At 68.3% G+C, this 57,671-nt stretch carries 50 protein-coding genes (1 of these 50 running past the window's edge); 25 read left to right on the top strand and 25 right to left on the bottom strand.

Annotation, left to right across the window (positions count from 1 at the left end; all coding sequences use genetic code 11):
- Nucleotides 1-989: the 5' portion of a 5-methyltetrahydropteroyltriglutamate--homocysteine S-methyltransferase gene (gene metE / locus N5K27_RS22905; RefSeq protein WP_279819200.1), read on the bottom strand. The gene continues 1,306 nt to the left of window position 1, outside the view; the window shows 989 of its 2,295 coding nt (coding positions 1-989); its start codon is at nt 987-989; its stop codon lies off the left edge, out of view.
- A 134-nt stretch (nt 990-1,123) separates the two neighbouring features.
- On the opposite strand from metE, the gene N5K27_RS22900 reads away from it, so the two are divergent.
- Both N5K27_RS22900 and N5K27_RS22895 read left to right on the top strand, forming a co-directional pair.
- The gene (locus tag N5K27_RS22900; protein WP_279819197.1) at nt 1,124-2,032 is read left to right on the top strand and encodes a LysR family transcriptional regulator; all 909 of its coding nucleotides are present in this window, start codon (nt 1,124-1,126) and stop codon (nt 2,030-2,032) included.
- Between the two features lie 82 nt (nt 2,033-2,114).
- A complete protein-coding gene (locus N5K27_RS22895; protein WP_279819195.1) occupies nt 2,115-4,049 on the top strand; it encodes a clostripain-related cysteine peptidase in 1,935 nt (644 codons plus the stop codon).
- A gap of 108 nt (nt 4,050-4,157) precedes the next feature.
- Here the strand turns inward: N5K27_RS22895 and pstB are convergent, their stop codons facing one another.
- The 4 genes from pstB to pstS all read right to left on the bottom strand — a co-directional run bounded on the left by pstB (nt 4,158) and on the right by pstS (nt 8,002).
- Entirely contained in the window at nt 4,158-4,934 is a 777-nt protein-coding gene (gene pstB / locus N5K27_RS22890) for a phosphate ABC transporter ATP-binding protein PstB (RefSeq protein ID WP_087839698.1), read from the bottom strand.
- A 24-nt stretch (nt 4,935-4,958) separates the two neighbouring features.
- Nucleotides 4,959-5,816: a phosphate ABC transporter permease PstA gene (gene pstA / locus N5K27_RS22885; protein ID WP_243724434.1), complete on the bottom strand. Its 858-nt coding sequence runs from the start codon at nt 5,814-5,816 to the stop codon at nt 4,959-4,961.
- 9 nt (nt 5,817-5,825) lie between these two features.
- Complete coding sequence (gene pstC / locus N5K27_RS22880; protein WP_279819190.1) at nt 5,826-6,851, bottom strand: phosphate ABC transporter permease subunit PstC; 1,026 nt, start codon at nt 6,849-6,851, stop codon at nt 5,826-5,828.
- A 110-nt stretch (nt 6,852-6,961) separates the two neighbouring features.
- The gene (pstS, locus tag N5K27_RS22875; RefSeq protein WP_087839700.1) at nt 6,962-8,002 is read right to left on the bottom strand and encodes a phosphate ABC transporter substrate-binding protein PstS; all 1,041 of its coding nucleotides are present in this window, start codon (nt 8,000-8,002) and stop codon (nt 6,962-6,964) included.
- Nucleotides 8,003-8,142: 140 nt separating this feature from the next.
- On the opposite strand from pstS, the gene N5K27_RS22870 reads away from it, so the two are divergent.
- The 5 genes from N5K27_RS22870 to N5K27_RS22850 all read left to right on the top strand — a co-directional run bounded on the left by N5K27_RS22870 (nt 8,143) and on the right by N5K27_RS22850 (nt 14,628).
- Nucleotides 8,143-9,018 (top strand): AraC family transcriptional regulator, encoded by an 876-nt coding sequence (locus tag N5K27_RS22870; RefSeq protein ID WP_132979347.1) that lies wholly within the window; start codon nt 8,143-8,145, stop codon nt 9,016-9,018.
- Nucleotides 9,019-9,131: 113 nt separating this feature from the next.
- Nucleotides 9,132-11,267 carry a TonB-dependent siderophore receptor gene (locus N5K27_RS22865; protein WP_347945403.1) on the top strand — a complete coding sequence of 712 codons (2,136 nt, stop codon included), beginning with the start codon at nt 9,132-9,134 and terminating at the stop codon, nt 11,265-11,267.
- A gap of 1 nt (nt 11,268) precedes the next feature.
- Nucleotides 11,269-12,948, top strand: a complete 1,680-nt coding sequence (locus N5K27_RS22860) for a PepSY-associated TM helix domain-containing protein (RefSeq protein WP_279819185.1) — start codon at nt 11,269-11,271, stop codon at nt 12,946-12,948.
- Nucleotides 12,945-13,385: a cupin domain-containing protein gene (locus N5K27_RS22855; RefSeq protein ID WP_279819182.1), complete on the top strand. Its 441-nt coding sequence runs from the start codon at nt 12,945-12,947 to the stop codon at nt 13,383-13,385. The genes N5K27_RS22860 and N5K27_RS22855 overlap by 4 nt, the downstream gene beginning before the upstream one ends.
- 1 nt (nt 13,386) lies before the next feature.
- Nucleotides 13,387-14,628 (top strand): RhtX/FptX family siderophore transporter, encoded by a 1,242-nt coding sequence (locus N5K27_RS22850; protein WP_132979350.1) that lies wholly within the window; start codon nt 13,387-13,389, stop codon nt 14,626-14,628.
- On the opposite strand, the gene ppk1 is transcribed toward N5K27_RS22850, so the two are convergent.
- Nucleotides 14,625-16,718: a polyphosphate kinase 1 gene (gene ppk1, locus N5K27_RS22845; RefSeq protein ID WP_132979351.1), complete on the bottom strand. Its 2,094-nt coding sequence runs from the start codon at nt 16,716-16,718 to the stop codon at nt 14,625-14,627. The genes N5K27_RS22850 and ppk1 overlap by 4 nt on opposite strands.
- Before the next feature lie 135 nt (nt 16,719-16,853).
- On the opposite strand from ppk1, the gene ppx reads away from it, so the two are divergent.
- The gene (gene ppx, locus N5K27_RS22840) at nt 16,854-18,344 is read left to right on the top strand and encodes an exopolyphosphatase (RefSeq protein WP_087839706.1); all 1,491 of its coding nucleotides are present in this window, start codon (nt 16,854-16,856) and stop codon (nt 18,342-18,344) included.
- 140 nt (nt 18,345-18,484) lie between these two features.
- Here ppx and N5K27_RS22835 read toward each other — a convergent pair whose 3' ends face one another.
- The 6 genes from N5K27_RS22835 to N5K27_RS22810 form a co-directional block, all read right to left on the bottom strand.
- A complete protein-coding gene (locus N5K27_RS22835; RefSeq protein WP_087839707.1) occupies nt 18,485-19,288 on the bottom strand; it encodes a GNAT family N-acyltransferase in 804 nt (267 codons plus the stop codon).
- A gap of 387 nt (nt 19,289-19,675) precedes the next feature.
- Nucleotides 19,676-20,128, bottom strand: a complete 453-nt coding sequence (locus N5K27_RS22830) for a histidine phosphatase family protein (RefSeq protein ID WP_087839708.1) — start codon at nt 20,126-20,128, stop codon at nt 19,676-19,678.
- Nucleotides 20,129-20,200: 72 nt separating this feature from the next.
- Complete coding sequence (glmM, locus tag N5K27_RS22825) at nt 20,201-21,541, bottom strand: phosphoglucosamine mutase (RefSeq protein ID WP_087839709.1); 1,341 nt, start codon at nt 21,539-21,541, stop codon at nt 20,201-20,203.
- A 51-nt stretch (nt 21,542-21,592) separates the two neighbouring features.
- On the bottom strand, nt 21,593-22,459 hold the full coding sequence (gene folP, locus N5K27_RS22820; protein ID WP_132979352.1) for a dihydropteroate synthase: 867 nt from the start codon (nt 22,457-22,459) through the stop codon (nt 21,593-21,595).
- A gap of 143 nt (nt 22,460-22,602) precedes the next feature.
- Nucleotides 22,603-24,489 (bottom strand): ATP-dependent zinc metalloprotease FtsH, encoded by a 1,887-nt coding sequence (ftsH, locus tag N5K27_RS22815; RefSeq protein ID WP_087839711.1) that lies wholly within the window; start codon nt 24,487-24,489, stop codon nt 22,603-22,605.
- A 79-nt stretch (nt 24,490-24,568) separates the two neighbouring features.
- Nucleotides 24,569-25,219 (bottom strand): RlmE family RNA methyltransferase, encoded by a 651-nt coding sequence (locus tag N5K27_RS22810; RefSeq protein WP_087839712.1) that lies wholly within the window; start codon nt 25,217-25,219, stop codon nt 24,569-24,571.
- A 117-nt stretch (nt 25,220-25,336) separates the two neighbouring features.
- Between N5K27_RS22810 and N5K27_RS22805 the strand changes: the two genes are divergently transcribed.
- Nucleotides 25,337-26,086, top strand: coding sequence for a YhbY family RNA-binding protein (locus N5K27_RS22805; protein WP_087839713.1), 750 nt, complete (start codon nt 25,337-25,339; stop codon nt 26,084-26,086).
- On the opposite strand, the gene N5K27_RS22800 is transcribed toward N5K27_RS22805, so the two are convergent.
- The 3 genes from N5K27_RS22800 to N5K27_RS22790 all read right to left on the bottom strand — a co-directional run bounded on the left by N5K27_RS22800 (nt 26,035) and on the right by N5K27_RS22790 (nt 27,789).
- On the bottom strand, nt 26,035-26,460 hold the full coding sequence (locus tag N5K27_RS22800; protein ID WP_087839714.1) for a DUF4149 domain-containing protein: 426 nt from the start codon (nt 26,458-26,460) through the stop codon (nt 26,035-26,037). The genes N5K27_RS22805 and N5K27_RS22800 overlap by 52 nt on opposite strands.
- Nucleotides 26,461-26,712: 252 nt before the next feature.
- Nucleotides 26,713-27,189 (bottom strand): transcription elongation factor GreA, encoded by a 477-nt coding sequence (gene greA / locus N5K27_RS22795; RefSeq protein WP_087839715.1) that lies wholly within the window; start codon nt 27,187-27,189, stop codon nt 26,713-26,715.
- A gap of 207 nt (nt 27,190-27,396) precedes the next feature.
- The gene (locus N5K27_RS22790) at nt 27,397-27,789 is read right to left on the bottom strand and encodes a hypothetical protein (RefSeq protein WP_279819169.1); all 393 of its coding nucleotides are present in this window, start codon (nt 27,787-27,789) and stop codon (nt 27,397-27,399) included.
- Between N5K27_RS22790 and N5K27_RS22785 the strand changes: the two genes are divergently transcribed.
- Complete coding sequence (locus tag N5K27_RS22785) at nt 27,788-28,201, top strand: MarR family transcriptional regulator (protein WP_279819167.1); 414 nt, start codon at nt 27,788-27,790, stop codon at nt 28,199-28,201. The genes N5K27_RS22790 and N5K27_RS22785 overlap by 2 nt on opposite strands.
- Nucleotides 28,202-28,303: 102 nt before the next feature.
- Here the strand turns inward: N5K27_RS22785 and carB are convergent, their stop codons facing one another.
- Nucleotides 28,304-31,540 (bottom strand): carbamoyl-phosphate synthase large subunit, encoded by a 3,237-nt coding sequence (carB, locus tag N5K27_RS22780; RefSeq protein WP_087839718.1) that lies wholly within the window; start codon nt 31,538-31,540, stop codon nt 28,304-28,306.
- An 8-nt stretch (nt 31,541-31,548) separates the two neighbouring features.
- Complete coding sequence (carA, locus tag N5K27_RS22775; protein ID WP_087839719.1) at nt 31,549-32,700, bottom strand: glutamine-hydrolyzing carbamoyl-phosphate synthase small subunit; 1,152 nt, start codon at nt 32,698-32,700, stop codon at nt 31,549-31,551.
- A gap of 346 nt (nt 32,701-33,046) precedes the next feature.
- Here carA and tal point away from each other — a divergent pair, with 346 nt between their 5' ends.
- The 12 genes from tal (at nt 33,047) to N5K27_RS22715 (ending at nt 47,356) form a co-directional block, all read left to right on the top strand.
- A complete protein-coding gene (tal, locus tag N5K27_RS22770; protein WP_279819163.1) occupies nt 33,047-33,991 on the top strand; it encodes a transaldolase in 945 nt (314 codons plus the stop codon).
- A 128-nt stretch (nt 33,992-34,119) separates the two neighbouring features.
- Complete coding sequence (locus N5K27_RS22765) at nt 34,120-35,517, top strand: GumC family protein (RefSeq protein ID WP_165963082.1); 1,398 nt, start codon at nt 34,120-34,122, stop codon at nt 35,515-35,517.
- The gene (locus N5K27_RS22760) at nt 35,514-36,416 is read left to right on the top strand and encodes a polysaccharide biosynthesis tyrosine autokinase (protein WP_087839722.1); all 903 of its coding nucleotides are present in this window, start codon (nt 35,514-35,516) and stop codon (nt 36,414-36,416) included. The genes N5K27_RS22765 and N5K27_RS22760 overlap by 4 nt, the downstream gene beginning before the upstream one ends.
- 1 nt (nt 36,417) lies before the next feature.
- Entirely contained in the window at nt 36,418-37,716 is a 1,299-nt protein-coding gene (locus tag N5K27_RS22755) for an O-antigen ligase family protein (protein ID WP_087839723.1), read from the top strand.
- Nucleotides 37,710-40,052, top strand: a complete 2,343-nt coding sequence (locus N5K27_RS22750) for a beta-galactosidase (protein ID WP_279819156.1) — start codon at nt 37,710-37,712, stop codon at nt 40,050-40,052. Before N5K27_RS22755 ends, N5K27_RS22750 begins: the two co-directional genes overlap by 7 nt.
- Nucleotides 40,049-41,092, top strand: coding sequence for an acyltransferase (locus tag N5K27_RS22745; protein WP_279819154.1), 1,044 nt, complete (start codon nt 40,049-40,051; stop codon nt 41,090-41,092). Before N5K27_RS22750 ends, N5K27_RS22745 begins: the two co-directional genes overlap by 4 nt.
- Nucleotides 41,085-42,008 (top strand): glycosyltransferase family 2 protein, encoded by a 924-nt coding sequence (locus N5K27_RS22740; RefSeq protein ID WP_279819151.1) that lies wholly within the window; start codon nt 41,085-41,087, stop codon nt 42,006-42,008. The genes N5K27_RS22745 and N5K27_RS22740 overlap by 8 nt, the downstream gene beginning before the upstream one ends.
- A 10-nt stretch (nt 42,009-42,018) precedes the next feature.
- Nucleotides 42,019-43,200, top strand: a complete 1,182-nt coding sequence (locus N5K27_RS22735; RefSeq protein ID WP_279819148.1) for a glycosyltransferase — start codon at nt 42,019-42,021, stop codon at nt 43,198-43,200.
- Nucleotides 43,197-44,483, top strand: a complete 1,287-nt coding sequence (locus tag N5K27_RS22730; RefSeq protein WP_176400774.1) for a capsular biosynthesis protein — start codon at nt 43,197-43,199, stop codon at nt 44,481-44,483. Before N5K27_RS22735 ends, N5K27_RS22730 begins: the two co-directional genes overlap by 4 nt.
- On the top strand, nt 44,480-45,247 hold the full coding sequence (locus tag N5K27_RS22725) for a polysaccharide deacetylase family protein (protein WP_243724437.1): 768 nt from the start codon (nt 44,480-44,482) through the stop codon (nt 45,245-45,247). The genes N5K27_RS22730 and N5K27_RS22725 overlap by 4 nt, the downstream gene beginning before the upstream one ends.
- Nucleotides 45,240-46,313 (top strand): acyltransferase family protein, encoded by a 1,074-nt coding sequence (locus N5K27_RS22720; protein ID WP_279819140.1) that lies wholly within the window; start codon nt 45,240-45,242, stop codon nt 46,311-46,313. Before N5K27_RS22725 ends, N5K27_RS22720 begins: the two co-directional genes overlap by 8 nt.
- Nucleotides 46,314-46,315: 2 nt before the next feature.
- Nucleotides 46,316-47,356, top strand: coding sequence for an acyltransferase (locus tag N5K27_RS22715; protein ID WP_279819138.1), 1,041 nt, complete (start codon nt 46,316-46,318; stop codon nt 47,354-47,356).
- Here the strand turns inward: N5K27_RS22715 and N5K27_RS22710 are convergent.
- From N5K27_RS22710 to N5K27_RS22690, 5 genes are read right to left on the bottom strand one after another with little or no spacing between them, the layout of a single operon-like run.
- On the bottom strand, nt 47,343-48,356 hold the full coding sequence (locus tag N5K27_RS22710) for a capsular biosynthesis protein (protein WP_087839729.1): 1,014 nt from the start codon (nt 48,354-48,356) through the stop codon (nt 47,343-47,345). The two genes, N5K27_RS22715 and N5K27_RS22710, sit on opposite strands and share 14 nt — an antisense overlap.
- Before the next feature lies 1 nt (nt 48,357).
- Nucleotides 48,358-49,326, bottom strand: coding sequence for an NAD-dependent epimerase/dehydratase family protein (locus N5K27_RS22705; RefSeq protein WP_279819135.1), 969 nt, complete (start codon nt 49,324-49,326; stop codon nt 48,358-48,360).
- Nucleotides 49,323-51,008: a GMC family oxidoreductase gene (locus tag N5K27_RS22700; protein WP_132979356.1), complete on the bottom strand. Its 1,686-nt coding sequence runs from the start codon at nt 51,006-51,008 to the stop codon at nt 49,323-49,325. The genes N5K27_RS22705 and N5K27_RS22700 overlap by 4 nt, the downstream gene beginning before the upstream one ends.
- 25 nt (nt 51,009-51,033) lie before the next feature.
- Nucleotides 51,034-52,512 carry a hypothetical protein gene (locus N5K27_RS22695; protein ID WP_087839732.1) on the bottom strand — a complete coding sequence of 493 codons (1,479 nt, stop codon included), beginning with the start codon at nt 52,510-52,512 and terminating at the stop codon, nt 51,034-51,036.
- Nucleotides 52,513-52,523: 11 nt separating this feature from the next.
- Nucleotides 52,524-53,405 (bottom strand): SLBB domain-containing protein, encoded by an 882-nt coding sequence (locus tag N5K27_RS22690; RefSeq protein WP_132979357.1) that lies wholly within the window; start codon nt 53,403-53,405, stop codon nt 52,524-52,526.
- Between the two features lie 214 nt (nt 53,406-53,619).
- Here N5K27_RS22690 and N5K27_RS22685 point away from each other — a divergent pair, with 214 nt between their 5' ends.
- Genes N5K27_RS22685 through N5K27_RS22675 form a run of 3 tightly spaced genes read left to right on the top strand, consistent with a single transcriptional unit; the run spans nt 53,620 to nt 56,036 of the window.
- Nucleotides 53,620-54,408, top strand: a complete 789-nt coding sequence (locus tag N5K27_RS22685) for a WecB/TagA/CpsF family glycosyltransferase (RefSeq protein ID WP_087839734.1) — start codon at nt 53,620-53,622, stop codon at nt 54,406-54,408.
- 12 nt (nt 54,409-54,420) lie between these two features.
- Nucleotides 54,421-55,812 (top strand): undecaprenyl-phosphate glucose phosphotransferase, encoded by a 1,392-nt coding sequence (locus tag N5K27_RS22680; protein WP_279819130.1) that lies wholly within the window; start codon nt 54,421-54,423, stop codon nt 55,810-55,812.
- An 11-nt stretch (nt 55,813-55,823) separates the two neighbouring features.
- A complete protein-coding gene (locus tag N5K27_RS22675; protein WP_087839735.1) occupies nt 55,824-56,036 on the top strand; it encodes a SlyX family protein in 213 nt (70 codons plus the stop codon).
- A gap of 19 nt (nt 56,037-56,055) precedes the next feature.
- Here N5K27_RS22675 and recR read toward each other — a convergent pair whose 3' ends face one another.
- The 3 genes from recR to N5K27_RS22660 all read right to left on the bottom strand — a co-directional run.
- A complete protein-coding gene (gene recR, locus N5K27_RS22670; protein WP_087839736.1) occupies nt 56,056-56,667 on the bottom strand; it encodes a recombination mediator RecR in 612 nt (203 codons plus the stop codon).
- 11 nt (nt 56,668-56,678) lie between these two features.
- Entirely contained in the window at nt 56,679-57,005 is a 327-nt protein-coding gene (locus N5K27_RS22665) for a YbaB/EbfC family nucleoid-associated protein (RefSeq protein WP_087839737.1), read from the bottom strand.
- The coding region (locus N5K27_RS22660) for a DNA polymerase III subunit gamma/tau C-terminal domain-containing protein (protein WP_279819125.1) at nt 57,002-57,671 on the bottom strand (670 nt) is incomplete at its 5' end. The genes N5K27_RS22660 and N5K27_RS22665, both read right to left, overlap by 4 nt.

The following is a 57,671-nucleotide window of genomic DNA, read 5'->3' as shown; positions in this document are numbered from 1 at the left end:
GAGCAGGACGGCGCGATCCACAGGCGCTCGCCCAGCTGCGCGGCCACCGGCACCAGCCAGTCCAGCACGCCATCCAGGTCGGTCTTCCAGATGTTGCGGCCGTTGATCACGCCCAGCGACACCACGCGATCGGCCGGCAGGCCGGCGATCAGCGGCTCGACTTCCCCGCGCGCGTTGACCGTGTCCAGGTGCACGCCCTGCACGGGCAGTTCGCACACCAGCGGCAGGTTCTCCTGGAGCTGGCCGAAATACGTGGCCAGCAGCAGCTTCACCGGGCCGCCGGCGAACGCGGCATAGGCGGTGCGGAAGGCCTCGCGCCAGGCGGGAGCCAGTTCGGTGACCAGCACCGGCTCGTCGATCTGCACCCATTCGGCTCCCTGAGCGGCCAGCGTGGCCAGCAGTTCGACGTACGCGGGCAACAGGCGCGGCAACAGCGCGAGCTTGTCGGAGTCGTCCTTGGCCTTGCCCAGCCACAGGTAGGTGACCGGGCCGATGACGACCGGCTTGCCCTTGACGCCTTGCGCGCGGGCCTCGGCCAGTTGTTCGACGTAGCGCGAGGCGTCCAGCTTGAACGTCGTGTCGGCCGTGAACTCGGGGACGATGTAGTGGTAGTTCGTATCGAACCACTTCGTCATTTCGCCGGCGGCAACCCCGCCGCAGCACGCGGCATGTTCTTCCGCGGCCCCGGCCGAGCGGCCGCGCGCGACGCGAAAGTAATTGTCCAGCGCATCGCCATGAAAGCCTTGCACGCGCGCCGGCAGGTTGCCCAGCGTGAAGCTCATGTCCAGCACCTGGTCGTAGAACGCGAAATCGCCTACCGGCGCCAGGTCCAGGCCCTTCTGGCTGGCCCAGTTCAACTGGCGCAGCCTCGCGCCGAGCGCCTTCAGCTCGTCGCGCGAGGACTCGCCCCTCCAGTAGCGCTCGAGCCCGAACTTGAGTTCGCGCTTGGCGCCGATGCGCGGAAAACCTAGGTTGTGAGTGGTGACCATGTGAACTGCCATCCAATGAATGAGTGCGCGAAACGACGCGGGAAGGCAGTCATGATAGGGACATCGATCAATGAAATAAAATGGCATTATTTCATCTATCCATTATATTTATTCATTCATTGCCGGGTACCCCCATGCTCGAACGCATACACCTCGTCATCATCCGGGAAGTCGACCGCCTGGGATCGCTGACCGCCGCCGCCGGCACGCTGCATCTGACGCAATCCGCGCTCAGCCACACCGTCAAGAAGATCGAGCAACAACTGGGCACGCCGATCTGGGACCGCGAAGGCCGCAGCCTGCGGCTGACCCAGGCCGGCCAGTACCTGCTCGCGCTGGCCGAGCGGCTGCTGCCGCAGTTCGAGCACGCCGAGTCGCGCATGAAGCAGTACGCGGCGGGCGAGCGCGGCACCCTGCGCATCGGCATGGAATGCCATCCGTGCTACCAGTGGCTGCTCAAGGTGGTGTCGCCCTATCTGGCGCGCTGGCCCGACGTGGACGTGGACGTCAAGCAACGCTTCCAGTTCGGCGGCATCGGCGCCCTGTTCGGCTACGACATCGACATCCTCGTCACGCCCGACCCGCTCAGGCGCCCTGGCCTGCGCTTTGATCCGGTGTTCGATTACGAGCAGGTGCTGGTCGTGGCGGAGAACCATCCCTTCGCCACGCTGCGCTACGTCAAGCCCGACCAACTCGCGGACGAGACGCTGATCACCTACCCGGTCGAGACCGACCGCCTCGACATCTACAACCAGTTCCTGCGCCCCGCCGGCGTCGCGCCGCGCCGGCACAAGACCATCGAGACGACGGACATCATGCTGCAGATGGTGGCCAGCAACCGCGGAGTGGCGGCCTTGCCGCGCTGGCTGGCCGAGGAATACGCCGACCGCATGCCCGTGGCGAGCGTGAAGCTGGGCAAGGACGGCATCGCCAAGCAGATCTTCCTGGGCACGCGCGAGGCCGACGCCGGCATCGACTACCTGGCTTCGTTCGTGGCCTACGCGCGGGGGTCGATGGCGCAGGCGCCGCGTCCGCGACGCTGATCGCGACGGCGGGGCGGTATCGCCGACTGGACCGGAAAGTGTTACAAGATGCTTCCGAAATAATCAACAAGAGGACAGTCGCATGCCCGCCCCCAATCTCCCGGCTTTCCGCATCTTCGCGGCTCGCCTGCGATCGGCATTCGCCGTCGCGGCGCTGGCCTTGCTCGTCGTCAGTTGCGGGGGGTCCGGCAGCCAGCCGGCCGCCAAGGCGGACATCACCCTGCTCGTCTACATGATGGGCACCAACCTCGAAAGCGAAAACGGCGCGGCCACCGGCAACATCGCCGAGATGCAGAGCGTCGCGCCCAGTGACCGGGTGAACGTCGTGCTGACCTCCGGCGCCGCCGACAAGGATGGCTGGCGCACCGTACAGCGCAAGCGCGTACGCGGCCAGCAGGTCGAATTGCTGGACGACCTGGGCGCCGTGGACATGGGCAGCGCCCAGACCTTGCGGGACTTCCTCGCCTGGGGCATGAAGACCTACCCGGCCGAACGAACCATGCTCGTGCTATGGGACCACGGCGGCGGCCCCAACCGGGGCATAGGTTCCGACCCGTTCACCAACAACGCGCTGTCGCTGGACGACATACGCGGCGCGCTGGCCCCCGCCACCCAGGCTTCCGGGCGCAAGCTCGCCCTGGTAGGCTTCGATGCCTGCCTGATGGGCTCGGTGGAAGTCGGGCAGGCCCTGGCTCCCTATGCGGACTACATGATCGCGTCGCAGGAGCTCGAGCCCGGCACCGGCCAGGACTGGGCCGCGCTGGTGTCGCACCTGACCCGGTCCCCCACGGACAGCACCGAAGCCTTCGGCCGCACCATCGTCGACGCTTTCATCGCCAAGCAGCTGAAGGAAGATCCCGCGGCCGAAGCCACGCTGTCGCTGGTGGACCTGAGCCGGATAGGCGAAGTTGGCGCCGCGCTGGCCGACATCGGCGCCACGCTGAACGGGCAACTGGCCGCCGACCCGGTGCAGACCTGGCTGGACATCGCCGAGGCCCGCGCCAAGGCATTCATCTTCGGCTCGGTCCTGCTGTCCCCCGGCCCCGCGGAACTGGTCGACCTGCGCATGTTCGACTGGAACGGCATCAGGCTGGCCGACGGACAGCGGGAAAGACTGACGCAAGCCCTGGAGCGCGCGGTGGTCCACCAGAAGCACACCGCGGCCTTCTCCAACCTGGCCGGCCTGACGTTCTACCTGCCGCAGCGCGTCGCCGAGACATCGGCCGACACGAAGACCTACGCCTCGCTGGCCTTCCTGCCCGAGGCGCAGCGCGGCTTCATCCGGCAGCATTCCGACGTCGGCACCGACAATACCAAGCTGCCGCTGCCCACCGTCGGCGCCATCGACTGGCACGATGGCTCGCCGACCGCCCCGACCTCGGTCGACGCGCCCTTGAATGCCGTGGACCGGGCGCTCGTGGCCCGCGATTTCGCCGCGGTCCAGGACGCTTCCGGCTGGATCACCGCCATCAAGCCGCTGACGGACAGCACCGTCGACAAGCTTGTCGATCCGTCTTTCATGCAAGGCTGGTTCAACCTGGACGACGCCGGCACGCCCATCTATTTTTCCGCGCTTCCCGACGGCATGCGCTTTGCGGTCGACGCTCCCGAGAACTTCCTGATTCCCGTCACGCTGCACATTCCCCCGCCCAGTGACGCCGATGATGACGACAACCTGCAGCGGGGCCTCCTGATCGTATCGGACGCCGCCGAACCAGGCGTCCTGCGCATCACCGGGTTCCTGAGCGCACTGGCGAACAACAACTCCGCCGGGGTGGCACGCCCCCAAGGCCTGCCGGAGAATGCCCGCGCGCAACCCCTCTGGCTGGTGCAGGACGAGAACGACCTCGGCCACTGGATCGCGCCGCCAGCCGCCGCCGACGTGCCGTTCGTGCCCATCACCCCGGGCCAGCGGATCTCCCGTGGAACGCGCGAGCCGCTGCCCGCGGGTGCCAAGGCTCGCCTGGGCATCGTGGACGTGCGGGGCTGGATCAGCCTGAATCCGCTTATCTATTGAACGTGGCGACGCTCGGGGGGCAGCCCGGGTGGGAAGGCGGCTGCCACCGGCCGCCCGCGCGGCGCGACCGGTTCCTTGGGCGGATACCGGCGCGCGGAGCCGGAAGGCTCAGCCGAAACGGCCGGTGATGTAGTCTTCCGTCGCCTTCTTGGTCGGCTTGATGAAGATCTGGTCCGTCACGCCGAATTCGACCAGTTCGCCCAGGTACATGTAGGCGGTGTAGTCGGAACAGCGCGCCGCCTGCTGCATGTTGTGGGTAACGATGACCACCGTGTAGTCGTTCTTCAGTTCGGCGATCAGTTCCTCGATCTTGGCCGTGGAGATCGGGTCCAGGGCCGAGCACGGTTCGTCCAGCAGCAGGACCTCGGGCTTGATGGCGATGCCGCGCGCGATGCACAGGCGCTGCTGCTGCCCGCCCGACAGGCTGTGGCCGCTCTGGTGCAGCTTGTTCTTGGCTTCTTCCCACAGCGCGGCCTTGGTCAGGGCCCATTCCACCCGCTCGTCCATCTCGCCCTTGCTCAGGTTCTCGAACAGGCGCACGCCGAAGGCGATGTTGTCGTAGATGCTCATCGGGAACGGCGTGGGCTTCTGGAACACCATGCCGACCTTGGCGCGGATCAGCGAGATGTCCATCTTCGAGGTCAGCAGGTTCTCGCCGTCCATGTTGATCTGGCCTTCCGCGCGTTGCTCGGGATAGAGCTCGAACATGCGGTTGAAGGTGCGCAGCAGCGTCGACTTGCCGCAGCCCGACGGACCGATGAAGGCCGTGACCTGCTTCTCGGGAATCTGCATGCTGACGTTTCGCAGGGCGTGGAATTTCCCGTAGTAGAAGTTCAGGTTCTTGACTTCCAGCTTGGGATTCGAAATGTTGACGATGTTTTCCATGGCGTGTCCGGTTTGTCGCGGGCGTCAGGCGGCCTGTTTGCGGAACATGATGCGAGCAATGATGTTGATGGCCAGGACCAGCAGCGTGATCAGCGTCGCGCCGGCCCAGGCCAGGCGCTGCCAGTCGGCGAAGGGGCTCATCGCGAACTGGAAGATCGTGACGGGCAGGTTGGCCATGGGAGCGTTCATGTTGAACGACAGGAACTGGTTGTTCAGCGCGGTGAACAGCAGCGGCGCGGTCTCGCCGGCGATGCGGGCCACGGCCAGCAGGATGCCGGTGACGATACCCGAACGCGCGGCGCGATAGCACACCATGGTGATCATCTTCCAGTGCGGGCAGCCCAGCGCGATGCAAGCCTCGCGCAGGCTGTTGGGCACCAGCTTGAGCATGTCGTCGGTGGTGCGGACCACGACCGGGATCACGATCACGGCCAGGGCCAGCGTGCCCGCCCAGCCCGAGAAGTGCTGGATGCGCGCGACGAACACGGTATAGATGAACAGGCCGATCACGATCGACGGCGCGGACAGCAGCACGTCGTTGATGAAGCGCGTGGCCGGGGCCAGCCAGCCGCGCTGGCCGTACTCGGCCAGGTAGGTGCCGGCCAGGATGCCGATGGGCGTGCCGATCAGCGTGCCCATGCCGGCCATCATGACGCTGCCCAGCAGCGCGTTGAGCAGGCCGCCGTTCTGCCCCGGAGGAGGCGTGATCTCGGTGAACAGCGCGGGCGATATCGCCGCGGCGCCCTTGGACAGCAAGGTCAGGATGATCCAGAACAGCCAGAAGAGACCGAACACCAGGGCGACCGCCGACAGGGTCAGCATGACCTTGTTGGTCAGCCGGCGGCGGCGGTAGACGGAGTTCTGCATGGTGATGACGGACATCGCGGCTCCTTAGGACCGGGCGCCTTCGCTCTTCGCCAGGCGCAGCAGCAGGAGCTTCGAGCAGGCGAGCACGATGGTGGTGATGAGGAAGAGGATCAGGCCCAGTTCGATCAGCGCCGACAGGTGCACGTCGTCGGAGGCTTCGGCGAATTCGTTGGCCAGGGACGAGGCGATCGAGTTGCCCGGCGCGAACAGCGAGCCGGACAGCCGGTAGGCGTTGCCGATGACGAAGGTCACGGCCATGGTCTCGCCCAGCGCGCGGCCCAGCCCCAGCATGATGCCGCCGACCACGCCGACCTTGGTGAACGGCAGCACCACGCGGGAAACGACTTCCCAGGTGGTCGCGCCCAGCCCGTAGGCCGACTCCTTCAGCATGGCCGGCACGAGTTCGAACACGTCGCGCATCACGGCGGTGATGAAGGGAATGATCATCACCGCCAGGATGATGCCGGCGGTGAAGACGCCTATGCCGAAGGCCGGCCCCTGGAACAGGATGCCGGCCCCCGGAATGTTGCCCAGCGTGGCGATCAGGAAGGGCTGCACGTACTGCTTGAACAGCGGGGCGAAGATGAACAGGCCCCACATGCCGTAGATGATGGAGGGAATCGCCGCCAGCATTTCGACGGCGGTGCCCAGCGGCCGGCGCAGCCAGGTGGGCGACAGCTCCGTCAGGAAGAGCGCGATGCCGAACGACACCGGCACCGCGATCAGCAGCGCGATGGCCGAGGTGACGAGCGTGCCGACGATGGGCACCAGCGCGCCGTATTCATTGTTGACCGGGTCCCATTCGGAGGACCACAGGAACGAGACGCCGTATTTCTCGAGCGTGATCTGGCTGCCCAAGACCAGCGACACCAGGATGGCGGCCAGCAGGCTCAGCACGGCAAAGGCGAAGAACCGGGTCAGGTTCTTGAACAACGCGTCCATGGCCGCGTTACGGTTTTTCTTCATCGGGGGCGTATTCCCGGTAGTAGTCGGCTCGGAGGAAGAATTTCCTCGAATCTCGCCCGAAATGTTATCAAGGACCGCGCTCATGGGAGTTTCCGGAAAGGGAGACAGGTCGACCCCGGGGGCCAGGAGACGCGAAAAACGGGGCGGACGACTCCGCCCGGCCCCGTTTCACGCCACTATGGCACCTCGGCGGATCAGTACAGCGACTTGCCGCTGGCGTCCTTGATGTCGGACTTCCACAGCGAACGGATCTGCGTCGTCACCGCGTCGGGCAGCGCCACGTAGTCCAGTTCCGAAGCGGACTTCTTGCCGTTCTTGAAGGCCCAGTCGAAGAACTTCAGGACTTCGGCGCCTTGCGTCGGCTTGTCCTGAGCCTTGTGCATCAGGATGAAGGTGGCGCTGGTGATGGGCCAGCTCTTCTCGCCCGGCTCGTTGTTCAGGATCACGCCCATGCCCGGCGCGCTCTTCCAGTCGGCATTCGCGGCGGCGGCGGCGAAGGCGGCCTCTTCCGGCTGGACGAACTTGCCGTCCTTGTTCTGGACCTGGCCGTGCGCCAGCTTGTTCTGCTTGGCGTAGGCGTATTCGACGTAGCCGATGGCGCCGGGGAACTGCTTGACGTAGTTGGCGACGCCTTCGTTGCCCTTGCCGCCCTGGCCGGCGGGCCACTTGACGGCCTTGCCTTCACCCACGGACGACTTCCAGTCGGCGGAAACCTTGGACAGGTAGTTGGTCCAGCCGAAGGTCGTGCCCGAACCGTCCGAGCGGTGGACGACGATGATGTCGGCGGCAGGCAGGTTCACGCCGGGGTTCAGCTTGGCGATGGCCTCGTCGTTCCACTTCTTGACCTTGCCCAGGTAGATGTCGGCCAGCAGCGCGCCGGTGAACTTCAGTTGGCCGGGCTGGATGCCTTGCAGGTTGACCACGGGGACGATGCCGCCGATCACGGCCGGGAACTGGACCAGGCCGTTCTTGGCCAGGTCTTCACCGCTCATCGGATCATCCGACGCGCCGAAATCCACGGTCTTGGCGATGATCTGCTTCTGGCCGCCGCCCGAACCGATGGACTGGTAGTTCACCGTGTTGCCCGTGGCAGCCTTGTAGTCCGAGGCCCACTTGGCATAGATGGGATAGGGGAACGACGCGCCGGCACCGGTGATGTCGGCAGCGTGCGCGGACAACGCGGCAACGCCCAGCACGACGCCCACCGACACTTGCTTGAATACGAGTTTGAACATTTGCAGGTCCTCTGCTTTGTGGGAGGTAAAACTCACGACGGCGTCAGATTACGTAGCAAATATGACATGACCATGACAGCACACATGACGGTCATGGAACTGGATATGTAGAATCATTAACGATTCTCATTCATAAAAAAATGATGCCTGCTCCCGTGCCCGAACAATGGCATGTCCCCGCGATGACCGCCTCGCTGTCCATCAGCGGTGGCATATTGCGCATGGATCAAGACCAGGCCATTACCGAGCAGAACGACGCCGGCTTGAAGCTGGTCCTGCTGCTGGGCGGGGAGCTGCGTTATTCGATGCAAAAACACCGCCAGATAGGCCTCAAGGGCCCCGCGGTCCACCTCAGCCTGAGCCGCAGCCCGTTCATGGTCAGCCATGCCTTCCATGCCGCCTCGCCGCTGCACTACGTGGCCGTGCGCATGCCCGAGGAAGCGCTGCAGGAAGGCCTGGACCTCGACATCGGACGGCATGCCCGCCAGCGCAACGGCACCGACACCCCGTTTTTCCTCGACCGGCAGGCCAACCGGATCCTGCAGGCCCTGGGCCGGCAATTGCTGGCCTGCCCCCTGCGCGGGAACCTGCGTGATCTCTACCTGGCCGGCAAGGCGCTGGAATTGACCGCCACCGTGCTGGCCGGCCTGGAACTGATTCCCGCCGCCAGCCCGGCCCAGGCCGATGCGCTCATGCTGTCGCCGCGCCAGCTCGACGCGCTGCACGAGGCCCGCGCGCGGCTGCTCGAACAGCTTTCCGATCCGCCCGGCCTGGCGGCCCTGGGTCGCCAGGTCGGCCTGAACGTCACGACGCTGACGCGGGGGTTCCGGGCCGTGTTCGGCTGCAGCGTCTATCAATTCGTGCGCGACCAGCGTCTCGAACTCGCCTATCGCATGCTGGCCGCCGGCCGATGCACCGTGGCCCAGGCCGCGTTTGCCGCCGGCTACAGCGATTCGCATTTCTCCAAGGCTTTCCAGAAACGTTTCGGCATCGCGCCGCGCGGACTGCGCCGCTAGCCCGCGGATACGCCCGATCGCCAGATTGATACCGGCAACCGCCAATTCGTCCCCGGCGCCCTCCCTAGAATTGTTGAGATTGATTCTCAATTCAAGAAAGGGAGAGGGTCTCCGTGGATATCCGCAAGCCATTTCATTCCCGGCCTGGCGCCTTCCGACCCGGCCCGGCCCGCACCGCGCTGGCCTCGGCCATCATGCTGCTGGGCGCCGGTGTCCATGCCCAGGCCGTCCCCGAGCCGCCGGCCAGCATGCTGCCCGCGGTGACCGTCACCGGCGGCGCGGACACGCCGTCGTCCTTGCTCAAGACGTCGCAGTCCGCCAAGGAAACGCCGCAGTCGATCACCGTCATCGACCGCGAGCGCATGCAGCAGCAGAACCTGCAGACGCTGGAGGAAGTGCTGCAGCAGGCGCCCGGGATCACCGTCCAGCCCTATCAGCAGCTCACCACGGGCTACTACGCCCGTGGCTTCAAGATCGACTCCTTCCAGCAGGACGGCGTGCCCGTGCTCATGGGCCAGACGGCCAGTGCGCCGGAAGACATGGGCATGTACGAACGGGTGGAAATCGTGCGCGGCGCCAACGGCCTGCTCCAGGGCACGGGCAACCCGGCCGCCACCGTCAACCTCGTGCTCAGGCGGGCGCCGCGGCGGTTCGAGGCGCGCGGCGCGCTGACCGCCGGCAGCTGGAACCGCTACCGCGCCGAAGCGGACGTGGGCGGCCCGGTGAACGAAAGCGGCAGCCTGCGCGCAAGGCTGGTGGCCAGCCATGAGGACCGCGATTTCTTCTACGACGTGGCAGGCCAGAAGTCCACCAATCTGTACGGCACGGCTGAACTCGACCTGGGCCCCGCCACCGTGCTGTCGGTGGGTGTCCATCACCAACGCATCCGTTCCATCACCAACATGGCCGGGGTTCCCTTCTATCGCGACGGCCGCGATATCGGCCTGCCGCGCTCGACCTACCTGGATGTCGCCTGGGACCGCTTCGACTGGGACAACACGCGGCTGTTCGCCGGCCTGGAGCATGCGTTCGACAACGGCTGGACCGCCAGGCTCAACGTCAACCACCTGACGGGCGACGCCGACCTGAAATATGCCGGCGCCAATGGCGCGGTCGATCCCGCGACGGGCACCGGTCCGCGCCTGACCGGCGGCGCCTATGAATTCGAGAACCGCCAGACCAGCGCCGACGGTTACCTGAACGGCCCCTTCACCTTGTTCGGCCGGCGGCACGAGGCGCTGGTCGGGATCAACCACCTGCGCACCAGCACCGAGCAGTTCTCCGCCAGTTTCCTGGCGCCGATCGGCGTGCCGGTGGACGTATGGAAATGGGATCCGCGCAGCGTGCCCGAACCGGCGGTCGGTCCCTACGCGTCGCGCGGGCCGACGCGCATGGTCCAGTCGGGCATCTATGCGATGGGCCGGTTTTCGCTGGCCGATCCTCTCAAGCTGATCCTGGGGGGACGGGTGAGCCGATGGAAGCAGGACACCGCCTCCGCCAGTTCCCGGCTCAGCAGCGAGTTCACGCCCTATGGCGGCCTGGTCCTTGACATCACGCCGCAGTGGGCGCTCTACGCCAGCTACGCACAGGTCTTCCAGCCCCAGACACAGACCACGTGGGAGGGCGGCATGCTGGATCCGGTCCAGGGAAGCAACCGGGAAGTCGGCATCAAGGGCGGCCTGCTGGAAGGGCGGCTGGATGCCAGCCTGGCCCTCTTCAACATCCGGCAGCGCAACCGCGCGCAGACCGACCCCGCGCATCCTTGCGCGGGCGCGGTCTGCTACTACATCGCTGGCGGCGAAGTCGAGAGCCGCGGGATCGAGGCGGAAGTCAACGGCCGGGTCATGCCGGGGCTGGACCTGTCGCTGGGCTATACCTACAACGCCACGGAGTACCTGAAGGATGCTCAGTCGCAGGGACAGCCCTTCGCCCGCTTCACGCCCAAGCACATCTTCAGGCTCTGGACGAATACCGTACTGCCCGGAAACGATGGCCGGCTCAGCGCGGGCGTGGGCATCCAGGCGCAAAGCGCCTACACCGTGCAGTCCGGCGGCGTGACCCTGCGCCAGGGCGGCTATGCCCTGGCCAGCCTGCGGATCGGCTACCGCATCAACAAACACATGAGCGCGGCGCTGCACGTCAACAACCTATTCGACCGGCGCTACTACCAGAGCCTGTCCGGCACCAGTTGGAACAACCGCTACGGCGAACCCCGCAGCGTGGCGCTGACGCTGCGCATGGAGTACTAGGGTGCCGGCTCCGCACTGGCCCCTGCGCACCGGCCTGGCCGTCCTGGGCGCCCCCGCGGCCGCCATCGGGCTGGCGATCGCCATCGCGCGCCGGGCGCCGCTGGACGATGCGCTGGACCGGCTGTATGCCGGCATGTTCATCGGCGTGCTGGCGCAGTTGCTGTTGCTGGGCGGCAGCCTGCTCCTGGGCACACGCGCAGCCGTGCCCATGCGCCGCGCCGTGGCCGTCACCCACGCGTGGGCCGGCATGATCGTGGGCCTCGTGCTGTTCGTGGTCTGCCTGACCGGCGTGTTCGCCGTGCTCAAGCAGGAAGTCCGCTATTGGGAGATGCCATCCGAGCGGCAGGCCCCCGCCCCGCGACCCGACCTGGACGCCCTGCTGCATGCGGGCCAGGCGCGATTCGGCGATGCCGCATCGTTGATGATCCAGTTGCCGGACGGCCTGCGGCGCCATGCCATCGTGGCCTCCGCCGGCGGCCGGCCGGCCACCGGCCAGGCCGCGCTGGTCCTGCGCGCCGACGATGCCCGTCCCATGCCCGCCACCCGTGGCGGCGCGGCGGAGCTGCTGGTCACGCTGCACAACACCCTGCACGCGGGCTTTCCGGGGCGGGTGGTCGTCAGCCTGTTCGGCTTCGCGCTGGCCTTCCTGGTCGTGGGCGGTGTGGCCAACCATCCCCGCCGGTCCCCCGGACTGCTGCGCCTGCGCATCGGCGCAGATGTCCGGACGCTGGCGCTGGACGTCCACAAGCTGCTGGGGCTCTGGCTGTCGCCGCTCCTGCTGCTGATCGCGGTGACGGGCATCTTCTCGGGCCTGGGCGCGCTGGCGACCGTCAACCTGGCGCCCCACGCCTTCCCCGACGACCCGCGCCGGGCCATGCAGGCGCTGATGGACAATGCTTCCTTCCCCGCGCTGGGGCAGCCCGCCGCCATGTCCAGCCTGAACGCCCTGGTCGACAGGCACCGGCAGGCCCATCCCGGATTCCAGGTGGAAAGCGTCGCCATCCTGCATTGGGGCGATGCACAGGCCTACGCCACTCTGCGCGGCCACGGCGCCGGCCAGTTGAGCACCGGCGTGTTCGAGCGCTTCCACTACCGTCTGCGCGACGGCGCGCTGCTGCGCCACGATAGCGCGGCGCAGCGTGGGCCCTGGACCCAGGCGTTCATCGCCATCCAGCCCCTGCACTTCGCGCAGTACGGCGGCACGGCCAGCCGCTGGCTGCATGCGGCGGGCGGCATGGCCGCCGCGCTGCTGGCCGCCTCCGGCACCTGGCTCTGGCTGCGGCGGCGGGCAACGCCGGACCGTCCGCTGGCCTGGCCGAGGCGGATCGCACAAGGCGTCTGCCTGGGGTTGACGCTCTCGTGCAGCGTGCTCCTGGCCATGACCTGCCTGACGCCGGACGCCATGCCGGACCGGCCGGCGCTGCAAGCGTGGGCCTTATGGGGCTCCTGGCTGGCGTCGGCCGCCGGCTTCGCCTGGCCCGGACACGGCGGCCGGCGCACCACGGCCGCGCTGCGGCTTGCCGGCCTGCTGCTCTGGCTGGCGGCCATCGCCGATCTGGCGCGCCAGGCCGGCCACCCGCTGGCCGCCCAACTGCCGGCGCTGGCCTTCGACCTCCTGCTGATCCTGGCGGGCACCCTGACGTGGCGGCTCGCCCGTTTTTCCTTTCGCCATCCATCATGACCCGACACAAACTCCCCGCCCCCGCCGGCGACGCCTCGCGCCAGCCCCGGCTTTTCGCGCTGTCCTCTTCGCTGGCCGTCCTCCAGGCCGACGCGACCGTCCATCTGATGCCCTTCCAGCGGAATGGCCTGCCGCGGGCCGGCTGGATCATGGGCATCAAACCCATTTCCGATACCGCCTCGGTCCACGGCAACCACTGGGAGCAGCATCCGCGCGGCGACGAAATCCTGACGCTGCTGGAAGGATCGCTGCGTGTCGTCCTGGCCGCGGACGCGGGCGCCGAATGCGAACTGAAAGTCGTCGCGGGCGAATCCCTCGTCGTTCCCCAGGGATGGTGGCACCGGCTGGAGGTAGGCCAGCCGGGCCGCCTGATGTTCGTCACTCCCGCCACCGACAGCGAGCACCGCCTGCACCGCCCCCACGACCAGGAAGACTGACATGCACACCCATTCCCCCGCCTCCACGGCACGGCGCGGCGCCACGCTGCTGCAATGGCCCATGATCGCCTGCCTGTACGCTTCCCAGGGCATCCCCTTCGGGCTCGCGATGGAAGCGCTGCCGGCCATCCTGCGCGGCCAGGGCGCCAGCCTCGGGGCCCTGGCCTACCTACCCCTGGTAAGCCTGCCCTGGGTACTGAAATGCGGCTGGGCACCCATCGTGGACAACCACTGGTCGCCACGCCTGGGGCGCCGGCGCAGCTGGATCCTGCCCATGCAGGCGCTGGTCCTGGCGCTGCTGCTGGGCGTCATGGCGATCGGTGTCACGCAGGCCACCCTGCCCTATCTGCTGGCGCTGTCGGTGGCCGCGTCGCTGGCCAGCGCCACGCAGGACATCGCCACCGACGGCCTGGTCGCCGAACGGTTCGAACCTCATGTGCTCGGCACCGCCAACGCGGTCCAGGTCGCCGGCACCATGATCGGCTTCTTCTACGGCGGCCCGGTGTTCCTGATGGCCTATGCGCGCGTCGGCCTGACGGGCGCGCTGCTGCTCCTGGCCCTGCCCATCGCGCTCAGCCTGGCGCTGGTCGCCGCCTGGCGCGAGCCCGCGTCCCTCTCCGATCGATGGCCGCGCCCGCGGCAGGCCAGCCTGTGGCGCTTCCTGCGGTCAGGTCGGCATGCCTGGGCCCTGGTCGCCGCCGCCTTCCTGTCCGCCGTGACCGTGGTGGCCTGCCACGGCCTGTCCAAGCTGCTGCTGGTCGATGCCGGCTGGGCGCTCGAGAAGATCGGTCAGGTGGGCATGGTCGGCGGCGCAGTCACCATCGTCCTGGGATGCGGAGGCGGCGCCTGGCTGGTGTCGCGGCTGGGCACCTGGGCGGTGTTTTTCACCGGCATCGCCTCGGCGGGCGTGGCGGCCGCGGTCTGGACCGCGCTGGCGTGGACCTCGCCCGCGCTGCCCGCCTACGCGGTCTGGGTGGCGACGCTGCTGACCAGCTTCGGCGCCGGCAGCGCATCCGTCGCGATGATGACCGCCGCCATGCGCTTCGCCCACGCGCGCGACCAGGCCGGCACCGACATGACCGCCGTGCAGAGCATGCGTGACCTGGGCGAGATGGCCGCGTCCTCGTCGCTGATGGCCCTGGCCGCGCTGGCGGGCTACGGCGGCAGCTTCATGGTTGGCGTCGGGCTGGCGCTGGCCACGCTGGTACTGACGCCGGCGCTGCTGCGGTCGCGCCGGGCCTAACCGGCTGTTTCGTCGAAACCGCCCAGCGCCTTCATCAGGTGCGCATGGAGGTTGAACGGCCGGCGGCGCGATCGCACCCGGACGTAATCCCCCGAGGGCTGCTGCTGCCAGGCCAGCTGGTTGTCGCGCAGGGCGAAGGTGAAGGATTCATCGATCACCCGCTTCTTCAGGGCCGGGTCGAATATGGGGAAAGCGACCTCGACCCGGCGGAAGAAATTGCGGTCCATCCAGTCGGCGGACGCCAGGTAGACCATCTCCTGGCCGCCGTTCAGGAAGTAGAACACCCGCGAATGCTCCAGGAAGCGGCCGACGATGGACCGCACGGTGATGTTCTCCGACAGCCCGGGGACGCCCGCGCGCAGGGTGCATACGCCCCGCACCACCAGATCGATGCGCACGCCGGCGCGGCTGGCCTTGTACAACTCCTCGATTACCGAGGGCTCGAGCAGCGAGTTCATCTTGGCCATGATCCGCGCCGGCTTGCCCGCCCGCGCATGGCGTGCCTCGCGGCGGACCAGCGCCACCATGGTCTCGTGCAGCGAGAACGGCGCCTGCAGCAGGCATTTCAGGTGGCGGCGCGCGCCCAGTCCGGTCAGTTGCGAGAAGATTTGCTCCATGTCCTCGCACATGCGCGCATCGGCGGTGAACAGGCCGAAGTCGGTGTAGAGGCGCGCGGTGCTGGGATGGTAGTTGCCGGTGCCCAGGTGGCCGTAGCGGCGGATGCGGCCGCGCTCATGACGCAGCACCAGGGCCATCTTGGCGTGGGTCTTGTGCCCCACCACGCCGTAGACCACGTGCGCGCCCACCTCTTCCAGGCGGGCGGCCCAGTTGATGTTGGTCTGCTCGTCGAAGCGTGCCATCAGTTCCACCACCACGGTCACTTCCTTGCCCGAACGGGCGGCCGCCAGCAGCAGGCGCATCAGCTCGGAGTCCTCGCCGGTGCGGTAGATGGTCTGCTTGATGGCGACCACGCCGGGATCGGCCGCCGCCGCGGTCAGGAAATCGATGACGGGCTGGAACGACTGGTAGGGATGGTGCAGCAGCCGGTCCTGCGTGGCGATGGCCTTGAACAGCTCGTCCGGCGTCAGGTTGTTGCGGTCGAAGGGGGACGGAATAGCCGCGCGGAACGGCGGGAATTTCAGCTCCGGCCGGTTGATGCCGTTCACCAGCTGCATCAGCCGCGCCAGGTTGACCGGCCCGTCCACCCGGTAGGCGTCGGCGGGCGTCAGGGAGAATTCCTTGAGCAGGAAGTTCTCGAGCTCCACCGGGCTGGAGTCGGCCAGCTCCAGCCGGACGCCGTCGCCGAAATGCCGCTGCGTCAGCTCGCCTTGCAGGGCCTGGCGCAGGTTGGTGATTTCCTCGTCATCGACGAACAGGTCGCTGTTGCGCGTCAAGCGCCACTGGTAGCAGCCGTCCACCGTCATGCCGGGGAACAGGTCGCCCACGAAGGCCTGCATGAACGAGGTCAGCATGACGTAGCCGTGAGGGTGGCCGGACAGCTCGGGCGGCATCTGCGTCAGGCGCGGCAAGGCGCGGGGCGCCTGCACGATGGCGATGGCGGCATTGCGGCCGAAGGCGTCGCGTCCCGACAGCTGGACGGCGAAGTTCAGGCTCTTGTTGAATACCCGCGGGAAAGGATGGGCCGGGTCGAGGCCGATGGGCGTCAACAGCGGCATGACGTCCAGCCGGAAGACCTCGTGCGCCCACGCCCGCTGCGCCGGGGTCCAGCTCTGCGCCATGTGCAGCACGATGCCCTCGGCCTGCAGCCGCGGCAGCACCTCGCGGTTCAGCAAGGCATATTGGCGCTCGACCAGCGCATGGGCGGCCTCGGATACACGCTGCACGACCTCGGCCGGCGTGCGGCCATCCAACCCGCGCGCACCGGGATTCTGCCGCACCTGTTCATGCAGGCTGGCCACGCGGATCTCGAAGAACTCGTCCAGGTTCGATGCGACGATGCACAGAAACCGCAATCTCTCGAGCAGGGGCGCCCGGTCGTCCTCGGCCAGGGCCAGCACTCGTTCGTTGAACTTGAGCAAGGCAAGCTCGCGATTCAGGAACAGGTCTTTGGCAGGCAATCTGGCAACCATGGAATATCCGCAAAAATGGGCGACGAAGCTGAGACGGTTATTTTTGCGTCAAAATGATGACTACCTTATGACAGTGCAACCATTCTGTCATCGAAGCGCCTTATTCTTGCAGTTCGCATTCCTTCTTTCCATTCCATGAACCAATTGCTCGCCGCCGTCGATCTCGGCTCCAACAGTTTCCGCCTGGTGATCGGCCGCGTGGTCGACGAAGGCGGGACCATCCAGATCTACCCGGTCGACCGGCTCAAGGAAACCGTGCGGCTGGCGGCGGGCCTGCGGGCGGACAAGACGCTGGATACCTCGACCACCGATTTCGCGCTGCAGGTGCTGCGCCGTTTCGGCGAACGCCTGCGCAGCTTCCATCCGGAACGCGTGCGGGCAGTGGCCACCAACACGTTCCGCGTGGCGCGCAACGTCGCCGAGTTCCTGCCGCTGGCGGAAGAGGCCCTGGGCTTTCCCATCGAGGTCATCGCCGGGCGCGAGGAAGCGCGCCTCATTTTCTCGGGCGTCTCGCACTCCCTGCCCCCTTCCCCCGCCAAGCGGCTCGTGGTCGACATCGGCGGCGGCTCGACCGAGTTCATCGTCGGACGGCGCTTCGAGCCCGAGCTGATGGAATCGCTGTACATGGGATGCGTGAGCTTCAGCCGCGCCTACTTCCCCGACGGCATCATCGACGCCCACGCCATGAAGCAGGCCGAAATGGCCGCCCGCCGCGAGATCGAGGTCATCGCCAAGCAGTATCGCAAGGCGGGATGGCAGGAAGCCTACGGCTCGTCGGGAACGAGCAAGGCGCTGGGCGCGATCCTGACCGAGTCCGGCTTTTCGGAATCCGGCATCACGCGCCGCGGCATGGACAAGCTCAAGGACAAGCTGATCAAGGCCGGTACGGTCGAACGCGCGCAGCTGGCGGGCATCAAGCCGGACCGCATCTCGGTGCTGCCCGGGGGCCTGGCCATCATGAGCGCGATCTTCGACGAGCTGGGCCTGGACGTGATGCGCACGGCCGACGGCGCGCTGCGCGTGGGGGTGCTGTACGACCTGGCCGGCCGCGACGCCTCGCTGGACAAGCGCGACGACACGGTGCGCCAGTTCATGAGCCGCTACAAGGTGGACCGCGCCCAGGCCACGCGCGTGCGCCAGACGGCGCTGGAACTGTTCAAGCAACTGGTGCCCATGCCCGCCGACGAGCACCAGGAATTGACCCGGGTGCTGGGCTGGGCCGCCGACCTGCACGAGATCGGCCTGTCCATCGCCCACAACACCTATCACCGGCACTCGGCCTACATCCTCGAACACGCCGACATGCCGGGCTTCTCGCGCCAGGACCAGGCGCTGCTCGCGCTCCTGGCGCTGGGCCACCAGGGCAAGCTGGCCAAGCTCCAGCACCTGGTCAACCACCACGAGCAATGGATCGCCATCCTGTGCCTGCGCCTGGCGGCCATTCTCTACCGCCGGCGCGAGGACATCGCCGCGCCGCCCATCAAGGTCTCGGTCAAGGGATCGTCCATCATCGTCAAGACCGACGCGGCCTGGATGAGTGCGCACCCGCTGACCGACTTCACGCTGCGCGCCGAGGAATCAGAATGGCGCAAGGTGGGATTCACGTTCGAGTTGCTTGAGCTCTGAACGCAGGCGCCGGGTCAGCCTGCGCAATACCTTCACCCCGGTGCGGCGCAGCCGCCGCGTCAACCGCAAACGCCTGCGCCGCGTTGCCGACGGACGCGGGAACGCGGCCGCCAGGCGGCGGCCAGGCGACGCCACGGATCTCACGAACGCCTCGAGACCTGGGATTCCAGCCCGAAGTGCCGGCGATAGCGATCGTCCAGCGCGTCGATGGACAGCAGCATGGGGAAATCGGCCGTGTTGAAATCGGCGTCCCAGGCCGGTTCGCCGCAGACGCGGGCCCCCACCTTCAGGTAGCCCTTGATCAGGGGCGGCACGCGGGTCGGCAGGTTGCAGTCCAGGCGCTCGACGGGAAGGCGGTGCAGCGGCTGCACGCGCAGGTCGCGGGCCTGTTCGATGTCGGCCGCCACCGAGCGGTACACCCCGGCCGCGGTCGCGCCGTCGTCGCGCAGGCTGACGCTGGCGCAACCGAACACGTAGCGCTTTCCGGTGCGGCGCAGGAACTCGGCCAGCCCCGACCACAGCAGCATGATGACGGCGCCGCTGCGGTAGTCGCGATGGGTGCAGGAACGTCCGAACTCGACCAGCTCGCTGCGGATGGCGCCCAGGCCGGACAGATCGAACTCGGATTCGGAATAGTAGCCGCCGGCCTGGCGGGCCTGATCGGGCCCCAGGATGCGGTAGGTGCCCACGACCCGGCCGGTATCCAGTTCGCGCACGATGAGGTGTTCGCACCATGCATCGAACCGGTCCTCGTCGATGCCGTCGATGGCGGTCGGGAACACGGCCCCCATGTCTTCGGTGAACACCTCGTAGCGCAGGCGCTGGGCTTGCCGGACCTCTTCCCAGGAACGCGCCAGCCCCACAGCCAGGCCGGGGGTCTGGACACCGCCTTGAAGTTCGTCGGCCAGGCCGCGACGCGCTTCGATGCGGGTGAATTCGAGCATATGCACACTCCTTGACAGGTAAGTCGAGTGTCGGTGCTTAGCGTTTCACGTCATTGACAGAATAATGACGGTACCATGAATCGGTCACAATTCGTGCCCTTGTTGAAACGCCTGCTTACGAATGGAGCTCCCCCCTACGCGCTTCGCGCGCCCCCCAGGGGGCGAAACCGGCGGACTGGCGGAGCCAGATCCGCGGTTTCCTGGGTCTAGTACCTGTTTCTTGGCACGTCACACCGTTGCTATCGCTGGCAGCCAGCGAAGCACAGGTGCTCCAACCCAAGATAAAGGAACTAGACCCAGGATGCGGTGGATCCGGCTCCGCCGGTCCACCCGCATCGCCCCCTTGAGGGGGCCCGCGTAAGCGGGTAGGGGGTGGGATTCCCCTCCCTAGACAAACTCGGGATTGATGACCGCGCGGACGACGACCTGGAAGTCTTCGTCGCGCTGGCGGCGGGCCAGCCACCACAGGCCGCCCTTCTTCAGGCTCCAGGGCAGGTCTTCGCCGGCCAGCAGGGTGCTGGCCACACGCCCCAGCGTGGGCTGGTGGCCCACCACCAGCACCGATCGCGGCGACAGGGGCCAGCCGGAGGCGGCCAGGACGTGGGCGGGCGCGGCCTCGGGCGCCAGTTCCGGCACGACGGTGTAGTCGCAGCCCAGGGCGTCGGCGGTCTGGCGCGTGCGCACCGCGGGGCTGGCCATGACCATCAGGTCGGAAGGGCCATGGGCCCGGAGCCACGCGGCGACGGCCTCGGCCTGCTTGTGCCCGCGCCGCGTCAGGGCGCGCTGCAGGTCGTTCGGGCCGTCTTCAGCCTCGGCGTGGCGCCAGAGAATCAGGTTCATGGATGCTGCTTGCATGGTCATGATCGAAGCTCCCGATTTTGCCTGCCGGGCATGACTGAGGCTTGACAGACCCTAGGCCAGGCTGGCGGACAGGAGTCCCAGGCACTCGTCGACCAGGGCCTCCTCGGCCGCCTCGACCATCAGGCGCAGCTTGGGCTCCGTACCCGAGGCACGGATCAGTACCCGTCCCTGGCCGTCCAGGCGCCGCTCGACCTCTTCCCTGGCATGGGCCAGCCCGGCGTGCTCGTGCCAGTCCAGGCCCGGCGCGAGCGGAACGTTCACCAGCTTCTGAGGATACAGCCGCAGCGGCTCCAACAGCTCGGCCAGCGACTTGCCCTGGCGGCGCATCGCCGCCAGGACCTGGAGCCCGGCCATGGTGCCGTCCCCGGTCGTATGCCGGTCCAGGCACAGCACGTGGCCGGAACTCTCGCCACCATACAGCCAGCCTTTCTTGCGCAGCATCGCCAGCACGTAGCGGTCGCCCACGGCGGCGCGCGCGAACGGCACGTTCAGGTCGCGCATCCGGTGCTCGAAGGCAAGATTGGTCATCTGCGTGCCGACCACGCCCGCGACCGGTCCGGCCAGCAGGCGGTCGGTCACGATGGCATACAGCAGCTCGTCGCCGTTGTAGCGCCTGCCGTCGCCATCGACCATCAACACGCGGTCGGCATCGCCGTCGAGCGCGATGCCCAGGTCGGCCTTCTGCGCTCCCACCGCCTCGGCCAGCGCATCCAGGTGCGTGGCGCCGACGCCGTCGTTGATGTTCATGCCGTTGGGCGCGCAGCCTATACAGCTGACGGTGGCCCCCAGCTCCTCGAACACGGCAGGCGCCACGTGATAGGCCGCGCCATGGGCCGCGTCGATCACCAGCCGCATGTCGGTCAGGTCGAGATCGTTGGGGAATCCGCTCTTGCAGAATTCGATGTAGCGGCCCGCGGCATCCGTCAGGCGCTTGGCGCGGCCCAGCTTGCCGGACGGCACGCATCCGACCGGTTCGCCCAGCGCCGCCTCGATGCGCAGCTCGACCTCGTCGGCCAGCTTCATGCCCGTGGCCGAGAAGAATTTGATGCCGTTGTCGAAATAGGGATTGTGCGAAGCGCTGATCACGATGCCGGCCGACAGGCGCAGCGCCCTGGTCAGGTATGCGATGGCCGGCGTGGGCATGGGACCGGCCAGCAGCACGTCGATGCCCGCCGCGGACAGCCCGGCCTCGAGCGCCGATTCCAGCATGTAGCCGGAGATGCGCGTGTCCTTGCCGATCAGGACGACCGGCTTCCCTCCCTCGCGATGTTCGGCCGTCAGGACCCGACCGGCCGCATACCCCAGGCGCAGCGCGAATTCCGCGTTGATGACCTTTGATCCGACCTTGCCCCGAATGCCGTCGGTTCCGAAATACTTGCGTCGTCCAACCATCTTGGATGGCCCCCTGCTTGTTGTTCTTGTCCGCGCGAGAGCGCGCGGCCATCATTCGTCCCAGGCCTGCACCGCTTGCCAGACCTTCAGGGCGTCCACGGTGGCCGCGACGTCGTGGACGCGGACGATGGCCGCCCCGCGATCCACCGCGGCCAGGGCCGCCGCGACGCTGCCCGCCACCCGTTCCCCCACGGGCTTGCCGGTCACCGCCCCGATCATGGTCTTGCGGGACACTCCGATTAGTAGCGGATATCCCAGCGCACCGATAGTGGGCAAACTACGCATGAGCTGGTAGTTGTGGGCGGTAGTCTTGCCGAACCCGAATCCCGGGTCCAGGCAGATCCGCTCGCGTGCCACGCCTGCCGCCAGCAGGCGCTGCGCCTGCTGGCGCAGGAAGGCGGCCACCTCGCCGGCCACGTTACCGTAGACCGGCGCCTGCTGCATGGTGCGCGGTTCGCCCTGCATGTGCATCACGCACAAACCGCTCGCCCCCCGCGCCACCGCCTCGATGGCCCCCGGCTGCCGGAATCCGTAGATATCGTTGATCATGTCGGCGCCCGCATCCAGCGCCGCCCGCATCACCGCCGGCTTGAAGGTGTCCACCGACAACGGCACCCCGCAATCCCGCAGCGCCTCGATCAACGGCAACAGCCTTGCCAGCTCGTCCTCCAACGACACCGGCGCGGCCCCCGGCCGCGTCGACTCGCCGCCGATATCCAGCATGTCGGCCCCTTCGGCGACCAGTTGCCGCGCATGCGCGATCCCCGCATCCAGCGCCAGACTCTTCCCCCCATCGGAAAACGAATCCGGCGTGACGTTGATGACCCCCATGACCAGCGGCCGGGAAAACTCAAGAGAAAAGCGACCGCACTGAAGCCGAAGCGGAGTATCAGAATGAATTGGCACGGAACCCTGCATGCATGCTTACGCCACGAAACAACAAAGGGCGGCAAAAACGCCGCCCTCCACCAGCCAGTTGCCCTCCCAGGGCACGGCGGATCCGGCTCCGCCGGTCCGCCAGTGCCGCCCCTGGGGGCCGCGCGAAGCGCGTAGGGGGACCGCTAAGCCACCGCTGTTGCGTTCTGCGCGACGCCGCCGGTGCTGGGCGGCGTGTTGGGCGGCGCGCCGGCCGAATCCGAGGCCTTGGGCGGCCGCGGCGGACGTCCGTCGATGATGTCGTTGATCTGGTCCGCGTCGATGGTTTCCCACTCGAGCAGCGCGCGGGTCATGGATTCGACCTTGTCGCGGTTGTCCTCCAGGATCTTGCGCGCCACCGCGTACTGCTCATCGATGATGCGGCGGATCTCGCCATCGACCTTCTGCATGGTCGCCTCGGACACCTGGGTCGTCTTGGTGATGCTGCGGCCCAGGAACACCTCGCCTTCGTTCTCGGCATAGACCATGGGGCCCAGCGAGTCGGTCATGCCGTAGCGGGTGACCATGTCGCGCGCGATCTGGGTCGCCCGCTCGAAGTCGTTCGAGGCGCCGGTGGTCATCTGGTTCATGAAGACCTCTTCGGCGATACGGCCGCCGAACAGCACCGCGATGGTGTTCAGCATGCGGTCCTTGTCCATGCTGTAGCGATCGCCCTCGGGCAACTGCATGGTCACGCCCAGCGCGCGGCCGCGCGGGATGATGGTGACCTTGTGCACCGGGTCGGTCTTGGGCAGCATCTTGGCGACGATGGCGTGGCCGGACTCGTGGTACGCGGTGTTGCGGCGCTCTTCCTCGGGCATGACGATGGAGCGGCGCTCGGCGCCCATGATGATCTTGTCCTTGGCCTTCTCGAAGTCCAGCATGTCCACCGTGCGGCCGTTGCGGCGGGCGGCGAACAGCGCGGCCTCGTTCACGAGGTTGGCGAGGTCCGCGCCCGAGAAACCGGGCGTGCCGCGGGCCAGGATGGTGGCGTCGACGTCGGACGACACCGGCACCTTGCGCATGTGGACCTTCAGGATCTGCTCGCGGCCGCGGATGTCGGGCAGCGGCACCACGACCTGGCGGTCGAAGCGGCCCGGGCGCAGCAGCGCCGGGTCGAGCACGTCGGGCCGGTTGGTGGCGGCGATCACGATGATGCCCTGGCCGGTCTCGAAGCCGTCCATTTCCACCAGCATCTGGTTCAGGGTCTGCTCGCGCTCGTCGTTGCCGCCGCCCAGGCCGGCGCCGCGCTGGCGGCCGACGGCGTCGATTTCATCGATGAAGATGATGCAGGGGGCATGCTTCTTGGCGTTCTCGAACATGTCGCGCACGCGGGCCGCGCCCACGCCGACGAACATCTCGACGAAGTCCGAGCCGGAGATGCTGAAGAACGGCACCTTGGCCTCGCCGGCGATGGCGCGCGCCAGCAGGGTCTTGCCGGTACCCGGCGAGCCCACCATCAGCACGCCGCGCGGAATGCGGCCGCCCAGCTTCTGGAATTTCGAGGGGTCGCGCAGGAAGTCGACCAGTTCCTGGACGTCTTCCTTGGCCTCGTCGCAGCCCGCGACGTCGGCGAAGGTGACCGTGTTCGAATTCTCGTCCAGCATGCGCGCACGCGACTTGCCGAAGTTGAACGCGCCGCCGCGTCCGCCGCCCTGCATCTGGCGCATGAAGAATATCCAGACGCCGATCAGCAGCAGCATCGGGAACCACGAGACGAAGATGCTCATGAAGAGCGAGGGCTCTTCCTTGGCCTTGCCCGATACCTGGACGCCGTACTTCATCAGGTCGCTGACCAGCCAGAGATCGCCGGGGGACGTGATGCTGTAGGGACGGCCGTCGGTGGGCGTGACGCTCAGCACATCGCCCTGGATGTCCACTTTCTGGATGCGCCCGGCCTTGGCCTCTTCCATGAACTGGGAGTAGGACACGGTGTCCTGCGGACGGGTACGGCCCTCGAACTGCTTGAAGACCGTAAACAGGACGAATGCGATCACCATCCAGACCGCGACTTTGGAGAACATGTTGTTCAAGGTCGATCTCCTACTTGATTGCCGATCGGTCGACCTGCCGGAAAATATCCGGCCCGATCGGACACTAAGTCCGATTCTACTATTGTCGGCCGCCGGGATTCTTCAGCCCCACCCCCACGAGAAAGGTCTCGGAGGATTTGTCCCGCGACGCCTTGGGCTTGCGTTCCACCACTCGGCGGAAAGTCTGCTTGAAACTCTGCACGATCTGGGAAAAGCCGCTGCCGTGAAAAGCCTTCACGATCAGCGCCCCGTCGGGCTTGAGGTGCTCCTGCGCGAACTCCCGTGCCAGATCGCACACGTGCTGGATACGCGCCGAGTCCGCAGCCCCGACTCCCGATAGATTGGGGGCCATGTCGGAAATCACAAGGTCCACCGGCTGGCTTCCCAGCAGGGCCTCGAGCTGATGCAGCACGGCTTCCTCGCGAAAATCGCCCTGGATGAATTCCACGCCGGCCACCGGCTCCATGGGAAGCAGGTCCAGGGCGATGATCCGTCCCCGTATCGTACCCTGCGGGCCGGCCAGGCGCTCGCGGGCGACCTGGGACCAGCTGCCGGGCGCCGAACCGAGGTCGATCACCACGTCGCCGGGCCTCATGAGCTTCTCGGTATCCAGGATCTCGGTCAGTTTGAAGGCGGCCCGGGCACGGTATCCCTTCTGCTGCGCGAGCTTCACATAGGGGTCGTTGATGTGCTGGTGCAACCAGTTCTTCGAAAACTTGTTCTTGGCCATATCTGCCCGGTCGCCCGGGTCGGTATCGATTCAAATCAATGCGGCATCGCCGCGCTATCGGGAGCATACTGCGGACTGGCCATCGCGCCGTTGGCCCGGCTCCCGTACAATCTCGTCATGCCAGTCCTAGACATCAATTCGACATTGCGCAGCGCCCTCCGGGCCGCTGCCCACCCGCTCAAGCCGGTCGTCCTCATCGGCGACAAGGGCCTGAGCGACGCCGTCCTGCAGGAAATCGACCGCAACCTCTCGGCGCACGGCCTGATCAAGGTCCGCGCCGGCGGCGAGGACCGCGCCACGCGAGACGAACTGCTCTACAAGATCTGCGGCGAGCTGTCCTGCGCGCCCGTCCATCACCTGGGCAAGATCTTCATCCTGTACCGTCCCACCGAACGCGATCCCGACGCGGCCGACCTGCTGGGCGCCCGCAAGCCCAAGCCGGACGTGTCCACGCTGGGTACCGGCGCGCGCAAGGCCAACGAAGCCCACCTGCCCAAGAAGCTGGCGGTGGCCGGCAAGCCCGCCGCACCGGCCCGCACCAGGGCGGAACGCCCGGACCGGGCCGAGCGCGACGGCGGCGCCATGACCGCGCGGGAACGCTACCTGGGCACGGACAAGCGCCAACGGCCGTCCATCCACGAGGAAACCGGTTCGCGCCGGGGCGCCGCGCGCACCACGCCGGCCCGCCGGCCCTCGGGCCTTGGTTCGACGCTGGGCGCCGCCCGCAAGACCGCAGCCGGCAAGCCCGCGGCCAAGCGGGCGGGCAGCGCGCTGTCGTTGCGCGCCGGCGCCCGTGGCCGGCCGGCCGAAGGCGGTCAACGCACGACCGCCACCAGCCGCAAGCCCAGGACCGCCACCAAGAAGTAAAGCACGCTCGACACCCCGTGCCAGGTCCCGAAATCCGCCCAGGCGGGAACGGCCTGGCCGGCGGCGATCAGGGCTCGTCCGTAGTCCAGCACGGGCCGGGTGCCGAAATACCCCAACCCCACTCCCACCGCCATGAGCAGCACGGCGCGGCGCCCCGCCGCCCCCAGCGGCAGCCCGCGCCCCAGCCGGTCCAGCAGCAGCATCGACAACGCCACCACCAGCCCGCCATACGCCAGCAACCGGAACAGCGATCCCGCCGTCGCCGCCGCGCGCATGGGCTCGAGCTGGGAAAACAACAACGGCGCCACCACCAGCCCGATCGTCCAGAGCGCCCCACACCACAGCGCCGCCAACAGCCGCACCACCGTAGCCATCAATCAGCCTCCAGGGCAGACCAACACATTGAATCAGGACAAAAATAGGGCAAAAGAACCCCACCCCCTCAAGTCCAGGATGCGGTGGATCCGGCTCCGCCGGTCCACCCGCATCGCCCCACGGGACCCGGCGCCGGGCCGCCCCAAGGCGGGTCCCGGCCCCCTTGGGGGGCTGCCGCGTAGCGGCTGGGGGCTCACCATTCTGGGCGCGCGTCAGCGCGTAGGGGGGTACCAGATCAGGGGGGACTATAACTATATATACCGGACGTCCAGAACCTCGTACTCCCGGATGCCGGACGGCGCCTGCACCTCGGCCACGTCGCCGACCGATTTGCCGATCAGCGCGCGCGCGATGGGGCTGGATACCGAGATCAGGTTGGACCGGATGTCCGCCTCGTCGTCGCCCACCACCTGGTAGGTGACACGCTCGCTGGACTCCAGGTCCTCCAGGTCGACCGTGGCGCCGAACACGATGCGGCCGCCCGCGTCCAGTTCGACCGGATCGATGATCTGCGCATTCGACAGCTTGGCCTCGAGCTCCTGGATGCGCCCTTCGATGAAGCCCTGTTTTTCCTTGGCGGCATCGTATTCGGCGTTCTCGGACAGGTCTCCCTGGGCGCGGGCATCGGCGATCGCGGTGATCACGGCGGGTCGCTCCACCGTCTTGAGTCGATGCAGTTCCTGCTTCAGGCGCTCGGCCCCGCGCAAGGTCAGCGGAATGGCAGCCATGTGTACTTCCTTTACGTCTGTGGATTTCGCATCCCCGCGAAGGCGCAAGCTGGCGCCTGCCGCGCTACGGGCGCGGCCGGGAATGGCGATGGTGAAAAATAAAACCCCGGCTCGATCAGGAACCGGGGCGATCAATGTAGATTGTCCGAAAACTGGCGAGAACGCGCAAGCGCCCTCGGGCAAACTTTACCGTTTGAAAACCAAGGGTTAACCCTTGGAACGACCGGCCGGCCGCGCCGCCATGGCTATTCCCAGCACCAGCACCCCCAGCAGGACGATGTGGAACACGAGGTCCGGCCAGGTCTGCGGCCCCACTCCGATCACGATGGTGAAAACGCCCACCAGCGTCCCCAGCAGGGCGAATGCCTGGACCCCCAGCGCAATGCGGCGGGCCGCGCCGGCCCACCGCCGCCCCGCAAGCAAACCCAGAATCAGCACCCCGGCGATGATCCCTTCGGCCGTGGCCGCCCTCGCATGCCCGTAGGCATGGCCCAGGACGCCGGCATGGACCAGGCTGGCGGCGGCGAACAGCGCGGCCTCGGCCGCCAGGAAACGGGCGACTTTCGGGCGGATGCTCGTCTCGTTGCGTAAGGCATTCATGGCTTCCAGCGCCGCCGACGCCTGGAAACTGATGTTCGATTTCCTGATGAAGTCGGCCCCCCAGCGCCTGGAGAGCCAGCAGAAGCATGGCCTCACGCCCAACGATTCGCGCGCGCTCTTCTCGCTGGACAAGGCGGGGAAGCCGGTGGGCACGCTGGCGCGTGAGTGGGGGTGCGATCCATCCACGGCGACCTGGCTGGTGGACCGCCTCGAACGCGCAGGGCTGGCCGAGCGGGTACCCTCGCCCGACGACCGGCGGGTCAAGCTGGTGCGTGTGACGCGCAGGGGTACGGAGACCCTGCAGGACCTGATGGCCGCCTATCAGCGCCCGCCCGCGGAGATGTCACGCCTGTCACGGGACGAATTGGCGGCGCTGGTCGGCATCCTGAGCAAGCTGCGCAAGGACGCCTGACGGCGCCCTTCCCTTGCCTTCGCATCTGGCGGCGCGCCAAGACAAAGGGCGCTCCCCCTTGCGGGGAAGCGCCCTCGCCGGGAACGTTCCGGCGGGAAGCCGTCAGGCCACCGAGCGGTGCAGTTCCTGCAGCGAATACACCTGCAGGCCGGCGCCCTGGCGCATGTACTGCATGCCCTCGACCGCCGCCCAGGCGCCCGCCACCGTCGTGTAGTAGGTGACGCGCGAGGCCAGCGCCGAGGTCCGGATGGCCCGCGAATCGGCGATCGCGTTGCGGCGCTCTTCCACGGTGTTGATCACCAGCGCGATCTCGCCGTTCTTGACCATGTCGACGATGTTGGGCCGGCCCTCGGTGACCTTGTTGACGACCTTCACCGGGATGCCCGCGGCCTCGATGGCGGCCGCCGTGCCGCGCGTGGCGACCAGCGAGAAGCCCAGGCCGTGCAAGCCGCGCGCAACCGCGATGACCTTGCCCTTGTCCTCGTTCTTGACGCTGATGAAGGCGGTGCCGCTTTCAGGCAGGCGCACGCTGGCCGCGAGCTGCGACTTCACGAAGGCCTCGCCGAAGCTCTCGCCCACGCCCATCACTTCGCCGGTGGACTTCATCTCGGGTCCGAGGATGGTGTCCACGCCCGGGAACTTCACGAACGGGAACACTGCTTCCTTGACCGAGAAATACCTGGGCACGATTTCCTCGCCCAGGCCCTGGTCGTCGAGCGAACGGCCGGCCATGGCGCGGGCGCCGATCTTGGCCAGCGGCAGCGAGGTCGCCTTGGACACGTACGGCGCGGTGCGCGAGGCGCGCGGATTCACTTCCAGCACGTAGACGGTGCCCTGCTGGATCGCGAACTGCACGTTCATCAGGCCGACCACGTTCAGCGCGCGCGCCATCAGGCCGGTCTGGCGCTTGATTTCCTCGATCAGCTCGGCCGACAGCGAGTACGGCGGCAGGCAGCAGGCCGAATCGCCCGAGTGCACGCCGGCCTGCTCGATGTGTTCCATCACGCCGCCGATGAAGACGCGCTTGCCGTCGGACAGGCAGTCCACGTCGACTTCGATGGCGTCGTTCAGGAAGCGGTCCAGCAGCACGGGCGAGTCATTGCTGACCTTGACCGCCTCGCGCATGTAGCGCTCGAGGTCCTTCTGCTCGTGCACGATTTCCATCGCGCGGCCGCCCAGCACGTAGCTGGGGCGCACCACCAGCGGATAGCCGATGTCCTGGGCATGCGCCAGGGCCTCGGCTTCGGTGCGCGCCGTGCGGTTGGGCGGCTGGCGCAGGCCGAGCTTGTGCAGCAGCTTCTGGAAGCGCTCGCGGTCCTCGGCGATGTCGATGGATTCCGGGCTGGTGCCGATGATGGGCACGCCGTTGGCTTCCAGCGCCTTGGCCAGCTTCAGCGGAGTCTGGCCGCCGTACTGGACGATCATGCCGACCGGCTTTTCCTTGTCGACGATCTCGAGCACGTCCTCCAGCGTGAGCGGCTCGAAATACAGCCGGTCGGAAGTGTCGTAGTCGGTCGAGACGGTTTCCGGGTTGCAATTGACCATGATGGTCTCGAACCCGTCCTCGCGCAGCGCCATGGCGGCATGCACGCAGCAATAGTCGAACTCGATGCCCTGGCCGATGCGGTTCGGTCCGCCGCCCAGCACGATGATCTTCTTCTTGTCGGTGGGGTTGGCCTCGCACTCTTCCTCGTAGGTCGAGTACATGTAGGCGGTATGCGTGGCGAACTCGGCCGCGCAGGTGTCGACGCGCTTGTAGACCGGACGCACGTCGTACTGGTGGCGCAGCTTGCGCACCTCGGTCTCGGTGGTGTCCAGCAGATAGGCCAGGCGGCGATCGGAGAAACCCTTGCGCTTGAGCTGCCAGAAAGTGTTGCGGTCGAGATCGGCCAGCGTCTTCTTCTCGAGCGCCAGCTCGATATCGACGATTTCCTTGATCTGCGCCAGGAACCACGGATCGATGTGGGTCAGCTGGTGCACTTCCTCGAGCGAAAAGCCCTGCGCGAAGGCGTCGCCCACGAACCAGATGCGCTCGGGACCGGGCTCGCCCAGCTCGACCTCGATGCGCTCGCGATCGGTGGTCTTCTGGTTCAAGCCGTCCACGCCCACTTCCAGGCCGCGCAGCGCCTTCTGGAACGACTCCTGGAAGGTACGGCCGATGGCCATCACCTCGCCCACGGACTTCATCTGCGTGGTCAGGTGGGCGTCGGTCTGCGGGAACTTCTCGAACGCGAAACGCGGCACCTTGGTGACCACGTAATCGATGGTGGGCTCGAACGAGGCGGGCGTCGCGCCGCCGGTGATGTCGTTGCGCAGTTCATCCAGCGTGTAGCCGACCGCCAGCCGGGCCGCCACCTTGGCGATGGGGAAGCCCGTGGCCTTCGAGGCCAGCGCCGACGACCGCGACACGCGCGGGTTCATCTCGATCACGATCATGCGGCCGTTGGCCGGGTTGACCGCGAACTGCACGTTCGAACCGCCGGTGTCCACGCCGATCTCGCGCAGCACCGCGATCGAGGCGTTGCGCATCAGCTGGTATTCCTTGTCGGTCAGCGTCTGCGCCGGGGCGACCGTGATCGAGTCGCCGGTGTGGATGCCCATGGGATCCAGGTTCTCGATGGAGCAGACGATGATGCAGTTGTCGGCCTTGTCGCGCACGACTTCCATCTCGAATTCCTTCCATCCGACCAGCGATTCCTCGATCAGCAGTTCGCTGGTGGGCGAGGCCTCCAGGCCGCGGCGGCAGATGGTCTCGAATTCCTCGGCGTTGTAGGCGATGCCGCCGCCCGTGCCGCCCAGCGTGAAGCTGGGCCGGATCACGACCGGGAAACCGCTGGTGCCGGTCTGCTCGGCGATGCGGCGCTGCATGTCCCAGGCTTCGTCCATGGAGTGGGCGACGCCCGACTTGGCCGACTCCAGGCCGATGCTGGTCATCGCGTCCTTGAACTTCTGGCGGTCCTCGGCCTTCTCGATCGCATGGGCGTTGGCGCCGATCAGCTCCACGCCGTACTTGGCCAGCACGCCCTGCTTGTCGAGGTCCAGCGCGCAATTCAGCGCGGTCTGCCCGCCCATGGTGGGCAGCAGCGCGTCGGGGCGCTCTTTCTCGATGATCTTCTCGACCACCTGCCAGGTGATGGGCTCGATGTAGGTGACGTCGGCCGTTTCCGGGTCCGTCATGATCGTGGCGGGGTTGCTGTTGACCAGGATCACCTTGTAACCCTCGGCCTTCAGCGCCTTGCAGGCCTGCGCGCCCGAGTAGTCGAACTCGCACGCCTGGCCGATGACGATCGGGCCGGCGCCGATGATGAGGATGCTTTGGATATCTGTACGCTTGGGCATGACGCGGCTTAACCTTGTTGCTTGCTCTGTTGCATCAGTTGGGTGAACCGATCGAACAGGACGACGATGTCGTGGGGTCCCGGGCTGGCCTCGGGATGGCCTTGGAAGCAGAACGCCGGCCGGTCGGTCAGCTCGAAGCCCTGCAGCGAGCCGTCGAACAGCGACACGTGCGTGACGCGCGTATTGGCCGGCAGGGTCTCGGGGTCGACGGCGAAGCCGTGGTTCTGGCTGGTGATGAAGACCCGGCCGGTGGCGACGTCCTTGACCGGATGGTTGGCGCCGTGGTGGCCCAGCTTCATCTTCAGCGTCTTGGCGTTCAGCGCCAGGCCCATGATCTGGTGTCCCAGGCAGATGCCGAACACCGGGATCCGGCGCTCGAAGAAGGCGCGGGTGGCCTCGATGGCGTAGTCGCAGGGCTCGGGATCGCCAGGGCCGTTCGACAGGAACACGCCGTCGGGATTCAGGGCCAGCACCTCGGCCGCCGGGGTCTGCGCCGGCACCAGGGTGACGCGGCAGCCGCGGTCCACCAGCAGGCGCAGGATGTTCCACTTCACGCCGAAATCATAGGCGACGACGTGGAAGCGGCCATCGCCCTTGGGCGCGTGGCCGGCGCCCAGGCGCCAGATGCCTTCGGTCCACTCGGCGGCCTTGTCCACGGACACGACCTTGGCCAGGTCCAGGCCCGACATGCCGGGGAATTCGCGCGCCAGGCGCAGGGCTTCCTGTTCGTCGCTGCCGGCGTACACGCAGCCGTTCTGGGCGCCCTTGTCGCGCAGGATCCGGGTAAGCTTGCGGGTGTCGATGCCGGCGATGCCCACGACGTTCTGCTGGACGAGATAGTCGGACAGCGAACGCTGCGAGCGGAAATTCGACACGACCAGCGAGTAGTCGCGCACGACCAGGCCCGCCACGTGGACCTTGGCGGCCTCGCGGTCCTCGTCGTTGATGCCGGTATTGCCGATGTGGGGATAGGTGAGCGTTACGATCTGGCGGCTGTAGCTGGGATCGGTAACGATCTCCTGGTACCCTGTGATGGCGGTATTGAACACGACCTCGCCCACTGCATGGCCAGGCGCCCCGATGGACGTGCCACGAAAGATCGTGCCGTCGGCAAGCGCCAGTATTGCGGGGGTAGTCTCGGGAAAGAGAGACGGCAACAAGAGAGAATCTCCGAATGGAGTCCTCCTCCCGAGGGTACGCCAACAGGCGCCGCAAGGTGTCGGGCGGCACAACCCGGCTCAGCCATTCTTGCGCAGCTTCCTGCGCGGGCCTGGCGCGGTGCCAACTCGCCACTCGCCGCCGTCCTGCGGCACCGGAAACGGGCACGGGACGGCGAATCGCATGGCGGCACCAGGCCTTCGACGGCTACGGCTGCAACAGATGATCTGCAGCACGCGGTTGTACGAATCAGCAGCGGGGATCGGGGTACGCGCTAAGGGGAGGACGTGGAATTTGAACGTCAAACCTTACAATTATAGCTTATAGAACCTGTTATACGGAGGAACCGTGTCCAACCAGCTCGAAGCCCTGCGCCAGCATTCCGCCGTCGTCGCCGACACGGGCGACTTCGAAGCCATGCGGGCGTTCCGTCCCACCGACGCCACGACCAACCCTTCCCTGATCCTGAAGGCGGTGCAGAAGAGCGAATACCGGCCCCTGCTGGACCGGGTGGTGCGGGACCACGCGGGCGCTTCCACGGCCGAGCGGATGGACCGCCTGCTGGTGGCCTTCGGCCAGGCCATCCTGGACATCGTGCCGGGCCGGGTCTCCACCGAGGTGGATGCCCGCCTGTCCTTCGACACCCGCGCCACGGTCGAGCGCGCCCGCGCCATCATGGCGCTGTACGCCGCCGCGGGCATCCCCAGGGAACGGGTGCTGATCAAGATCGCCTCGACCTGGGAAGGCATCCAGGCCGCGCGCGTGCTGCAAAGCGAGGGGGTGCGCTGCAACATGACCCTGCTGTTCTCGCTGGAGCAGGCCATCGCCTGCGCCGAGGCCCGGGTGCAGCTGATCTCGCCCTTCGTCGGCCGCATCTACGACTGGCACAAGAAGAACCAGGGCGCGGCCTGGGACGAGGCGGCCAACGCCGGCAGCGCCGATCCGGGCGTGCAGTCGGTCCGGCGCATCTACGACCACTACAAGCGCGCCGGCGTCCCGACCGAGATCATGGGCGCCAGCTTCCGCAATGTCGGGCAGATCCTGGCGCTGGCCGGATGCGACCTGCTGACGATCAGCCCCGAGCTGCTGGGCCAGCTGCAGGCGGCCGACGGCGCGGTGCCCCGCCAATTGACGCCCCCCGGCAGCACCGTGCCGCCCGGAGCGCAACTGGGCGAGGCCGATTTCCGCTTCGCGCTGAACGAGAACGCGATGGCCACTGACAAGCTGGCCGAGGGCATACGGGCGTTCGTCGCGGATGTGCGCAAGCTGGACGGGCTGCTGGAAGCGGCCTGAACGGGCCGGCCGTCAAACAAGGATAAACGCCGGATGCCGTCCAGCGGACTTCGATGGCACAATTTGGCGGCCAGCCGTATGGCCGGCGCCAGCCAGGCATCCCGGCCGCATGCTATCCAGGGACACACTTGACCTCGCCATCCGCCTCTCCTCCCCTCCTGTCCGTCCGGCAGATCGCCGCGATGCTGCGCGCCCGCGCGCCCCTGGTCGCGGCCATCACCGCCACCTGCCTGGTGGCCGCGGCGGCGATCTCGCTGCTGCAGGCCTCCAAGTGGTCGGCCACGGCCAGCATCTATGTCGACTACCGCGAAAACGACCCCATCGCCGGCCGCAACTTCTCCGCGCTGCTCGACGACAGCTATCTCCAGACCCAGATCGACATGCTCAAGAGCCGGGCCATCGCCGAGAAGGTGGTGGACCAGCTGCATCTGGACGAAAGCGCCGATTTCCGTGAAGCGGCCAGCAAGGTGGGCGAGGCCCGGGCGCGGGACGGCCTCATCACCCGGATCATCAAGAACACCGAAGTCGCCAACAAGCGCGGCAGCCGGGTGCTGGAAGTCTCGTACACCGACCGCAACGCGGAATCGGCCCGCGCCCACGCCCAAGCCGTGGTCGACGCCTACATCGCCCTGAGCCAGAGCATCGCCAACCAGGCCGCTCGCGCGCGCACCGAGCAATACACCGCGCAGCTCGAGCAGTTGCGCGGACAGGTCGATGCGATCCAGGAAAAGCTCAGCGCCTACCAGCGCGAGACCGGCGTCATCGACCTGCCGAATTCGGAAAGCCTGGAGGAACAGCGGCTGCGGCAGATGCAGAGCGAACTGGCCGAGTACCAGGCCCAGCGGCAGCAGGCCACGGCGCAGCGCCAGACCACGCAGGCCATGATCCGCAACGGCCTGCGTCCCGACGAAATTCCCGAGATCGGCAGCCTGCCGGTCATCAACGCGCTGAAGGATCGCCTGAACGCCGTCAACCAGCGGTTGCTTGAAGTGCAGGCCACCCTGGGCGCCAACCACCCCACGGTCAAGAGCCTGCGCCAGGAGCAGCAGAACCTGAACGGCCAACTGGCCCGCGAATCCCGGGCGGCGGTGGACCGTCAGGCCAGCGACGCCTCGCGGGTGGCCCTGCAGGAAGCCTCGCTGCAAAGCGCCATCGAGGAACAGCGCAAGAAAGTCTTCGACCTGATGCAATACCGCGACCGGCTGGCGTCGTACCGTCAACAACTGGCGGGCGCCCAGCAGGTCTACAACGCCGCCGTGCAGAAGTACGACTCGCTGCTGATGGCCAGCAGCATCACCTTGCCCGGCGCGACCGTGTTGCGCCAGGCCGAGGCGCCCAGCGCGCCGTCCAATCCGGGCCTGCTGCGGTCCATGGCGCTGGGGGTACCCGTCGGCCTGGTCCTGGGCCTGATGTTGGCACTGGCGCTGGAACTGGCGTTCCGCCGCGTGCGCTGCGAGGACGACCTCACCCATGATCTCGGGCTGCCCGTGCTCGGCACCATCGGCGCCGTCGGAGCAAAAGCATGACGCCCCCCATTTCCAACGACCACGGCCGCCTGGGAGAACTGCTCCAGCAGGCCGGCATGCTTACGCCGGAACAGGTGACGCGCATCGCCGCGGCCCAGGCCGAACAGGGGCTGCGTTTCGGCGAAGCCGCGATCCGGCTCGGCCTGCTGACCGAGGAACAGATACGGACCGTGCTGGCGCAGCAGTTCCGCTACGCGATCTCGGCTTCGCCGCAATCGGGCGTATCGTCGACGCTGTCCATCGCCCATGCGCCCTTCGACTCCGAGGCCGAGGCCATCCGGCGGATCCGCACCCAATTGTCGCTGCGCTTCGGCGAGCAGCGCCGGATCGCCTTCGCCGTGGTCAGCCCGGATGACGGCGAAGGCAAGAGTTATCTGGCCGCGAGCCTGGCCATCGCCTTTTCCCAGGCCGGCCTGCGCACGCTCTACATCGACGCCGACATGCGGGGACCGGACCGGCCCAGCCTGCTGGGCGTGCGCCAGGCGACGGGACTGTCGACCATGCTGGCCGGCCGCGCGCATGCCGCGGCCAGCCCGCCCCTGCCCGACTTCCCGCTCCTGCAGGTCATCGACCGCGGGCCGCGCCCGCCCAACCCCACCGAGATCCTGGGCACCACGGGCCTGCGGCAACTGATGCGCGAGCTCGAGCAGCACATCGACGCCTTCGTCGTCGACACGCCCTCGGCCATCCTTTCCGCCGACGCGCAGATCATCGCGGGACAGGTAGGAGCCTGCGTGCTGGTGGCACGCCAGCACCGCAGTTCGCTCAAGGCCATGCGCGAAGCCACCGGCCAGCTGCGCAGCGCCGGCGTCGAGATCCTGGGCGCGGTCTACAACGAATTCGGGGGCGCCCGGGGGGCTTCGGCACGAAAACCGGGGCTTCGTTCGCGGAGTGCATGACTTGGACGGTCCGGCCCCGGCGCAGCGCCTCGATCACTTCCTGATCGGCGCGCTGGTCGCGCTCTGCTTCATCTGCTCGCTGGTGCCGACGACGTTCCAAATGGGCGAGCTCGGCCCCGAGGCGGGGCACCAGATCGCGGAAGGCTCGCTGCTCAGGCAGGTGCAGTTCGGCACCATTTTCCTCACGGCCGGCTGGCTGGCCTACCGCCATCCCGCGGAAGCGCTGGGCATCTTCCGGCGCATGAACCCGTTCCTGATCCTGCTGCTGATCTATTGCGCGGCCTCGATCGCCTGGTCGCCGGCCCCGAACGTCACCATCAAGCGCGTCGTGCTGCTGGGCGGACTGCTGCTGACGGGCATCGTCATCTCGCCCCCGATCGCGACACCGCGCCAGTTCTCCCACGCCCTGCTGGGCACGTTGTCGGCGCTGGTCGCGGTGTCCGCCTTCGTCGCCGTGGCGCTGCCGCATATCGGCGTCGATCTGTTCCTGGACGGCGCCTGGCGCGGCATCATGTGGCAGAAGAACCTGCTGGGCGCGGTGGCCGGGCTCTGCGTGATGCTGTGGCTGCGCGAGTGCATGGAAAGGCGCCTGCCCCTGGGCCGCACGGCGGCGGCCACGCTGTTCAGCATCTTCGTGCTGTACATGTCCAAGAGCACGACCTCCATGCTCGTGACCGCGGTCGGCATCGCCGTCTATCTCGCGCTGCGCCAGCGATGGGTACGAAACAGCCATGCGGGACTGATCGCCTCGCTGGTGGGGCTGTCGCTGCTGCTGGCCCTGACCTATCTCTTCTACATCGCGACCGGGCGCCTGCCCACCTGGCAGGACGTGATCGCGCCGATCGCCACGCTGCTCAACAAAAGCCCCGACCTGACCGGCCGCACCGAGATCTGGCGGCTGGTGCTGGCCGCCGCCAGGCAGCACCTGACCTTCGGCATCGGCTACGGCGCCTTCTGGATCGGGGAAGGCGGACCGGCCCAGTTCATCGCGGACGAGTTCGGCTGGATGCCGTCGCACGGACACAACGGCTACATCGACTTGCTGAACGAGCTGGGCATCGTCGGCCTCGTGCTTTTCATCGGGCTGCTGCTGTGGCACCTGGCGTCGCTGTTCCTGCTGATGCGCATCGATCGCGACGAGGCGGCCCTGCATCTGTCCATCCTGGTGCTGATGGTCATCAGCAACTTTTCGGAAAGCCAGTTCCTGCGCGACGTATCGCTGCAGAACATGGTGTTGGTCTTCTCGTCCGTCACCGTGTCGGCCCGGCTGCGGCTTGCCCGCCGGGACGCGCCATGCTGATGCCGCGCCTGGGGGCCTGGATGGTCGCCGCCGGCCTGTGCACGCTCGCGCCGGTCCCCATCGCGGCCCGGGAAGCGGCCCCGGCACCGTATCCCTACGCAATCGACGAGGATCGCCTGGGCGGGCCGCCCGACCAGTCCGCCCTCGACCGCCCGCTTTCCCCCGCCGACCGCATCGTCGCCCGGCAAGGCCACTTCTATGCCGTCGGCGCCGACGGCATCCCGGGAACGGCGGACGATCGCCGGGTCCGCCTGTTCGGCATCAACCTGAGCTTCGGCGCCAACTTTCCTCCCGCCGACCAAGCCCCCGCGCTGGCGCGGCGGCTGCGCAAGCTGGGATTCAACGCGGTCCGCCTGCACCATCTGGATTCGCTGCCGTCCAGCCCCGGCGCAGCCCCCATCGGCATCCTGACCGACGGTCCCTACCCCACCTTCCACACCGAGGCGATAGCGCGACTGCGGGCTTTGATCGACGCCCTGGCCCGCGAGGGACTGTACGTGAACCTGAACCTGCACGTAGGCTACCGGTTCCGGCCCGCCGTGGATGGACTGCCGCGCCTGGATGCCGGCCGGGACTCGACCTCGATCGCCTCGCCGCTGCACGTGTATGCCTCCGCCCTGGTCGACCGCCAGGAGGCCTACGCCCGCCAGTTGATCCGGCGGCTGGGCCTGAAAGGCCATCCCGGCCTGGCCATGGTGGAGATCAACAACGAGGCCTCGCTGCTGTGGTCGTGGACCCGGCGCGGCGCCTGGGCCGAGGCCAGGCAGCGCCACTACGCGCCCGAACTGGAGCGCCGCTGGCAGGCATGGCTGGCGGAACGCCACGGCTCGATCGAGGACGCGTGCCGCGCCTGGATCCATTGCCCGGGTGCCGCCTGGGCCGGCGCCCTGCCAGCGCCGGAGGATGAGGACGGCCCCAATGGGCCGCTGGATCTCGCTGCCCAGCGCATGGACCGGATGCTGCAGCGGCTGGGCGTCGACCGCGCGCCGGGACGCGTCGAAGCCCCTCGCAAGAAGCGCGATTTCGTCCAATTCCTGGCCGACACCGACGCGGCCTATTTTTCCCGGCTGCGTCGCGTAGTGCACGAGGAAACCGATCCGCGCGTGCCCGTCACCGGCACGCAGATGGCGTTCGGCGGCATCATGAATCTCTTCTCGCAGCGGGACATGGACTACGTGGACGAGCACGTGTACGTCGCCCACCCTGTCGCCGGCGGCGCGCAAGACCGGGCGGACGACTGGCGCATGACGGCCGCGAGCGCGTCGGGCTCGTCCGAGCTGTCCCGCCTGCTGGCCCTGTCGCTGCGGCGCGACGCCAACAAACCCTTCGTCGTCAGCGAATACAATCAGCCTTATCCCAACCCCGGCGGCTCCGCGATACTCCCCATCATGGCGACCCTCGCTTCGCTGCAGGACTGGGACGGGCTGTTCTTCTTCGACTACGCCGACCAATGGCCGCCGCCGGAGGGGCCGACGCGCTTCTCGCTGGCGGGGGACTGGGGCAAGCTGGCCCTGGCCGGACAAAGCGCCCTGCTGTTCCGCTCGGCGTATGTGCGGCCCCTGGCGCGCAGCCTCGATCTTCCCCTGCCCGAATCCGCCGCGCTCGACATCGCGCAGTCGACCGCGGCCGACGCGCTCGAACGCAGCGTCGAGCGCCGGCTGTCCGTCGTTCCCGCGCACGCGTGGTCGTTCCGGCTGGCCCAGGCGCCGGGCACCGACGATGCGTCCTGGACGCCTCCCCCGCCTCCTGGGCAGACCACGCCCGATGGACAGGTGCGCCACGATCCGGCGCAAGGACTCGTCATCGTCGATGCCCCCCAGGCGTGGGGGGTGTTCGGCCCGCTGGCCGGCCGCCTTTCCGCGGCGGGCAATTCAATTCGGCCCACCGGTCCCGCGGCCCCCCTGTCGCTGCTGCTGACGCCCCTGGATGGACGCGCCCTGGCCGAGTCCGGCCACATGCTGCTGACCGTGGGCAGCGCCACCGCCGGCAGGCAGCCGGGCTCTCAGCCTGCGCGTCCCAAGCGCGTGATCCCTTATCCCGGCAAGCCGGGGTGGATCACACTCGAACCCGATGCGGGCGCGGCGGGCCCGTCGGCGCCCCGCGCCACTCCAGGCCCCACCTGGCTTGCCCGCCATCCACTGGAACTCGAGATCGCCACGCTGGGCCGCCCGGTCGCCGTTCACCCACTGGATGGCGCGGGGCGGCGCATGGCGCCCCTGCCCACGGAGGCATCCGGAGACCAGGCCGTGCGCGTGCGCCTGTACGCCGTATCCGAGCAATCCAGCCCGTGGTTCGAGATCGTCCGTGGCACCGCCGGACAGGAGACCCGTCCATGAACTCACGCGATCTGCGCATCGAGACCTTGCGCGGCCTGGCCTGCATCCTGCTGGTCGCCTACCACGTGATCGGCGACGACGTACGCGGCCTGCGCCTGCCGGATGACGCGTGGCTGCGGTGGTTCTCCGACAGCCTGGTGTACCTGCGCATGCCGCTGTTCACCTTCCTGTCCGGCTACGTCTATGCCATGCGCCGGCCCGCCCAGGCCGGCGATTTCGTGCCCTTCTTCCGCGGCAAGGTGCGGCGGCTGCTGCTGCCGCTGCTGATGGTGGGACAGGTCTACCAGTACGTGCAGCGCCATGTCGGCGAAGTCAACGTCGAACACGGTGGCTCGTGGTTCCGGTTCATGTTCTACGCCTACGACCACTTCTGGTTCCTCCAGGCGCTGTTCCTGATCTTCATCATCATCTACGTCCTGGACGTCTCCGGGGCCGGCCGCAATCGCCGCTGGCTCTGGACGGCCACGCTGCTGGCCTTCCTGGTTCTGCCGCACATCCGGTTCGCCGCTGATCCGTTCTCGATCAACGGCGCGTTCTACCTGCTGCCCTACTTCCTGCTGGGCGTCGCGCTGCGGCGCACGCCGGGCCTGGACGCGCCCGCCTCGCTGCCGCGCTACTGGCTGCCCTGCGCGGCCGCCGCCCTGCTCGTCTGCCTCGTCTGGCACCAGGCCAGCCTGGCCGGCTGGAACGTTCCGCACCTGTCGGCCGACGCCCTGTCGGGGCAGTTGTACTCGGCCGTCAGCATCGCCTTCCTGTATGCGATCGCCTGGCAATGGAAACCGCTGGTGCGCATAGGCGGCTACTCCTATTCCATCTACCTGTTCCATGTGTTCGGCACCGCCGGCTGCCGCATCCTGCTCACCCACCTGAACGTGCACGAACCGGTGGTACTGTTCGCCTGCGGCCTGGCCTCCGGCATCCTGCTGCCGATCCTGCTGGAGACCGTGCTCGACCGCTGGGGCATCACCCGGCTGCTGTTCCTGGGCAAGGCCTATGTCCGCGGCGGCTCCGCCCGCCGCACCGGAGTCCAGCATGAATGAGCCGCCCCGCATCGCGGTCTGTATCGCCACCTACCGGCGCGCCGAACGCCTGGACGCGCTGCTGGGCGATCTTGCCGGGCAGACGCTCGCGCCGGTCCAGGTGGTCGTGGTGGACAACGATCCGGCCGGCAGCGCCCGGGCCGTGGTCGAAGCGCGCCGGGCGACGTTTCCGGCGCCCCTGGTCTACGACGTCCAACCGGAAAAGAACATCTCGCTGACCCGCAACCGCTGCGTCGCCCATGCGCGCGCGGACTGGCTGGCCTTCGTCGACGACGATGAACGCGTGGGTGCGACGTGGCTGCAGACGCTGCACGCCGCCGCCCGGGACCATGCTGCCGACGGCGTGCTAGCCCCCGTGGTGCCGGTCGTACCCACGGACGCACCGGCCTGGATCCGGCGTGGCGGGTTCTACGACGGCCCCCGGATGGCGACGGGCTCGGTCGTGCCGCTGAACGTCATGCGCATAGGCAACGCCCTGATCGCCACGCGGTGGCTGGCCGGCCAGGAGGCGACGGGGCCGTTCGACCCCTCGTTCGGGCTCACCGGCGGCGAGGACGGCGATCTGCTGATGCGGCTGGTGGGCCAGGGCGCGCGGATTGTCTGGTGCGACGAGGCGGTGGCCACCGAGGACGTGGTGCCGTCCCGCCTGCGCCTGAAATGGATCCTGGCGCGCGCCTTGCGCGGGGGCCAGGACTACGCCCGCCACTTCCTGGAAGGCAAGCTGGGTGGCCTCGGGCCGGCGCACAAGCTGCTGTTCTTCGCCCGCGCGCTGGCGCAGGCGCTGGCCGCGCTGCTGCTCGCCCTGGTCACGCTGCCTGCCGGCATGCATCGCAGCGCGCACTGGCTCGCACGCGCCTGCGCCAACGCCGGCAAACTGTCCGTGCTCGCGGGCTGGCATTATCGCGAATATGCCTGAGGATCCATTCGTGGGACTGATCTATCTGCTTCTTTGCCTGGCGGCGGTTCCCGCCACCGTTTCCTGCCTCTACCTGGGCCTGATGACGCTGCTGTCGTGGCGGGCGCCCATACCGCAGCCGGCGTCGCGCTCGCTGCGTTTCGACATCCTGGTCCCCGCCCACAACGAGGCCGCCGTGATCGAGCGCACGGTCGCCAGCCTGCTGCGGATCGACTGGCCGGCCGACCGCATGCGCGTCGTCGTGATCGCCGACAACTGCTCCGACGATACCGCGCGGCTGGCCGCCGCCGCGGGCGCCACGGTGATCGAGCGCCGCGACGACACGCTGCGCGGCAAGGGCTATGCGCTGGCCCACGGCATCGCCCACAGCGCCGCCGGACAATGGGCGGACGCCATCGCCGTGGTCGATGCCGATACCGTGGTCTCGCCCAACTTCCTGTCGGCCTTCGCCGCCCGCATCGAACGCGGGGCACAGGCCCTGCAGGCCAACTACGGCGTGCTGAATCCCGACGACTCCTGGCGCACGCGCATCATCACCATCGCCTACGGCGCCTTCCACGCGGTCCGCGGCCGCGCCCGGGAACGGCTGCGCGTCTCCTGCGGCCTGCGCGGCAACGGCATGGGCTTCACCCACGAACTGCTGCGCGACCATCCGTTCCGCTCGGTCTCGCTGACCGAGGACCTGGAACAGGGCATCGTCCTGGGCCTGGAAGGCATCCGCGTCTGGTACGTGGACGAGGCCCACGCCGATGCCGAACTGGTGGCCACGGGATCGGCCTCCGTCTCGCAACGCCAGCGCTGGGAAGGCGGCCGCTTCGCGGTCATCCGGATCTATACCGGCAGGCTGCTGCGCGCCGGACTGACGCGGCCGGACCGCATCTGCCTGGACCTCGCGCTGGACCTGCTGACCCTGCCCATCGGCTACGTCGCGCTGGAAATCGGCGCCCTGCTCGCGCTCGCGCTGCTGGCCGCGCTGGTCACCCCGGCCGCTTGGGCCTGGGTGGGCTGGGCGATCCTGATGGGCATCATCCTGGGCGCGCACATCCTGCGCGGCTGGCAACTGGGACCGCTGGGCCCCCGGGCGCTGCTCGATCTGGCGCGGGCGCCTTTCTTCGTGTTGTGGAAACTCCATGCGCTGCTGCGCCGGCGTGGGGAACAGGGCTGGGTCAAGACCCGGCGCGACGGGCAATGACGGGCGCGCCGTTCTCATCCCGGCTGGTACGGCTGTTCGGCAGTTCGATCGTCGACCAGGCACTGCTGTCCGGCGCCAATTTCCTGGTCGGACTGATCCTGATCCGCTACGCCAGCGAAACCCAATACGGATACTACGTGCTGGCCTTCAACGGCATGATGCTGGCCACCACGCTGCAAGGCACGTTCATCTCGACGCCACTGGTGATACGCCTGCCCGGCCTGGACGCCGATGCGCGCCGGTCATGGATAGGCGGCCTGTGGCGGGACCAGCGGCGCTGGACCGCGGCCGGCAGCGCCGTGGCGCTGGCCGCCATCGCACTGGCGTGGGCGACGGGCGCGCTGCAGCCCGACGCCCTGCCCGTCTGCATCGCGGCGGTCGCCCTGCTGGCCGCCGCGACCTACCGGGAATATTTCCGCGGCATCCTGCTCGTCTACCAGCGGCCGCACGCGGTCCTGGCCGCCGATACGGTCTATGTGGTAGGCCTGATCGCGGCAGGACTGCTGGCCATGCACCAGCCCATCGCCGCGACGATCGCGCTGGGCGGCGCCGCGCTGTCCGCGCTGGCGTGCGGCCGGTTGCTGCGCCGCGCGCTGCGCCAGGACATGGATGCCGACGCCCCCCCGGGCCGCATGCGCGAGATCGCCCGCGTCGGATTCTGGGCGGCCTCGGGCGGCGTCATCTATTGGCTGTTCAACCAGGGCTACAGCTTCCTGGCCGCGGCCACGCTGGACCTGGCGGCCGTGGCCGCGCTGGCCGCGTCCCGGCTCGTCATGATGCCAGTGAACCTGGTTACGGCCGGCGTGCAGAAGCAATTGACGCCCGTCGCCTCGGGCTGGCTGCACCAGCTCGGGCCACGCGCGACCTTCCGCCGCCTCGCGCTGTTCTCCGCCATCCTGGGGGCGATGACGCTGGTCTACCTGGGCACCGCCTGGCTGCTGCGCGACTGGATCTTCATCGATCTGATGCGCAAGGATTTCGCGCAGCGCGACGTGCTGTTCCAGCTCTGGGCCGCCGTGTTCCTGGTCATGTCGCTGCGGGACCCGCTGATGCTCCTGTTGCTGCTGCGGCAGCGGCTGCGCACGCTGACCGCCATCACGCTGGGATCGGCACTGCTGTCGCTGGCGATCTGCCATGCGGCGATGCTGCGCTGGGGCGCCACCGGCGCCCCCTTCGGCGTGCTGTGCGGCGAGCTGTTCTATATCGCCGCCGTCCTGGCCTGCACGCGCGCCGAGATGCGCCGCGCCGAACCCGTGGCCGGCACGAAGGAGGTCCTGCCGTGAACCGGGCCATCCCCATCCTGATGTACCACCAGATCGACGCGATGCCGCCGGCGGGCACGCCCTTCCGGCATCTTACGGTCACGCCCGGCGCCTTCGCCGCGCAGATGCGCTGGATGCGGCGCCTGGGCTATCGCGGCCTGTCGATGCGGGACTTGCAGCCCTACCTGTCGGGCGAACGACTGGGCCGGGTATTCGGGATCACCTTCGACGACGGCTATCTGAACGTGCTGCGCCACGCGCTGCCCGTGCTGCGCGAAGCCGGGTTCACCGCGACCAACTACGTGGTGGCCAGCCGCGTGGGCGGGACCAACGACTGGGATGCCGCGCACGGCATCCGGCAGGTCCCGCTGATGTCGGCCGACGAGCTGCGGCAATGGATCGAGGCGGGCCAGGAGATCGGCTCGCATACGACCGACCACGTGGACCTGACCCGGCAGGAGCCGGAGCAGGCGCGCGCGCAGATCGCCGGATCCCGCCAGCGGCTGCAGGCCCTGACGGGTCAGGCCGTCGATGCCTTCTGCTTCCCCTATGGGCGCTACGACGAGCGCCACGTCGACCTGGCGCGCGAGGCCGGCTATCGCAATGCGACCACCATCCGGCGCGGGCGCGCGCGGCCGGGAGGCGACGCCTGGCAACTGCCCCGGATCACGGTGGACGGCACGGCCGGCGTAGCGGCCTTCCTGGCGCAGATGCTGACGCCCTACGAAGACTGGCGGGCGGGCTGGCAACGGTTCAAGCAGGCAAGGACACGTGCGCATGGCTGACCCGACCGTGCTTCCGGCACCGCGCCACGCGCACATCGACGTCGCCAAGGGGATAGGCATCGCGCTAGTGGTCCTGGGCCACGGCTGGTGGCTGTTCGACTCGCGCCCCCGGTTGCTCGATGTCATCACCTCGTTCCACCTGCCCATCTTCCTGTTCCTGTCGGGTGTCCTGCTGCGCCCGGGGCGCTCGTGGGCGACGTTCGCGGCGGGCCGGGCCCAGGCCCTGCTCAAGCCGTATTTCACGGTGCTGCTGGCGCTGGCCGTGGCGGCGGTGGCGCTGCGCGGCCAGCGCTTCGCCGACCGCGCCGCCGCCATGCTCTACGGCAACGGCGAGACGCTGACCTGGATCCCGATGTGGTTCCTGCCGTACACGTGGCTGGTCATGCTGGCGGCCTACTGGCTGATCCAGCGGCGTGCGGTGACCGGGCACGCGGCGGTGCGCACGGCGCTGCTGCTGGCGCTGGCCTGGGGCGGTGCGCTGGCCGTCCCCCTGGCCTGGGACCTGCCGGTATCGTTGTTCGGCCAGGAGATCGTCGTGCGCGGCCTGCCCTTCAGCGTCGACCTGGTGCCCATAGGCTGCTTCTTCATGTTGCTGGGCTACGCCTTGCGCGTCTACGTGCTGGCCGACACCGGCCGGTGGGTGCGCATCGCGTGCTGGGCAGCCCCCGCCATGTTCCTGGCCTGGCATGTCCTGGTGCCCGCCTCGCTCGACCTGAACCTGCGGCGCTACGACGATCCGCTGCTGTCCACGGTGGCGGCCCTGGTCGGCATCGCCGGCACGCTGGCCGCGGCTCGCGCCCTGGCCCGGGCGCCCGGGCTGGGTCCGATGCTCGGCTACCTGGGCAAGGCTTCGCTGTTCATCCTGATCTTCCATCAGCCCGTGCAGGCCGCCGCCTGGCAAGCGCTTCATCCATCGCTGGGCACCCCGGGCGCGGCCCTGCTGGCCTGGCTGGCCGGCCTGGCGGTCCCGACCCTGTTTTTCGCCGCGGCGGGCCGCATCGCCCCGCTGCGCGCCCTGCTGCTGCCCGCCCCGCGCACCGCCGGGCCGGACGCGCAAAGGAACTGAACATGGAAATCCGCTCCATCCAGCACTTGCGGGCGATCGCGGCGCTGATGGTCGTCGTCTTCCACCTGCATCCGCAACTGGCCCGCATGGGCTACGAGGGCACCTGGCCCGACTGGCTGTCCAACGGCGTGGACATCTTCTTCGTGATCAGCGGCTTCATCATGTGGACCACGACGGCCGGCCGCGCGGTCACGCCCATGGACTTCTACCGCCGGCGCATCGTCCGCATCGTGCCGCTGTACTGGCTGATCACCTCCTTCGTCGTGGCGATCATGCTGGCGGCGCCCCACCTGCTGCAGACCGCGCGCTTCGACCTGCCCCACGTGCTGGCCTCGTATGCCTTCATCGCCTGGCCATCCCCGGCTGGCCATGTGGAACCCGTGCTGGTCCCGGGGTGGACGCTGAACTACGAGATGTTCTTCTATCTCCTGTTCGGACTCGCCCTGCTGCTGCCCGAACGGCGCCGGCTGGCCGCCACGGGCCTCGTGCTGGCGGCGCTCGCGGCGGTGGGCTGGTGGCTGCGGCCGTCCTCGCCCGCGGCGGGCTTCTATACGTCGGACATCATGCTGGAGTTCCTGGCCGGCATGGTGCTGGGCCAGGCCTATGCCGGCGGCCGATGGCCGGCGCGCAGCGCGGCGGGGTGGCTGCTGATGCTGGCCGGCCTCGCGCTCCTGGCCGGATCGGGTGCCTGGCCCGCCGGTACGTCGCGCCTGCTGCAGGCGGGGCTGCCCTCGATCCTGATCGTGGCCGGCGCCCTGGCGATCGAGCGCGCGGGCGCCACCCCGGGGTGGCCGCTCCTGCATCGCGTGGGCGATGCCTCGTATTCGCTGTACCTGATCCATCCGCTGGTGCTGTCCGCGCTGTCGCAAGCCTGGCGCAAGGCAGGCCTGGGCGGCACGACGGCGGGCATGGCGGCTTTCTGCCTGGTCGCGATCGCCGTCTCCACCCTGGCCGGGCTCGCCTGCCACCGGCTGGTCGAACGGCCGCTGGGACAGCGGCTCACGCGCCGGCGACTGCCGGCAGTCCGCGCTACGACAGGTTGAGGCGGTCTTTCAGCAGCCGCCACAGGCGGCGCGAACGACGGTTGGCCTGGCGCTGCGCGCTCCAGTCGATCATGCTGTCATTCATGTCGTAGTCGCCGCGCTGCGCCTCGGGCACGTCGCCCGATTCCACCGCCGCGATCAGCTCCGGCAGCCGGCGATAGAACTCGTCGCTGCGATACGGAGGGTGCAGCGACCACATGCCCGGCGCCGTCCCCAGGAAGTCCACCCGGTACAGGCCGTGTTCGCGCAGCACTTCGCCCAGGATGACCTCGGCCTCGCGCGCGATGGGCGGGTTGCCCAGCAGATGCGATTTGATCCGGTTCGCCAGTACCGGCGGCGTCAACGGCAGGACGCCCACCTTGTCGCGCAGCTTCTGCTGGTCCATCACGAACACTCGGGTACTGGCATGCTGGAACCGGTAGGCCAGGCCCAGCTCGGGCCGGTCCAGGCGTTCTGCGCCTTCCCCATGGCCGAAGATCCGCCCATCCTCCCGGGGCGGCCCCGGCAGCGGACCCGCGAGCAGCACGTCGGCATCCCCGTCGAGCAGGCGCACCGCTTCCTCGACCCACTGCCGGCTGGCCCCGCCGAACAGCATGTCGCCGTCGAAATGGACCACGTACCGCGCCCGCGCCTCCAGCAGGCCATGGAAATAGGCATAGAACGGTCCGCCGTCCCAGGCCTTGACCGGAATGTCGTCCCGGCCGAAGTAGGTGTGGGCCACTTCCCGGCGGGTTGCGGGGCGATAGTCGACCTCGTGCCAGGATACGCGCGGATCCCGGGCCCGCAGTTCGTCGACGATGGCACGCAGGGCCGCCAGGTTCTCATCGAAGCCGGCGCCGCGATATCGTCCCGCGCGGCTGCGGTGGACGTCGATGCTGACGACGAAGCGGTCGACCATCGGCCCCCACACCCGCAGTTGGTGGGCCAGCAGGTGCCGGGCATGGCGCACGTCCATCGGGTACATGCTGATCTGGACCGCCACGCGGTAGGGATAGGCCACGTCAGTTCCTCGCTTCTTCCGTTTGCCCGGGCCGGCTCGCCAGGGATTCCGCCAGGCCGGCCTCAAGGGTAGTCCATTGCATGCCGAGCACCTGTTCCGCGCGCCGCGCGTCCAGGCGGATGTCCTGCTGCCACAACCGCAGCAGCGCGGGCGAGATCACGGGCGGCAGCCCGCGCAGGCCGGCCTTGCCGCCGGCGATCTCCAGTATCTTCAAGGGCGGCGCCAGCAGCTTGCCCTCCAGCTTGAGCCGCCGCGCGGGAATGCGCCGCACGGGCACGGCGCCCATGGCACGCGCCAGGCGCATGAAATAGACGTTCCAGCTGGGGGCTTGCGCCATCGCGAGGTTGAACGGCCCCTCCGCGCCCCGCCGCAGCATCGAGGCGGTCGCGGCCACAACGTCGTCGACGTGGACGAGGTTGCTGCATCCGTCGCCGGCCGGCCCGAGATCGCCCAGGCGGCGGGCACGCAACAGGCGCACGATGCGCTCGGTCCATTGCGGACTACCCGCGCCGTAGATGCAGCCGGGCCGCAGGATGCCGACCTGGGGCACGCCGGCCAGCAGCGCCTCCGCCCGGATCTTGGCGCCGCCATAGGACTGGTCCGGCAGGCTGGCGAACGGATGATCCTCGTCCACCCTGCCGACGGCGTCGCCATAGACCGCCATCGAACTGAAATGCACGATGCGCAGCGGCCGCGAGCGCGACGCCTGTACCTCGGCCAGCGCGCGGGCCGTGGCCACCATGGCGTCGGCGCTGCCTGCCACGCAGTTGACCACGGCATCCACGCCGGCCGCCGCCTGGGTCAGCGACCCGGTGTCCGTGGCTTCGCAGAAAACCGTCTCGATGTCGCCCGAGGCCGGCTTGCGGCGCGTCGCGGCCACCGGCTCGGCCCAATCGGAGGCATGCAGCGCGGCGGCAAGCCGGCGGCCGACGTAGCCGGTGGCGCCCAGGATCAGGACACGGGTCTTCATGCGGGACTCCCAGGGTCGGCCGGCTCGCCGCCGGCATGCCTTGCCTGCAGGTGCCGCGCCAGGCGCAGCGCCAGCGCGACGAGGGTCAGGGTGGGGTTGGCCTGGCTGGACGTCGGGAATACCGCCGCTCCGGCCACGTACAGGTTCCGTACTTCGTGGACGCGGCAGTTCCTGTCGACCACGCTGGTGCGAGGATCGTCGCCCATGCGCGCCGTGCCGATGTGGTGGCCGCCATAGGCGCCGTAGCGCGTCATCTCCCGCTCGACCTCGCCGGGATCGTAATCGAATTCACCTATGCCCGAGTCGCGGATGTCGGCCGCCAGCAAGGCCAGGGACTTCTGCACCGTCGCCACGTCCTGGCGCGTGTAGCGCCAGTCGACGTGCAGCCGCCGCATGCCGAGTTCGTCGACGGACGTGCCCAGCGTCACCCTGCTTTCCGGATTGGGCTCCTGCTCGGCGTGGAAATCCAGGCTGTAGCGCTGGGACCGGGGATAGACGATGATGGACGGGAACTTGCGGGCGGCCAGGGTCCTGTCGCGCAGCCAATGCCACAGGAACCCCGCCACCGACGGCACGCCCCGTAGCACGTTCAGGCCGTGCCGCAGCCAGGCGCCCACGGTGACCCGCTCGTCGCCATGCAGGCGCCTGGCGTACTCGTAGGGCACGAAAGCCCGGGCCAGGAACAGCAGCGACAGGATGGCGGTCCCGTGCGCGGGATCGGTGATCCTGGGGTGATGCAGGCGGGCGACGAAATTGCCGATGCCCTGCTCGCGCTGGACCTCGGCCCGCAGGGCCAGCCGCCGCCGGCAATACGTGCCGTCGTCGGCGACGTCGTAGCCGTGCCACGCCCGACGGGGCGGCGCCAGCACGATGTTCCCTATGGTGCCGGCCAGGTGGCACATGTAGTAGCGGCCCACGACGTCGTGCGCGTTGCCCACGCCGCGCCCCGTGCGGCCGGGACTGTTCAGCAGCAGCCGGACCACTTCCAGCCCCCCGGCCGCCAGCACCACGCTGCCCGCCGCCACGGTGAATGCCTTGCCGTCCAGCGCCCTGGCCTCCACGTGCCGGATCGCCTCGCCGGACTCGTCCATCTCCAGCCGGGTCACGTTCGCGTGCAGGATGACGCGCAGGTCCGTCGCCGTTCGCAAACGCTGCAGGTAGCGCCCGCCGAAATCCGTGGGACAGCTGAACCGCTCCAGGGTGTGAGTGGAAAAATGCGTTTCGACGAAGCCCTCCAGCATGGGCTTGCGCGGTCCCGCGAAGGCTTCGTCGATCGTATAGGCATAGTCGCCGGCCTCGCACCAGGCGTTGGCCGCGGGATAGTAGGGAGCCAGGTCCTCGGGGCCGATGGGCCAGCCGCTGCCGACGATGTACGGCCGGGCCTCGAAGTCGATGGGATCCAGGGGCATGCATCGCCCGCCCCAGATCGTGGTCGAGCCGCCCAGTTGCCGCTGGCGATAGCGATCGAGCGGGCTGTGCAGCGCGGCGTCTTCGACCGTACCCTCGTACAGGGCCTGCGTACGCGGTTCGGGCTCCTGCCCCCCCGCCTCCAGCACGATCACGTCCAGGCCGGATCCGGCCAGCGTCAGGGCCATGGCGATGCCGGCCGCGCCGGCCCCCACGATACAGATGTCCGCGTGCAGCCGGGCGTCCTGCGGCAGCGCGTTGGCGTCGAGCAACATGGAGGGCCTCAGGGAAAGGAAATCGTCATTGGTCGCACAGCCGGGTATCCAGATAGCGAGGCGCGTCGCACTCCTCGCGCATGTACAGGCGCGACGGACGCGGCGAGCCATTGTCGTACATCAGGGTGATGCCGGCGCGGACCACCGTGCCGCCGTAGCCCGGATACCCCGCCCCGCTGACGCGCTCGCGCCAGCCGTCCAGGGTCAGCAGGACCCGCGGGTTCACCTGCCATTCCAGGCGCGGCCCCACGCGCCAGCTCATGGTCTCGGACGTGCCGCCCGCGCCGATGCGATAGTTCTTCTGCCGCTCGCGCACGACGTTCAGCGACAACCAGGTCTTCTCGCCCGCCTGCCAGCGCATGCTCACCCGGCCGCCGGTCAGGGTGGAGTACAGCGTGGAGGGATCTTCCTCGTTGCCGAACGGCCGGTGCCACAGGTGGACGTGGAACGCGGTCTTCGCCGAGTAGTCCCAGTAGCCGCGCAGCTCGGCGGTGACGAAATCCACGTTGCGGTCGGTCAGCGTCGCGTACCGGCGCTGGCGCCAGCCCGCGTAGCCTTCGAGGGCGGTCCTGGCACTGTAGTGATAGATGCTGTTCAGGAAGAACTCGGTGTCGGTGTAGGCCCGGTCCAGCTGCTGTATCTGCAGCGGCGTGCGGTCGGGATAGCTGCTGCGCACCCGCGACACCCCGGCCATCACGTAGGAATTGTCCCGCCCCATGAGGTGGGCGGCGATCTGCACCTGGCTGTCGTCCCGGTTGTACAGCTGCTGGTTCAGCGCGAACTCGTTGCGCGAGGACGTGCGCGACACGCTCAGGATCGGCAGGGTCAGCGACTCGGTCACGCGCAGGCCGATGTCGGCATTGAATACCCGCTGCTTGAGCAGGTCGCGCTCGGGCCAGCTGCTGGCCATGTAGCGGTTGAGCCGCACCCGGTCGGAAACCGAGGCGCTGCCCTGGAGCAGGTCCCCCGCGCGCCACTGCAAGGTGGTCTTGAACGCGTGGGGATGGTGGTCGAGCTGCCCCTGGTCCCGGTAGTCGACGTTGCCGAAGGCCGCCGAGGCCAGGAGCCGCGTGCGTTCGGACGCCAGGGGGATGATCGCGGCCGCGCGCACTTCATCGCCCACGGCGAGGTCGCCGTGCCGCCTGTCCCCCGCCGTGTCAGGCAGGCGATAGGGGTTGCTGACCTGCTGGATCAGGCGCGAGATCTGGACCGAGTATTCGATCCCTTCGGGGAAGACCGGCGCCCCCGCCCCCAGGCCGCGCCGCGTCAAGGGCGCCTGGCCGCCGTCCGCGCCCACGCCGCGGGAAGGCGCCGGCGCCGCCACCAAGACGGGCGGCTCGACCGCCTTGGGCGCCACGGCGCCCACGGTCTTGGCGATGACCGCGTCGATCACCGCATCGGCGTCGGGCTGCTCCGCTCCCACGGGCCGGGCGGCGCACAGCAGCGCGGCCGCCGCCAGCGGTATTGCCGGTTGCCAGACAGAGGAACGCTGGTGCGCGCGCAAGCCCGCTCCGGCTAGAAGAAGCGTTCGTCGACGTAGATGACGTCGCCGGGAGCGACCGGATCGTCCAGGTTGACGCGCTGCTTGCGTTGCTCGCCCGTGCCGGGATCCGGGCGGCTGATGCTGATGCGCCGTTCGGAGGCCCGCTGCGTCAGCCCTCCGGCCAGCGACAGCGCGCGCATCACGTTCAGGCCCCGCTCCATGGGATAGGCGCCCGCCCGCGTGACTTCGCCGTAGATGTAGAAAACCTTGGCCTGTGGCACGTAAACGACGTCGCCGGCCTGCAACGGCAGATCTTCGACGGGGCGCTCGGGCAGGCTCTTGTTGCCGATGAGCAACTCCATGCGGCGCTGGCCGCCCTGGGCCTGGCTGTCCTTGCGCAGGACGACCGCCACGTCGTCGGCGTTGTCCTTCAGGCCGCCGGCCTGGGCCAGCAGCTCCAGCAGCGTCAGGCTGCCTTCGATGGGATAGCGGCCGGGCTTGGCGACGCTGCCGAGAATGGAAGCCATCCGGCTGCGGATCCGCAGCACCTCGATGGCCACCTGGGGATCGTTCAGGTATCCACGCTGCCTCAGTCCGTCGGCGATCCGTTTGGCGATGGCCGAGGGCGCCTCACCCCCGACGGCCATGTCGCCCAGGAAAGGCACCACGATATGTCCCTGGACGTCGATGGTGACCTGGGCGGCCAGTTCGGGCTGGCCATACACGGTCAGGTACAGCGTGTCGCCGGGCCCCACCGTGGCGACGGCCCCCCCCTCGACCTCGGAGGGAACGATGGTCGCGGGCGCCAGGCGTCCGGGATGAGGCATCTCATCGGCAGCGTAGGCGGCGCCAAGCGCCAGCCAAGCCATCAGCGCACCCAGCACCTTGGGCAGACATGTACGAAATTGCCTCAAAACTACTCCATTGAAGTCGCGAAACGCCCGCTAAAATCATCATGCCGATTATAGAGGGGGGATAAGGGACGGACCGCAGGTGCGACATTCTCGCAGAACAGCGCGGCAAAGGAACAGCAAACAACTCCAAGCCGGGAAATAACGCCGGCAATTTTTTGTAGCATTCTCCCCGCATCCCTTCAGCCCGGCGCTTACCTCCCGTCCTTACATCGACATGCCTACACACCCTGCCCAGCCCGATATCGTCCGGATGCGGCTTTTCGACCTGGACATCATCGCGGCGTCGTTTTCCGAGGCCGTGGCGATCCTGACCGACGCCGTCGCCAGCCGGCGCGGACCGGCGGGCATCGTGTCGACTCCCAACGTCGATCACGTGGTGCGCCTGGACAAGCAACCCGATCTCCAGCCCATCTACCGCCAGGCCGACTACCTGTTCGCCGACGGCATGCCCATCGTCTGGGCCAGCCGACTGCTGGGCCGGCCGCTGCCCGAGCGCGTGACGGGCTCGGACCTGTTCGTGGCGCTCTGCCGGCAGGCGGTCGCCCATGGCTGGAAGATCGCGATACTGGGCGGCATGCCGGGGGACGGTCCCATGCTGGAAAGCCGGTTCGCGGCCACCTACCCCGGCATCGACGTCACGGTGATGACGCCGTCGATGCGGTTCGACCCGCTGGGCGACGAAGGCCGCGAAGCCGCGGACCGCATCCGCGCCCTGGCGCCCGACCTCGTCTTCGTCTGCCTGGGCATGCCCAAGCAGGAAATCTGGGCCGGCCGCTATGCCGCCACCCTGCCTCACGGACTGGTGCTGTGCGTGGGCGCCGCCATGGAGTTCGCCATCGGCCTGCAGCGGCGCGCGCCCCGGTTGGTCCAGCGGATGGGCATGGAATGGCTTTGGCGGCTGCTTAGCAATCCCGGACGGCTGTGGCGACGCTATCTGAAGGAAGACCCCCGGTTCTTCGCCATCTGCTGGCGGGAATATCGCTCCGGCGTTCGCGGACGCTGACAGGAAACCCCCATGGCCACCAGCCGCCTTCCCTCCCACCAGCGCATGTTCTACAGCATGGCCGCCATCGGAGCAGCCGCGATCGCGCTGCTCTGCCATGCCGCCACCAGCCTCTATTTCGGGCGCCAGCCCTCGAACGAGGACGGGCCGCTGCTGCTCGTCATCGCGGTGGCCACCGGCATCGCCTACTACCGCTTCGAGCAACTGCTCAGCACCCGCACCATGGCCTTCATGCTGTGGCGCGCCATCCTGACCTGGTCGCAGGTGGTCATGGTGACGCTGCTCGCCTTCATCCTGCTGCCCATCGAGCACCGCAACCTGGGCCGGGAAATCCTGCAGGCCTGGGCCTTCCTGACCCCGGTGGCGCTGCTGCCGGGCCTGGCGCTGATGCGGCTCAGCGCGCAGCACCTCTACGGCGCGAGCCAGTACGTGCGCCGCGCCATCTTCATCATGCCCGGCTTCCAGGCCCAGACCCTGGCGATCCGGCTGCGCCGCTCGCCGGCCATGGGCATCCTGGTGGATGGATACTTCGACGACACAGAGCGGCCCGAGCCGCTGGAGTCGCTTCCCTACCTGGGCGACCTGCCCCAGGCCGTCGAACACCTGAAGGAACAGAAATCCAACGTCGCCTTCATCAGCATGACGCTGATGAAGACCCCGTACGCGCAGCCCATCCTGAACCAGCTGGGCGACTCGACGTCGGCCATCTATCTGGTCCCGGAATCTCCCGCGCTGGGCGACTTCGAGGTCAGCGTCAGCAACATGGCCGGCGTGCCGCTGCTGCGCCTGCACGACACCCAGATCCTGGGCATCGCGCGAGGCATCAAGCGCAGCATGGACCTGCTGTTCGCCAGCCTGATGCTGCTCGCGGCGGGCATCCCCATGCTGGTGATCGCGGCCCTCGTGCGGCTGAGTTCACCCGGCCCCGTGCTGTTCCGCCAGACGCGCTACGGCCTGGCCGGCGAGCCGATCCAGGTCATGAAGTTCCGGTCCATGTACACCCACCAGCCCGATCCGGGCAAGATCCGCCAGGCCACGCGCGGCGATCCCCGCATCACTCCCGTGGGGAGGATCCTGCGCCGCACGTCGCTGGACGAGCTGCCCCAGTTGTTCAACGTTTTCAACGGCAGCATGAGCCTGGTCGGTCCGCGGCCGCACGCCGCGGAACACAACGAGTTCTACCGGCAGCAGATACGCGGCTACATGCTGCGCCACACCGTCAAGCCGGGCATTACCGGCTGGGCGCAGGTCAACGGCCTGCGCGGCGAGACCGACACGCTGGACAAGATGATGAAGCGGGTGGAGTACGATCGCTACTACATCCAGCACTGGTCGCCCTGGCTGGACATCCGTATTCTTTTCATGACCTTGCGCCTGGTCGTCCATGACAGCAAGGCCTACTGACGACAGCCTCCATGCCCGATACCCCCGCCACCCAGCGACTGATGGAAGTCGAGATCAAGCTCGCCTTCATGGAAGACCTGGTGGAGCAGTTGAACGAACTCGTCTTCCGGCAGCAGCAGCAGATCGATGCGCTGGCGCGCGAGCTGGCCAGGGTCCGGGAACAGAGCGCGCAGGGGCCGGCCGCGCCGGCCTCGCTGCGCGACGAAATCCCTCCGCACTACTGAAAGGAACGGAAAAGCGCGCCTATGGCGCGCGGCGGTCCATCAGGGCCCAGGCAATGGTGCCGGCATCGACGTATTCCAGCTCGCTGCCGGCGGGCACCCCGCGCGCCAGCCGGGTCACGCCCAGCCCTTGCGCGCGCAGCAGCTCGGCAAGATAGTGGGCGGTGGTCTCGCCTTCGGTCGTGAAATTGGTGGCCAGGATGACCTCCTTGACCTGGCCGTCGGCGGCGCGCTCGAGCAGGCGGTCGAAGCCGATCTCGTGCGGCCCCACGCCCTCGAGCGGGGACAGCCTGCCCATCAGGACGAAATACAGCCCGTTGTAGCTGTGGCTGGCCTCGATCATGTTCTGGTCGGCCGGCGTCTCGACCACGCACAACAGGCTGGCATCGCGGCGGGGACTGGCGCAGGTCTCGCAGATCTCGGATTCGGTGAAGGTATTGCAGCGCGCGCAATGGCGCAGCCGGTCGACGGCGTCGCCCAGGGCCTGGCCCAGCATGCGGGCGCCGTGCGGGTCGTGCTGCAGCAGGTGGTAGGCCATGCGCTGCGCCGACTTGGCGCCCACTCCCGGCAGGCGCTTGAGGGCATCGACCAGCACCGACAACGGCGCCGGCCCGACGAATCGATCGCCTGCCATTCCCGTCCCGCTTAAAAGGGCAGCTTCATGCCCGGAGGCAGGGGCAGGCCGGCGGTCAGCGCGGACATCTTTTCCTGGCTCGTGGCCTCGGCCTTGCGCAGCGCGTCGTTGAACGCGGCGGCCACGAGGTCCTCCAGCATGTCCTTGTCGTCGGCCAGCAGGCTGGGATCGATGGCGACGCGCTTGACGTCGTTGCGGCAGGACATGGTCACCTTGACCAGGCCGCCGCCCGAGGCGCCCTCGACGAGCATGTCGGCCAGCGCTTCCTGGGCCTTCTTCATGTTTTCCTGCATCTGCTGCGCCTGGCGCATCAGACCGGCAAGCTGTCCTTTCATCATGGCTGGGTTCCTTGTTTGGATTCGGAAGATACCGGGCGGATCGAGTCGGGTACGATCTGGCCGCCGAAACTGTCGAGCAATTCGCGTACGAAGGGATCGGCCATGATCGCGCGCTCGGCCTCGGCCTGGCGCGCCTGGCGCTCGGACTCGGCCACCGCGAACGCGGTGGCGTCGCCGGTCTGGCCGATCTCGAAGCGCAGCCGCACGGGCAAGCCGAAATGCTGCTCGAGCACTGTGCGTAGGCGTTCGACCCCCGCGCCTTCGGCCAACCCGCGGGTCGCGACCTTCAACACGACGGTGCCGCCTTCGACGCCCACCCACTCGCTTTGCTGCGCGAGCTGGGCGGCGATGCCCTTGATGGGCAGCCGAGCCGCCAGCACGGGCCACGGCTCGTTCAATGCAATCGGGCCGCCGGCCGCGCCCGCGGCGTCTTCGCCGCGCGGGGGCTCGGCCCGGGCCACGGTGGGAACCGGCGCGGCGGGAGCTTCCCGCTCCACCGGCGGCGCCTCTTCCTGCAGCCCGGCCTCGATCTCCGAGTGCCAGGCAGGCGGCCCGTCTTCGTCGGCCCCCGCCCCTTCCGGGGGCGAGGCCGGAGCAGCCGCCGGCGCGGTCCGCGCCGTATTGCCGGCCGGCCGGGCAGGCGCCGAGGCCGGCGCACGCTTGTTG

Source organism: Pigmentiphaga sp. GD03639, from assembly GCF_029845405.1.
GTDB classification, from domain to species: Bacteria; Pseudomonadota; Gammaproteobacteria; order Burkholderiales; family Burkholderiaceae_B; genus Pigmentiphaga; species Pigmentiphaga daeguensis.
Note: the sequence above shows the minus strand (reverse complement) of the source record. Positions and strands in the feature narration are given on the sequence as shown.

Coding starts and splice junctions, on each gene's coding strand:
- pstB (WP_087839698.1), bottom strand. CDS start 4,934: ATGGAAAACATCGTCAACATTTCGAATCCCAAGCTGGAAGTCAAGAAC.
- N5K27_RS22830 (WP_087839708.1), bottom strand. CDS start 20,128: ATGAACCTGATTCTCTGGCGCCACGCCGAGGCTGAAGACGGCCCGAAC.
- folP (WP_132979352.1), bottom strand. CDS start 22,459: ATGCAGGGTTCCGTGCCAATTCATTCTGATACTCCGCTTCGGCTTCAG.
- N5K27_RS22665 (WP_087839737.1), bottom strand. CDS start 57,005: ATGATGAAAGGACAGCTTGCCGGTCTGATGCGCCAGGCGCAGCAGATG.
- N5K27_RS22720 (WP_279819140.1), top strand. CDS start 45,240: ATGGCTGACCCGACCGTGCTTCCGGCACCGCGCCACGCGCACATCGAC.
- N5K27_RS22790 (WP_279819169.1), bottom strand. CDS start 27,789: ATGAATGCCTTACGCAACGAGACGAGCATCCGCCCGAAAGTCGCCCGT.
- N5K27_RS22810 (WP_087839712.1), bottom strand. CDS start 25,219: ATGGCCAAGAACAAGTTTTCGAAGAACTGGTTGCACCAGCACATCAAC.
- N5K27_RS22895 (WP_279819195.1), top strand. CDS start 2,115: ATGCCCGCCCCCAATCTCCCGGCTTTCCGCATCTTCGCGGCTCGCCTG.
- N5K27_RS22675 (WP_087839735.1), top strand. CDS start 55,824: ATGCCCGATACCCCCGCCACCCAGCGACTGATGGAAGTCGAGATCAAG.
- N5K27_RS22800 (WP_087839714.1), bottom strand. CDS start 26,460: ATGGCTACGGTGGTGCGGCTGTTGGCGGCGCTGTGGTGTGGGGCGCTC.
- N5K27_RS22805 (WP_087839713.1), top strand. CDS start 25,337: ATGCCAGTCCTAGACATCAATTCGACATTGCGCAGCGCCCTCCGGGCC.
- greA (WP_087839715.1), bottom strand. CDS start 27,189: ATGGCTGCCATTCCGCTGACCTTGCGCGGGGCCGAGCGCCTGAAGCAG.
- N5K27_RS22715 (WP_279819138.1), top strand. CDS start 46,316: ATGGAAATCCGCTCCATCCAGCACTTGCGGGCGATCGCGGCGCTGATG.
- pstA (WP_243724434.1), bottom strand. CDS start 5,816: ATGTCCGTCATCACCATGCAGAACTCCGTCTACCGCCGCCGCCGGCTG.
- N5K27_RS22870 (WP_132979347.1), top strand. CDS start 8,143: ATGATGCCTGCTCCCGTGCCCGAACAATGGCATGTCCCCGCGATGACC.
- recR (WP_087839736.1), bottom strand. CDS start 56,667: ATGGCAGGCGATCGATTCGTCGGGCCGGCGCCGTTGTCGGTGCTGGTC.
- N5K27_RS22740 (WP_279819151.1), top strand. CDS start 41,085: ATGAATGAGCCGCCCCGCATCGCGGTCTGTATCGCCACCTACCGGCGC.
- N5K27_RS22680 (WP_279819130.1), top strand. CDS start 54,421: ATGGCCACCAGCCGCCTTCCCTCCCACCAGCGCATGTTCTACAGCATG.
- N5K27_RS22855 (WP_279819182.1), top strand. CDS start 12,945: ATGACCCGACACAAACTCCCCGCCCCCGCCGGCGACGCCTCGCGCCAG.
- N5K27_RS22730 (WP_176400774.1), top strand. CDS start 43,197: ATGACGGGCGCGCCGTTCTCATCCCGGCTGGTACGGCTGTTCGGCAGT.
- N5K27_RS22785 (WP_279819167.1), top strand. CDS start 27,788: ATGGCTTCCAGCGCCGCCGACGCCTGGAAACTGATGTTCGATTTCCTG.
- N5K27_RS22835 (WP_087839707.1), bottom strand. CDS start 19,288: ATGCTCGAATTCACCCGCATCGAAGCGCGTCGCGGCCTGGCCGACGAA.
- pstC (WP_279819190.1), bottom strand. CDS start 6,851: ATGAGCGCGGTCCTTGATAACATTTCGGGCGAGATTCGAGGAAATTCT.
- N5K27_RS22745 (WP_279819154.1), top strand. CDS start 40,049: ATGAACTCACGCGATCTGCGCATCGAGACCTTGCGCGGCCTGGCCTGC.
- ppk1 (WP_132979351.1), bottom strand. CDS start 16,718: ATGGTTGCCAGATTGCCTGCCAAAGACCTGTTCCTGAATCGCGAGCTT.
- N5K27_RS22850 (WP_132979350.1), top strand. CDS start 13,387: ATGCACACCCATTCCCCCGCCTCCACGGCACGGCGCGGCGCCACGCTG.
- glmM (WP_087839709.1), bottom strand. CDS start 21,541: ATGGTTGGACGACGCAAGTATTTCGGAACCGACGGCATTCGGGGCAAG.
- N5K27_RS22900 (WP_279819197.1), top strand. CDS start 1,124: ATGCTCGAACGCATACACCTCGTCATCATCCGGGAAGTCGACCGCCTG.
- N5K27_RS22685 (WP_087839734.1), top strand. CDS start 53,620: ATGCCTACACACCCTGCCCAGCCCGATATCGTCCGGATGCGGCTTTTC.
- carB (WP_087839718.1), bottom strand. CDS start 31,540: ATGCCCAAGCGTACAGATATCCAAAGCATCCTCATCATCGGCGCCGGC.
- ppx (WP_087839706.1), top strand. CDS start 16,854: ATGAACCAATTGCTCGCCGCCGTCGATCTCGGCTCCAACAGTTTCCGC.
- pstS (WP_087839700.1), bottom strand. CDS start 8,002: ATGTTCAAACTCGTATTCAAGCAAGTGTCGGTGGGCGTCGTGCTGGGC.
- N5K27_RS22700 (WP_132979356.1), bottom strand. CDS start 51,008: ATGTTGCTCGACGCCAACGCGCTGCCGCAGGACGCCCGGCTGCACGCG.
- N5K27_RS22750 (WP_279819156.1), top strand. CDS start 37,710: ATGCTGATGCCGCGCCTGGGGGCCTGGATGGTCGCCGCCGGCCTGTGC.
- N5K27_RS22705 (WP_279819135.1), bottom strand. CDS start 49,326: ATGAAGACCCGTGTCCTGATCCTGGGCGCCACCGGCTACGTCGGCCGC.
- N5K27_RS22760 (WP_087839722.1), top strand. CDS start 35,514: ATGACGCCCCCCATTTCCAACGACCACGGCCGCCTGGGAGAACTGCTC.